Origin of the sequence: Adhaeribacter aerolatus (assembly GCF_007991635.1) — a bacterium.
In the GTDB taxonomy this organism is placed as follows: domain Bacteria; phylum Bacteroidota; class Bacteroidia; order Cytophagales; family Hymenobacteraceae; genus Adhaeribacter; species Adhaeribacter aerolatus.
Genome location: NZ_BJYS01000047.1, coordinates 1 through 57,671, shown reverse-complemented (window position 1 = coordinate 57,671; position 57,671 = coordinate 1). Strand labels below are relative to the sequence as shown.

The window sequence follows — 57,671 nt, the reverse complement described above, 5'->3', positions numbered from 1 at the left end:
TTCGCGCAAATAAAAGCGGTCCTGGCCAAAATAGCCGCTTATATATAATTTGTTTTTCCGGCCAAAATCGTAGTTAACTTTGGTGTTGAGGTCGTAGAAATAATAACCCGCTTTGGCTTCTTTCGGTAAAAATGGGCGAATCAGCAAATCGGCGTAGGTGCGGCGGCCCGATACCAGGAAAGAAGAAATGCCTTTCTTTAAAGGGCCTTCTACGGTTAACCGCGACGAAATGAGCCCGATGCCGCCTTCGCCGTGTACTTCTTCTTTGTTGCCGTCTTTCATGTTCAGCTCAATCACCGACGACAAGCGACCACCATAGCGGGCTGGAAAACCGCCTTTGGTCATTTCCACGCTTTTTAGCGCATCGCCGTTAAACAAAGAGAAGAAGCCAAATAAATGAGAGGCGTTGTAAACGGTGGCATCATCCAGGATAATCAGGTTTTGGTCGGGGCCACCGCCGCGTACGTAAATGCCGCTGTTGCCTTCGCTGCCCTTCTGCACGCCAGGCATCAGCTGAAGCACTTTCATTACGTCTTTTTCGCCGAGCAGGGCCGGAATATTTTTAATTTGCGCTACCGGTACCTCAATATTGCTCATTTGCACCGCTTCGCTTACTTTTTCGCGTTGCTCCGTGCCCACAATTTTTACTTCCTGCAGCACCGCATTGGGCTCCAGTTCTATATTTAATTCGGTGTTTTGTCGGAGTTTAATCCGCCGGATTTCGGGCCGGTAGCCCACGTACGAAAAGGCTAACTCAACCGAGTCGGCAGCAGGAAGGGTAAGTGAATAAAAGCCGTAGGTGTTCGAAGCCGTCCCCACGCTGGTGCCGGGCCGGTACACACTCACCCCGATGAGCGATTCCTGACTCCCTTTCTCCCGGACGTAGCCGCTGATGGTGTACTTGTTCTGGGCTAACAGAGGCAGCTGGCTGCTGATCAGCAGCAGTATAATCAGAGAAATTCTCGTCATGGAACAGGTGAAAGTTTATATCGAACATAATATCCAGCTTTAATATATAGAACAAGGGTAATGAAGCAATAACCTGACCAAACTACGGTATAAAATATAATAGCAGCTACCTTTGGTCTTTAAATAATTGTAAACGAGTAGCTTATTGGATAGTGTATTTTTTTCTTATGTTTTTCCGGATTAATTATCTCCGGTTATGCTAATTGCTTAAGTGTTCGCTTTTGCGTAGCAACATACAAAAGCGGACAGTAGCAAACATTACCATTCGGACCATCATCCAGGCCAAGTGTTTTATCAGGGCTCAAATTAGAATAGTTGTTACCGGCATTCAATTTTAAATGGGCGGTTGCCCGAATTAAGCCGGTGAATACCCCAAAATGTGCCTTGAATGGTTTAAGCCGGAAACGGCAGAATTAAAGCGATAACGGGAATGTAGGAGCTATATTTATTCCGTACTTAAAAGTGAAGTGTTGAGTTTTTTGAATCGTCGGGAAAGCCATTGGCGGGTATGGTCTTTTTCCTGCCGGATAAAAGAAGCCGCCGCACCTGGTGTTTTATCGGCCAGCGCCAAACCGTCGGTTGGGCCAAGTACACTAACGGCCGTAGAAAGCCAATCGGCGGTAAGGCCGTCGCGGGCGACAATGGTAACACGGCTCTGGTCGGTAAGTCCCAGGCCGGTAAAAGGGTTGAGAATATGAGAATAACGAACCCCGTCCAGAACCAGGTACTGGTATAAATCGCCGGAAGTAGCTACCCCTTGGTGTTTTAGCAGTAACTTTAACTGTTGGGTAGTGTCGGAGGGAGCCGTAATGCCCAGGCTTACTGCCCAGCCTTTGGTGCCAGGCGGCGGGCGGCTCACCACAATATTGCCGCCGCCATCTACCAGTGCCGATTTAATGCCGTGCTTTCTTAATATTTTCAGGGCTTCGTCTACGGCATAGCCTTTGCCAATCGCCCCCATATCCAAATGCATATCCGGCACGGCTAACTGCACGGTTTTTGCTTTTTTATTTAGTTTCAGGTGCTGGTAACCCACCGTTTTTCGGGCTTGGGCCAGCACTTCGGACGTAGGCAATTGCCCTTGCCTCCGGGCCCGGCGCCACAACTGCACGTAAGGCCCAACGGTTACATCAAAAGCGCCTTTCGTCCGCTCCGATACTTCTACCGATTTTTTCAACACAAACCATAAATCTTTACTAACGGGTACCCACTGGCCGGTACCGGCCGTGCGGCAAAGTTGGTTGAGTTCGCTATTTTGTTCGTAATCGCTGAGAATTTGGTTTAATTGGGCTACCCGGTTAAAAGCATCCCTTGCCGCCTGGCCCGCCTTGGTTGAATCTGGCGCATACAGCACTATCCGGAACAGGGTACCCATGTGCCGTTGGCTGTATTCGAATCTGGTTAATGGTTTTTGCCCAAGGGCAGGCATGTAAAAAAAACAGCTTAAGACCCAAAAGCCCACTAAGCTTTGCCAGTAAACCTTACCTCTTGAATATTTCCGAAATTGCATCAGAAACAAAATTAGGAATATTACTTAGCGGAAATAAATAAGGATGGCTAATTGTGGCGGGTTTTGTTAAAATAGTAATGGACTTCTTAGTAAGAGCAAGCTGCAAAGAATTGCCTCCTGAAAGATATTAGGTAGTACTGGTGTGGGCACCCCGCAGGTGTACATCATTTTCGTGCCCTCACATCCGGGAAGATTATCTGCCGTTAAAATATTGTTTAAATAATTATAGCGCCCGGCGGCTGGCAGTTAAATCAGGGGCGAACCTGGGAATTAATGACCAGCACTTTTTCCCAGATGGCTTTGTTTTGTTTTATAAAACGCTGGTGCACGGGATGAACCGAATAAAGTTTTATTTCATCTTCGTTGCGGTAAGTGCAGTAATGCATTACATCGTATTCCGGCTTTTCGGTAAGGTCTCCCAGAACAGTAGGGCCCGCCTGATACGATAAAATATAGGAGATGCTGTCTTTTAAATTAGCAAAGCCGCGCATGTGCTGCTGAATTGCTTCCGAGGTGGTACCCGCTTTGAATTTAAAACAAACAATCCGCTGAATACGGGCTTCTGCGGGTAAACTTGAAACAGGGACCTGCTGGGTGGCAGCGGAAGTAAATGTTTTTTGGTTACAGGCCAATAACAGAAAGATGCTTAAGACACTAATTAGAATTTCTCTCATGCTAAACTTTAACAAGCAATAATTTAATATTCTTCTTTTTAAATTAATACCAATATTAAAGGAATGCTGTGCTTTGGTAAGCTCAGTTTTTAAGCCTCCTCTGATGTTAAACCCACCCCTAGCCCCTCCGAGGAGGGAAATTAGCTCCTCCATCAGCCACTAACACGCTTAACACAAGCGCAGTAATGAATAATAATTGGTATAATATGAAGAGGAGTAATACTAATAATTAGATTGTTTAATATAAAACGAAAAACGACAAGTCTGATTAAACTCGCATAGTAAAAATATTATAAGTTATTCTTTACCGGAGTAACTCTCAATAAGGTTTATATGTCCCTGCGTAGTGAGATAAGTTTTTATGATTACCTGATAACCTTTTACTTTTTTGGTCTGCTAATATTACTTTAATGGAGGTGCCTGGGGCAGTTGCTTCACTTTTACAACTGCCCCAGGCACCTCCATTACTTTCTCTTGTATATCTTTCTTTTAATCCAATTTAATGTTCACTCATTATTAATGACATATTAGCTTACGAACAGATCGGATTACTGTTTGGCAGTTGATACTTTTTTGAGCGAAGCCAAATATTCTACCAGGTTTACCAAATCCTTTTCCGACATACCTTGCTGCAGGTTGGCTGGCATCAGCGATTTGTCCATTTGCTTTTTAGAAACCACGTCTTTCATGGCATAGCTCATTACCTGCCCACCAGGTAAGCGCAGGTCCAGTTTATCTTCGGTTTGGCTGGCAATAATACCTACCATCTGGCTGCCATCTTTTAATTTAACCGTGTAGCCTTCGTAGCCAAAACTAATACCGGCATCGGGGTGCAGAATAGCCGTGTACAAAGCCTGCTTGGGTAGTTTGCTGCCGATTTCGGTTAGCTCGGGGCCAAACCAAGCACCTTCGTTATTCACCTTGTGGCAAACGTTGCAACTCTGGGCAAAAACGGCTTTCCCGCTGGCGGCATCACCGGTCATTACGGCTAGCTGCGCAATAGGTGAGAGTGGTTTGCCTTCGCGGGTTGGCTTCTTAAAATAAATAGCAGCTACTTCTTTTATTTCCGGACGCCAGGCACGTAGCAGCGTATTAGCAGCTGTTTCTTCCAAATCCGCGGGAATCTTTTTATTCTTAACCAGCTCTACCAGGCGATCCTCGCCGCTCCCACCGGCACCAAATTTCTGCAAAGCCAATTGGCGGACTGGCAAAGAACGTTTGGTATCGAGCATGGTAGTTTGCAGCAAATCTTTCACCTGGCTGTTTTCGAAGTTGCCAACGGCGGTTATCATGCCCAAGGCTATTTGCGGATCTTTGCTGTTAAAAGCTTTGGCCAGTACTTCGGTTCCACCGGGGGCTTTGGCCAAAGCGCGGGCCGCCGCGCGACTGGTTTCGCTGCCGGGTTCGGTAAGCGCCAGGGCTTGTAATTCCTGGTTGTACTCGGGTAAGCCGTGCTGCTCCAGCAACATGGTAAACTGCTTCGTACCCCGGGAGGCTTCGATGGTCCGTTTCAGGGCGGCCTGGAATTTAGCATCTTTTTGCACCGATTTATCGCTGGCTTGCAAAGCCAGCGCCGTCATTTCCTTCTGCACCGGACTGTTGCCATCCATTAAACTCAACAAAGCCTGCTGTTTGGCCGCTGATGTTTCGTGGAAATCGAAAGCCCGGAAATAATGCGGCAGTTCAGCGGCATTGGTGGTTTGCTGAATAATCTGGGCCAGTTTAGGCAACGCAGCGGCGGAGCGGAAGCGCCAGATGAGGTCGCGGTCAGGAGCCTTGGTAATATCACCGCCACCTTTAGCGGTCCAGGCAGCAAAGAAGCTGTCGGCCTGCAAATCAGAGGCGATACCTAAGGCTTCCAGGTACCACTTGTCTTTGCCATTGTATTGGCTGGCCAGGTCGGCCCAGATAGCCGGTGCTTCCGCCGATTTGTTATAACGCAAGGCAATAGCTACTTCGCGGCGAACCTGCGGGTTAGCGTCTTTCGCCAGCATTTTCAGAATTGGGGTTACATCTGTTTTCAGTTGTAGCGCCGCCCTTAAGCCGGTAATCCGGATATCAGATTCCTTATCTTTCAGGGCCTGGTCGATGTATTTTGGGCCGCGTCCTGCTATTTTGCTCAGCAGCCACAAGGCGCGGGCCCGTTGCCGCGATTCACCGTTTTTCCAGAGCTTAGCCAGTTCTTTTTCGGCTTTGCGATCCATCTGGCGGAGGCTGGTCCAGGCAAAGTAGCGGGTTTCCAGGTTCGGGCTTTGTAAGGCTTGCACGGCACCTTTGGCAGTACTCACGTCAAATTTTGGTACGGTGTATGGTGTGTTGGGTGGAGCTACCCGGAATACCCGGCCTTTCTGCACTTCGCCCTGCTGATGACCACCTACCCCTGGGTCGTACCAGTCGGCAATAAACAGCGAGCCATCCGGCGCTACCGTAACATCCGATGGCCGGAACCATTGGTCTTTTACGCCTTTTACAATATTTAATATCTCGGCTTTGTAACCAGCACCGTCCGGCGTTACCGGGTAAGCCCGTACTACATTGGGGCCGGCATCGGAGTGAATCATCTGGTTCTGGAACGGGGCGGGTAATAATTTGCCTTCGTAGATGAGTATTCCGGTTGGCGAGCCCGCACCGGTTTGTAATAAATTCGGTACCACACCCGGGTCGTTCAGGTGCCAGTGGCGCAGCGGAATTTCCGTTTCCTGGCCAATGCGGTAAGCGCTCCAGCCGGCACCGGTTTTTTCGTCCTGGTAGCCGTAGTTGCCGTAGGGTAGCACGTAATTAATGCGCACGCCGCGGTTACCGTCGTCGTCGTTATCGGATTGCCATAGGGTACCGTAGGAGTCTACAGCTACCTCATAGTTATTCCGGAAATTATGCGCCAGTACTTCAAATTCAGAACCGTCAGGGTTGCAACGGAACACCATGCCCTGGCGGTAAGGTTTGCCGTTATCGGCAACAATATTGCCGGCCTGGTCTTTTATGGGGTTCCCATTTTTGTCTTTGATCTGCTTGCCTTCGTTGCCGAAGTTGAAATATAATTTACCATCGGGGCCAAAGGTAAAGGTATGCATGCCGTGGTCGTGCTGCACGCCGCCAATGCCGGTAAATAATAATTCCTTTTTATCGGCTTTGTCGTCGCCGTCGGTATCGGTAAAAATAAATACGTTGGGCGAGGCCGATACAATTACTTTATTTCCCAGCACGGCTATACCCAAAGCGGCATCTACGTCTTTACCCTGGTAAAAAACTTTCTGTTTATCGGCTTTGCCATCACCATCCACATCTTCCAGAATCAGGATGCGGTCGCCTTCCGGCCGCCCTTTATTTTCGGGGTTATGCTGGAGGCGGTAATTTACCGCTTCAGTTACCCATACCCGGCCTTTGGCATCAATATCCATGTTGGTCAGGTTCAAGGTCATGGGGGCGGTGGCAAATACTTTGGTTTCTAGGCCGGCGGCGGTTTCCAGCCCGTCGGTTTCGGGGTCAGCTACAGCCAGTAGGCTCTTGCCCGGGTTAAAGGCCACGCTAACAGCCATTAAGGCTGCCAGCGTAATGTCGGCTCCCGGTTTAAAGAGTCGGTGCCGCGTAATCCGGGGCATGCGAGCCGATAAATCTTTCAGAAAATTATTATGCATGGGTGGATAATACTAAAAAATAAAATACTTAAGATATGCTAAAGCTGTCGGCCTGTACGTAGGCCTCAATTACCGCTTGTTCGCCTTTTTTGTCGGGCATCGCGTTGCCATGTTCCATACCCACTACACCTTTAAAACCTTTGTTGTAGATGTGCTTGAAAACGTTACGGTAGTTTATTTCGCCGGTGCCTGGTTCTTTCCGACCCGGTTCATCACCCACCTGGATGTAAGCAATTTCGTTCCAGGTCCGTTCCATGTTGTAAATAATGCGGCCTTCGTTTTTCTGCATGTGATAAATATCAAACAATATTTTACACGAAGGGCTGTTTACGCCTTTGCAAATCATGTAAGTCTGGTCGGAAGTCCGCAGGAACAAGTCGGGTGAATCGCTGAGCGGCTCCAATACCATGGTAATGCCGTGCGGCTCCAATATTTCAGCACCGCGGCGCAGGGCTTCAATTACGTTGCCGGTTTGTACCCCAATCGGTAAACTGCGGTCGAAGTTACCGGGTACTACGGTTACCCATTTGGCATTTACGCGTTTGGCAGTTTCTACGGCGCGTTTACAACCGTTCAGGAATATTTCTACGTGTTCCGGTTTGCTGGCTGCTAAGGTGTTGGCGCCGTTGCCACCTTTATCAACTACAAAAACCCCCATGGTCATGTTCAGACGGGCCAGTTCTTTGCCAATTTTTTCCTGTACATCCGCCGGACGACCCATCAGGCCGTTATCTTCGAGGGCGGTAAAACCCTGGTCGGCCATAAACTGCAATTGCTTTATCAGGTCGTCGCCGGCCAAATTTTTAAACATGCCAAAGTGCGGGGCGTAGTTTAGCTTAAATTTGCGCTTGGCAGCAACCGAGGCCGGAGCCAATGGACCTTTTACAAAAGGCAGGGCCGCCGAAGCGCCTAATACCGATGTGCTCATAGCTAAAGCCGCTGAACCGGCAGCCAATGTTTTCGTAACAAAATCTCGACGTTTCATAATTTTAATAAGGTTCCCGTGTAGGTTGGGGGCTAATTAGTTGGTGTATAAATTAACTGAAATATAAAATAATAATTCTAATAACTAAAACTATTTGATTATTACTTATTGTAAGGTTTACAAAGTTTAATCAATTATCCGGTTCAAGTTCACTATTTTATAAAATCGGTTAGGCTATTTATTTAAACACCAATCATTGTTGTATTCGAACCTCGTTTTAGCTAGTGCCCGAAGCTAGTGCCAGGGTTGTTGCGCGTTTACTCCTGTTTTTGGAGTAGCTGAAGGACGTTAATTTATCTCCTTTATTCCGGCCAGAAAAGCTGTACTTCCAGCGCAGCTTTTCTGGTCAGGGTAAAGCAAATTTTCTTAATAAAGCGGATTCTGAATAAGCTTATTATTCCGGTTCATTTCATCAATCTTTATCGGCAGGAAGTAGAACCGCGGGTTCCAGGCGCGATCCTGGGCTTTGATAACAGCGTAGGTGCGGTTGGTGATAGTGCCGTCTGCGTTCATGGTGCCATTCACTTCTACACCAGTTGCATTTTCATAGGCCTGCGGAGCAATCATCCAACGACGAACATCGTAGTACCGATGCTCTTCATACGCTAATTCTACCCGGCGTTCGTTGCGGTAACGCTCCAATAATGCGGTGCCACTTTCAGTTACCGGCGGCATGCCAACCCGGGCTCTTACTTTATTAATATACGTGCGGGCTTCCGTTTCCTGACCTAAACCTAAACAAGCTTCGGCATAATTCAGCAGTATTTCGGCATACCGGAAACGGCGCCAAGGTAGTTGCTGCTTGTTATACTGATGATCAATATTGGGATCGATAAACTTGCGCAGGTAATAGCCCGTGCTGCCGCCATTCCAGTCTTCAATTGGGCTCTTTTTGGTATCGTATCCAGGTACGGTAGTACCATCGGCTCTCTTATAAAATCCTACCTGTACCAAACCTCGGGGTTCGCTTCCTCTTACATCGGCCGGCCGTATCCGCCAAGATGCTCCTTCGTATAAAATACTGGCATAAAACCGCGGATCCCGGTTTACATAAGGGTCAGCTTTGTGTAAAGGATTGGTCCAGTTAAACTTAGTGCCATCCTGCATTTCGTAAGAGTCGGCTAATTGCCCAATAGGGGTGTTGCCGCCCCAGTTGTGCCAGCCATTCGGACCATTAAATAAGCCAGGGTTTCCCCGGTCCCAGGCGTTATCATGGGCAACGTCCCAGAATTGCAGCATAATATCTTCGGAGTTGCCGTTATTCAGGAATAAACCCGCATAATTTTTAGAAGCCACGTCGGCCGAACCCGGATTTTCGCCGCCATACAGGTTATACAAACCTAAATCTATAACAGCCTTGGCCGCATCCTTGGCGGCCTGCCAGCGGGCTTGCCGGTTGCCACCGGTATAACCCACCAGTTCTTTATTTGTAAAGTTGCCCGCCCAGGAAGCATTCGAATTAAACAGATCGCTGGCCGCGTATAACAAGGCACGGGATTTTAAGGCTAATGCTGCTCCCTTAGTAGCGCGGGCTTTGTCGCCGGAAGCCGGCAATAAAGCCGCCGCTTTATCACACTCCTCGGCAATGAATTTTATACTGTTCTCGTAAGACTCTCTTGGCGCCGTAAATTCATCGGTAAGGGTGTAGGCCTTGTTTATAAGCGGTACGCCACCGTATAAAGACACTAGCTGATGATAAAAATAAGCCCGCAGGAACAGTACCTCTCCTTTTAAAGCATCCTTCTGCTTGGGATCATCGAAAGGTACCCCATCAATTTTCTCCAGAAATAAATTACAGGCCCGGATATTCTTATAACTATTGTTCCAGGTCATGTCTCGCAGCGAACTGGTCCAGAAGGAGGGATCAAAAATGGCCATATAACTGGGCGTAATCTGGCTTTTGGTAACGTTGCTACTTTCCCAATCCCAAACCGCCATCGATTCGTCGGTAGTAGAAGATAGCATCAGTGCGGTCCAGGGAATAGGAATACCCAGGTAGATATTATTCACAAAGGTTTTGGCGAGTGCGGGATCCTGCCAAACGGCGGTATCCGAAAATTTATCTACGGGCGGTTTGTCCAGAAATTCGGTATCGCAGGAAGTTGAACCGGCTAATGCACAAGCTATTAATATTTGATATATTCTCTTTTTCATGATCATAACTTAAAAGTTAACTGATAAACCACCGTTTATAATTTTCTGCAGCGGGTAACCCTGGCCGGATCCGCTTCCTAATTCGGGATCAAAATCTTTATAATCCGGACTGTAGGTTAATAAATTATAGGCGTTGGTGTAAATTCTTAATCTTTGGATTCCCCATTTTTGGGTAAAGGCCGGTAAGCTGTAACCGATTTCAATATTTTTTAACCGCACGTAATCGGTTTTCCGGAACCAGAAAGTATTTTGCTGGCTCATCCAGTATTCGTTAGAACGGTTAAAGGTGCGCGGACCGGAAGCATTTGGGTTTTCCGGTGTCCAGCGGTTATCATGGAAGCTCTGTAAAAAGTTGCCGATCTCGCCCGACTCCGTCGTAATATACCTGGCTGCACCGGCCGCGCCTTGTACCAACGCCGTAAAGTCGAAACCTTTAAATCCAATATTTAGATTAAGGCCACCGGTCCAGGTCGGAATATCACTTTTGGGCATTCTTACCCGGTCATTCGCATCAATTTTGCTATCCTTATTTACATCTTCGAATATGACATCGCCGGGGCGGGCACCGGACCAGTGGGGGTAGGCATCAACCGCTGCCTGGTCTTTGAAAATACCGATGGCCTGGTAATACAAAGGAGAACCAATAGGGCGGCCGGTAGATAACTGGTAATCGGGGTTACCGGGAGCTTCATCCCAAAACACAATTTTGTTTTTAGCATACCCGCCGTTTAAACCAACGGAATAAGTAAAATCGCCATTGATGTTGTTTTTGTAGTCGATGTTAAAATCAAAACCCCGGTTAGCGGTTTTACCAATATTTTCCGGAGGCAATTGCATACCCGTAGATAAAGGAATACTGGCATTGCGCCGCCATAAAATATCGGAGCGCTGGTTATTAAAATAATCAGCTGTAATAGAAACTTTGCCATCTAAAAGCTCGGCATCAAAACCAATATTACGCTGAAGCGCTTTTTCCCAGGTGGTATTTGCGTTGGGCACACCATTCTCGTACAAGGTTGGGTTAAAGTTAGCGCCGCCGTTATCTACAAAAGCCAGCCCACCCAGGCCATAGGTAGTCAGGTAACGGTACTCTTGTAAAACGTCTTCGAAAGAGACTTCGTCAAAACCCGTCTTGCCCCACGAAGCGCGCAGTTTAAAATAGTTAACCGGGGTAATATTCTTCCAGAAATTTTCCTGCGACACCACATAGCCTAAAGATACGCCCGGGAAAAAGCCGAATCGGCTGGATTTTTCGAAGATATAGGACGCCTGGTAACGCCATACAAACTCAGCCAGGTATTTGGCTTTGAAATCGTAATTTGCCCGGCCAAAATAATTCAGACGGCCTCGGTTATAACCCGAACCAGTGTTGGAAGTGAACTGGTCTACTGCTCCTGCAAATAATTGGTCGATGGCAGTAGAAGTGAAATTACGCCGGAAAGCATTGAAATTATCGCCGCTATTGGTAATTCTTTCAATCCCTACTAAAAACTTAAAGCCATGATCAGTAGCAAAGGTCCTTTCGTAATTTAACAGGCCATTTAACAGTATACCCAGATTATCTTCCATATACTGGTTTAAGCGCGGATCTTCAAAGCCCTTTTTACCTTTAACCAAAACCGGCTTGCCATTGGCATCCATGGTTTTGCCATCCCAGGAATATAAATACCAGGGTGTCTGGAAAGTTTTATTAAACCTAACTCCTTTATCTATGGCGGCATTACTGGTAAAGGAAAGGCCTTTTACCCAGGGTAATTGTACATTTAATTTAAAATTACTGTTCATTACATACCGCTTATCCCGGTCGTAACCGGTTGCTTTGGTACTTACTACCACTGGGTTATCGCCGTATTCAATGTCCGGACCAGGGGTGCCATCGGGCCAGTATGCCGGCAGATTAGGTTTGCCGCGCATGACCATCCGGAAAATACTGCCGGCCGAGCGGGTCGGGAAATTCCGGTCTTCCATCCGGCCGGATAAATCTACCCCCAGGCTAATGTTTTTGGTGATGTTACCATCCAGGTTAGAGCGGAAGTCGTATTGATTATATTTGGTGCCGCTGTTAAAATAAAAACCGTCCTGGGTCCGGCTGGTTAACGATACAAAATATTTCATCGCTTCGCTGCCTCCCGAAACCGAGACGTTGCCCTGATTTTGCCCGGACCACGGCTTAAGTACTTCTCTAAACCAATCGGTATCCGGGTGTCCCCAGGGATCAGAACCATCCTGAAATTTTTGAATATCTGCGGGCTGGAAGCGGGGTGCTTTCCCGGCGTACTGGTCAATTTCATTTAACATGGTAGCGTATTCAGCCGCATTAGCCATGTCGGGTATCCGGGTGGGCCGGCCATAACCCTGGTTAAAAGAGGCGGTTATTGTTGGTTTTCCGGTTTTTCCGCGTTTGGTCGTGATTAATATTACCCCGTTAGCCGCCTGGGCGCCGTAAATAGCCGCTGAGGCATCTTTTAATACCGAAATACTCTCGATAGTATTAGGGTCGATGCGTTCTAAGGATCGGCCGGGAACACCATCTACTACCACTAACGGATCAGCCTTGCCAAAGGTATTCACACCCCGGATTCTTAGCCTTACCCCATCGTAACCAGGTTCGCCGCTGGAACCGACTGTGGTTAAACCAGGCAAACGCCCCGCTAAATTATTAGCCACATTCAGCGCCGGGCTTTTAGTTACTTCGGCCCCTTTTACCGATGTAACAGCACCGGTTACGGTTTCTTTCTTTTGGGTACCATACCCCACTACCACCACTTCCTCCAAGGCTTTCGCATCGGCCTCCAGTCTTATATTCAGTGTTGTCTGATTTGCTGAGAAATTAACCTCCTTGGTTTCGTAGCCAATAAAAGAAAAAACCAAAGTACCGCTACTGCTGGATAAGGAAAGTGCATAATTCCCCTCCGTGTCAGTAGTGGTGCCGTTGGTAGTTCCTTTTTGCAGGATAGTTACGCCTGGTAAACTTTCTCCTGTTTCGGCGGTGACTTTCCCGCGGATGGAGGTACCCTGGGCATAAACCCCAGCAACCGCCATAAAAATAAAGTGAAGCATGAACAGATACTTCAGCCTTCTGCGTAATAATAGTTTCATAAGTGACTTAAGATTTAGGTGGATATATATAATAAGAGAGAAAAAAATCAGGAGGAAAGCGGCGGCGGCTTTATCTAATTGTAATGTTTAAATATTTTATTGTAAACTTTACAATTACTAATTTAAGGGTTTTAAGAAGAAAGACAACGGCTTTGAAAAATATAGTTAAGCAGCAATAAATAGCCTTTTTTGTTGGATAGATTAAACCTATAAAGTTCTGTTATTGAGAAAAGTATAATTAATAAGGGTTAAATCCTTTTAAGTAAGAGTGGGAGATAAGCTTACTTGATTTATTAATAATATTGGACAGGTAAAGCGGTAGGAAAAATAAAACGGGTAGGAAAAATTTTATTAACTGATAATTATTTTGAAGGAAGATTATTACCTTAAAGTTATGGGATTGGCTAACACCGGATATTAAGGTATTTTGGGAAAGAGATATTTTTAAAATTAAGGACGTGTTGGAAAAAGCCTTAAAAAAGTAAGGTTGGAATTCTTAATTAATATATTTAATAGTAGTTTTAGACGCTTAACTTCGTAAGAAGAGGCAATTTATTTGATTACATCAAAATCAAAAAATATTGAACCTAAAGTAACACAACAGACTATGAATAGAAAACTGAGAATGGGTATGGTTGGAGGTGGCCGGGGCGCCTTCATTGGATCTGTTCACCGCATGGCCGCTACCTTAGACGGGGAAATTGAATTGGTATGCGGCGCTTTCAGCAGCGACCCCGAGCGTTCCCGTGCATCCGGTGCCGACTTGTATTTGCCGGAAAACCGCGTGTATGCCAATTTTGAAGAAATGATTCAGCGGGAAAAAGAATTACCCGAAGGCGAGCGCATGGATTTTGTATCGATTGTAACGCCTAACCACCTGCACTTTGCGCCGGCTAAAATGGCGCTGGAGAACGGGTTTCATGTGGTATGCGATAAACCGGTAACGCTTAATTTGCCCGAAGCGCTGGAATTAAAAGAAGTAATAGAGCGCACCGGTATGTTGTTTTGCCTGACGCACAACTACACCGGCTACCCCATGGTGAAAGAAGCCCGCGAAATAATCAGGAGCGGCAAACTAGGTGAAATCCGGAAAGTGATTGTGGAGTATCCGCAGGGTTGGCTGGCGCAGATGCTGGAAGCTACCGGCAATAAGCAAGCCGATTGGCGCACCGACCCGGCCCGTTCGGGAGCCGCCGGTTGCATGGGCGATATTGGTACCCACGCCGAAAACATGGCCGAATATATTACCGGCCTTAAAATAACCGAGCTTTGTGCCGATTTAACCACTTTTGTAGAAGGCCGCCGGTTGGAGGATGATGGCAATGTGTTGCTGCGTTTTGAGAACGGTGCCAAAGGCGTGCTGCACGCCAGCCAGATTGCCAACGGCGAAGAAAATGATTTTAACATAAGAATATATGGCGAATTTGGTGGTTTGCAGTGGTGGCAAATGGAGCCCAATACGCTTATTTACAAAACTAACCAGGAAGGTGCCCGTCGAATACGGACCGGGGTAGGCAATTTATCCGAAGCGGCCAAGGCGCATACCCGTATTCCGGCCGGCCACCCCGAGGCATTTTTAGAAGCCTTCGCTAACTTGTACCGCAACTTTGCCTATACGCTCAAGGCCCGCCTAACCGGCCAGGAACCTAACCCGCTTTACACCGATTTTCCGGGTATTGAAGAAGGTATCCGGGGCTTAGCTTTTATTGATACCTGTTTGGCTTCGGCTAATTCTAACGAGAAGTGGACGAAATTTGTGGTGTAAGTTTGCTGATACCCTAGGTAAGTATTAAAAATACAGCAACACAGATGTCATTCAGGAGGAAACTTTTTAGCAGAACGCCAACAAGTTTCCTCCTGAATGACAAATGTAGTTTCCAAAGCCAGAGATTTATTTAATATTTGAACAAAAGCCTATTTAACAACAGGTTAAAGTTATTTTAAAATTAAAAATCAACCTAAAAATAGTAATTCATTTAAATCCACTATGAAGAAAATTAAAGTAGGTGTAGTAGGAACGGGTTTTATTGGCCCGGCTCATATCGAAGCCCTTCGGCGGCTTCCGAACGTAGAAGTAGCCGCCCTGTGCGAGATAACCGAAGAATTAGCGAAACAAAAAGCCGAAGGCTTGGGCATTGAGCGCTATTATACCTTCGAAAACTTGTTGAAACAGGATGATATTACCAGTGTGCATATTTGTACGCCCAACTTCCTGCACTATTCGCAATCGAAAGCGGCTTTGCAGGCTGGCAAGCACGTGGTATGCGAGAAGCCATTAGCTAAAAATTTAGAGGAAGCCGAAGAACTGGTGAGCATTGCGTCCCAAACCGGTTTGGTAAATGCCGTTCACTTTAACCTGCGTTATTACCCGCTGGTGCGTCAAATGAAAGCCATGCGCGAAAAAGGCGAATTGGGCGATATTTACTCTTTTATCGGTTCGTACCTGCAAGACTGGCTGTTTTACAATACCGACTACAACTGGCGCTTAGAACCCGATAAATCCGGCGATTCGCGGGCCATTGCCGATATTGGTTCGCATTTAATGGATGTACTGGAATATATTACCGGCTTAAAAACTACTTCGGTAATGGCTGATTTTACTACCATTCATAAAACCCGCAAAAAGCCACTGAAGCCCGTAGAAACTTATTCCGGTAAAATGCTGACCCCGGAAGACTACGCCGATGTGGAAATTAATACCGAAGACCATGCCAACGTATTGCTCCGGTTCGATAATGGCAACAGCGGCGTTATTACGGTATCGCAAGTATCGGCTGGCCGCAAAAACCAGATGAAACTGGAAATTGCCGGTTCTAAATCTACGTTTGCCTGGAACTCCGAAGCGCCAAATGAAATGTGGATTGGTAACCGCGACGGCGCTAACCAGGTGCTGATGCGCGATCCGTCGCTGGTTCATCCGGAAGTACGGTCGGTTATTACTTTCCCCGGCGGCCATAACGAAGGTTTCCCCGATACCTCTAAGCAACTGTTTAAAGAAGTTTACGCCGCCATTGAAGCCGGTAAGCAGCCCGAAAATCCAACGTTCCCGACTTTTGCCGATGGTTACCGCGAATTACTTATCTGCGAGCGCATTCTGGAATCGAACCGGAAGCAAGCTTGGGTAGCAGTTTAAATAAATTACAATTGGATGAAGCTCAATTCTGTCATTCAGGAGGAACCTATTTAGCAGTTAGCCAAATGGGTTCCTCCTGAATGACAGGATTTTATTTCTTTAACCTCTGCAATGATTGCTGCTTAACCGGCACTTTAACAGTACTTAAGTCTTTTAATAAATTTTTTTATTAACAATATGCTGTGGCCTTATGGCTGCGGATTTAAAAATTAAAATATGAAAGGACCCGGAATATTTTTAGCCCAGTTTGCGGGCAATGAGGCCCCCTTTAATTCTTTCGAGAATATGTGTAAATGGGCGGCTGGTTTAGGTTACAAAGGGGTGCAACTTCCGACCTGGGTTACCCAATTAGTAGATTTGCAAAAACTGGCCGAAAGCCAGACCTATGCCGATGAATTGAAAGGTGTAGCGCAGGCCAATGGCTTAGAGATAACCGAGCTTTCTACGCACTTACAAGGACAATTAGTGGCCGTACACCCGGCTTACGACAGCATGTTCGATGGCTTTGCTCCCCAGCAATACCACAACAACCCAAAAGCCCGGACCGAATGGGCCGTACAACAGTTAAAATACGCGGCTAAGGCTAGCCGTAATTTAGGAATAAATGCCCACGCCACTTTTTCGGGTGCTTTGTTGTGGCATACCGTTTATCCGTGGCCGCAGCGCCCCGCCGGGCTGGTAGAAACCGGCTTTAAAGAACTGGCCAACCGGTGGCTGCCTATTCTGAATGCCTTCGACGAATCGGGCGTAGATGTTTGTTACGAAATTCACCCGGGGGAAGACCTGCACGATGGAATTACTTTCGAGCGTTTCCTGGAAGCAACTGGTAACCATAAGCGCGTAAACCTGCTCTACGATCCAAGTCATTTCGTGCTGCAGCAATTAGATTACCTGGCGTACATCGATATTTATCACGAATTTATTAAGATGTTCCACGTGAAGGATGCCGAGTTTAACCCGAATGGCCGTTCCGGGGTGTACGGTGGCTACCAGGATTGGGTAAATCGTCCGGGCCGTTTCCGTTCATTAGGCGATGGACAGGTAGATTTTAAAAGTGTATTCAGCAAACTGGCTCAGTACAATTACGAAGGTTGGGCCGTGTTGGAGTGGGAGTGTGCCCTGAAGCATCCGGAAGATGGCGCCCGCGAAGGAGCTCCGTTTATTCAGCAACACATGATCCGCCGCACTGAACGCGCTTTCGACGACTTTGCCAGCACTGGCTCCGATGAAGCTTACAACCGTAAGGTATTAGGTTTAGAGTAGATAATAAATATTTTAAGCAAACAAGAAGCCCTGGTAAATAATTTAGCCAGGGCTTCTTGTGCTATGGTGTTATACCAGGCATTACAGAACTTAATCTTTAAATTTTTGGAAATAGTTTAAATTAACCTCATATACTACTTTAGGTTTAACTCCTAATTCAACTTTTTCAAACATTTGAACTAATTTTTTACCATCAACCAACTCGATTTGCGGTGCACCGTCTCTTGACGCTTCTTTAATAGCTTCATTAGTAAATGTACCAGTAGTTAATATTATACCTTTCTCTGCTCTACCAATCATTGCATTTCTGAAGTCTCCAACTTGGGCTCGGGACACTGAGCCCTTATATCTTTTGCATTGAAAAAGGACTTTGAAACTTACAAAGGGATTAATTTCTAAAATACCAAATCCATCTATTCCGCCATCGTGCGATTTTCCTGTTACTTGAACATTTTCAAAATTGTGTTCTCGTAAAAGTTCTTTACAAATGTTTTCAAAACCAGATGGAGACAGACTTTGTAATACATCAATCAGGGTAGATTCTGCTGGAATTTCAATTGATTCCGGATCCTCTTCTTCTTGTTCTTTAATGCTTTGTATAGAAGATTTACTTTTTCGAGCTTTTTGATTGATTTCTACCCACTTTAAAAAAAGCTTTCTAGATTCCTCTTGGTTCAATTTAGTATTCTTTCCCTTTTCTGTCAGTTTCCAAGTTCCTCTTTCTGAAGAATCTAATAGTCCTTCCCAAGTTAAATACTGCCTAGCCCAAGCTACTTGATTATGAAATCTGTTTGCACCTGATTTTAGCGCTGCATCTAAAACTGATTCATTCAATTTTAAATTTTTAGCTATAGTGTCAGAAACTTCTTTAGGCTTACCTGAATATCCTAATTCTCTTAAAGCATCTAATAATGGTCCAAACCATTTAACAAATTCTGCTTGTTGATTTTTATTCATCCTTGTATTTGGGTCTATATAGATAAGGACATTTTGTCATTTAAAAAGAATAGCTGCAATTGCCATCAACCTAATAATCCATCTGCTTAAGTTAATAATTTCTTAAATGCTTCCTAATTTTTTGTTAATCTAAGTCAATCCTTTAGAATTATATGGAGGGTAAAAAAAGAAAACCGCTTCCGTACTTAAAAAATACAGAAGCGGTTATTTTATTTACTTGATTACTAACTCAGAATATTTATTCCGGAATAAAGCTAATGGTTTTCAGCAGGGCACGGCCACCGGCTTGCTGTTGCTTAACTACTAAATAAATATCCTGTAACGGTTCGGAACCGGAGCCCTCGCCGTTACCATTACCATTTTTCTGGAGCGGTACACTGGTAGTTGCCCGTTGGCGATTACCGGGTAAATTCATCTGGGCTTGAGCCAGGAGAGTTCCGTTAGGTTTGCCGCTTCTAAGTTCTACCTGGTAAGTACCAGGACGCATACCACTAAAGGCAGTTAACTCTAGCCGGTTAATGCCATTTAAATCCAGTTGTCCGGCTTTTATTACGCCCTGGTTGTTAGGCAGTACCAGGTAAGCCGCACCAGCCGAATCTCTTCTTGCAAAGCCTTGTGCCTGGGTTAAGTCGCGCACATCCATTACGCTGTTGCGCAGGTAGATAGAACCGGAACCAGCCAGTGGGCTAATGCCACCCGGTCCGCCGTTGTCGGTGTAGGTAGCAATTAACCGGAATACATTTTCCTGTTTCTTTTGCTCATTTAAGGCCGGCGTTATTTTGCCGCTGGCCGGTAAGCTGGCTTTGGCATTTCCAGCGTCTGCTAACGTTAAAATCCAGGTTACAATCTGGCGAACATCACCTTCGGGCATGGTTAAGTGCGCCGGCATTACGTTGCCGCCCCAAACACCGCTACCCCCTTTAATAATTTTAGAAGCTAAATATTCATGCGCCCGCGTATCTTTCTGGTATTTTTTAGCTACCTCGGTAAACGATGGCCCAATCGATTTTTCGGTAATGGCATGGCAGGCTTTACAATCAGAATTCATCATAATGTTGCGGCCCTGGATAGCTTCGGATATAATCTGGTGACCGGTAGAAGCCGAAGCCAAGTCTCTGCCCTGAATAAAGTCAGAAGTTACGTGCAGGTTTTTCATGTCTACTTTGGCGCCCGGATCGGTAACTTTAATATTATAAGCTACCGGTTTGTTCGGGAAGTAGAAAGAGCGGTTGCCTTGCAAATTAATATTTACCACAGGCTGGGCATTACCAGCATAAACTTCTACGGTATTGCTGGTACTAAAAGCTTTTTCTGTATCCTGTACCTTTACATTTATTTTGTAATTGCCGGCTTTGGTAATAGTGTGTTGCAGGCGGGGCTCTTTTGTTTCCTTGGTTTCGTTACCAATGGTCCAAACGTAGGTTAGGGCATCTTTTTCCGGGTCGTTGGCTTGTACGCTGGCGGTAAAAGTAAACGGTAAGTTACCGTTTAGTTTATCTACTTCTAACGCAGAAACTTTTGGCGGACGGTTACCGGCTAAATAATCAACGCGTGAAAGGCCGGCATCCGGGTTTTTCGTGAACCAGCCTTTGCCGTATTCCAGCAGGTACAAGCGTCCGTCTGGACCTACTTCCATATCAATTACTGAGGCCAGTTTCGCATTCTGCATAAATGGCTCCATTTTGTCGTATTTGCCATCGGGCGTAATGGTCACAAATTTTATCCAGTCCCGAATCCAGTCGTAAATAATTAGCTTACCATCGTAGTAAGAGGGGTAACGGGTGGCAGCCGGGAACATATCGGAATAATAAACCGGGCCGGTCATAGCATTACGGCCGCCGGTACCAACTTGCGGGAAATCTTTAGACTCGTCGTAAGGGTACCAGATAAAGGCTGGCGTAGTTGGTGGCAATTGGGTAAGACCCGTATTATTTTTTGAATTGTTTACCGGTTTAGCCGGATCAAAAGCTTCGCCGGATTTACCAGTGGCATAATCGAACTGACGGTAAGGATAATTATTACCGATAAAATAAGGCCAGCCATAATGCCCGGCTTTAGCCGCCCGGTTTACCTCGTCGTAACCCTTAGGGCCGCGGGTAGCCATGCTATCTGCGCGGGCATCGGGACCAACTTCACCCCAGTACAACACGTTCTTCTTTTGATCTATCGAAATCCGGTAAGGGTTGCGGTGGCCCATGGTATAAATTTCGGGGCGGGTTTTGTCGGTGCCTTTCGGGAATAAATTACCTTGCGGAATATCGTAGCTACCATCGGGGTTAATTTTGAGGCGTAAGATTTTACCTCTTAAATCGTTAGTGTTACCGGATGAGCGGCGCACATCGTATTGCTTATCGCCGGGCTGGTCGTTCAGCGGGGCATAACCCGAGTTTACGTACCTCGCTTTAGGCTTATCAAATGGGGTGGAGTTGTCGCCGGTAGAAAGGTATAATAATTTATCGGGGCCAAACGCAATAGAACCGCCGGTATGGCAGCAAATATGACGTTCGGTGGGTATCTCTAAAATTATTTTTTCCGAAGCCTTATCAAAAGTACCATTGCGGAAAACAAAACGCGATAAGCGGTTTACTACTTTATCGGCCGGGCTGTAATAAGCATATATGAAGTTGTTCGTCGCGTAGTCCGGGTCGGCAGCCAATCCCATCAGGCCTTCTTCGGCGTTACCCGGGCCTTGCATAGTGGTACTCTTAAAAAATACATTCAGGTTAGCAACCTCTTTTACTTCGCCGGTTTTTTGGGTATAAAGCATTACTTCACCCCGGCGCTGGCCTACCAGAATATCGAAATTTGGCAGAATGGCCATCTCGGTAGGTTCGGTAAAGCCGCCCTGGGTTAACAGGGTTTTTACAAAACGGTCGTCTTCGGGTACATTCTGGGTTTTGGCTTTGGCATAATCTAAAGTAACGTTTTTACCAATAGCGTACTGCAGGCCGCCCAGTAAATGTTTCAGAAACTGCGGGTCCAGATAAGATTCGTCGGTATGGCCTAAGCCGGTGTAAAAAGCGCGGCCGCCATCGTACTCGTGGTACCAGGCTATCGGGTGGTTTTTACCGTTTTTACCGCCTTCGTAAGAAGTCTCATCCAGGTTCATCAGCACCTTAATAGCCGGATTTATGTTTTTGTAGTTGTACCACTCGTCCCAGCGTTTCCACTTTTTAGGCAAATGCTTGGTAGCCGGGTGTTTGCGGTTGGTTACCTGTATAACGGCGTCCTGTTGTTTCGGATGGCTCAGGAAGTAAGCACCCACCAGGCGGCCGTACCAGCCCCAGTCGTACTCGGTGTCGGCGGCGGCGTGTATGCCCATAAAGCCCCCACCACCCTGAATGTAGCGTTCAAAAGCTGCTTCCTGATAATTATTAAGTACGTCGCCGGTAGTGCTTAAAAAAACTACAGCCGCATAATTTTTCAGGTTGGCATCGGTAAACACGGCCGGGTTAGTAGTGGTGTCGGCTACCATGTTGTTTTCACTGGCCAATTTCATCAGGGCAATTTTGCCTTTGGGAATAGAGGTGTGGTAAAAACCACTGGTTTTACTAAAAATAAGGATTTTGGGCTGTACCAGAAGTTTGCTGAAAGCAAAAAAGGCAAAAACCATTAGTGCAAATGCACTTCCGGCTAACAGCTGCCGATAATTTTTGATTTTCATTTTGTTTGTTTATCTAATTCTTTTAATTGGGTGGTTTAACATATAACGATGTAAAATTACCTCTAAATGTAAGGTATTGTGGAATAATTATAAAATGTAATTACAACAGAATATTTCGGGTATGGTTCTTTTATAACTACTTGAATTTATATTTTTCCGTTGTCCTTTTTAGCTAAGTTTCCAGCGGGTCTGTTGCCAGCCAGTCAGGCGAAGCTTAAAACCGGATATATAAGGCCAATATTTATTCTGACAAAGACAAATGTTTGTGTCATATTGATAAATAGATAATTATCAGCCGAATTTATTTAAAACATTTCAGTGGTAAAATGATATTGTTGTAAAAAATACAAAGTGAAAAAAATTAAATAAATACTTGGTTAAATTATTAGGTCTTATCCTTTTAATTTCTTTATTTTTAATCGAATTTGAATAAATTAAAAGGTCAGTTTTTCACCCAAATGAGAAAGAATTTAAGTAACTTAAAGTTTATGGCGGCCTTTGCGCTGGCCATTTGTTTATCGTACACACTGCTTGCCCAAGCTAAAAAGCCTGCAGGTAAAACCGACAATGCTTTAACCAAAGCAGAAAAGGCTGCCGGCTGGACGCTTTTGTTCGATGGTAAATCGATGGACCAATGGCGTGGGTTTCGGAAAGATAATGTGCCTACTGTCTGGCAGGTTGAAGATGGCGCTATTGCCCTCACCGGCAAAGGCGGCGGCGATATTATTACTAAAAACCAATACGAAAATTATGAGTTGATGCTGGACTGGAAAATATCGGAAGGCGGCAACAGCGGTATTATTTATAATGTATCGGAAGATCCGCAATACAAAGCAACCTACCATACCGGTCCCGAAATGCAGGTATTGGATGATGAGCGGCACCCGGATGCTAAACAAGGCAAGAACGGTAACCGCCAGGCCGGTTCTAACTACGATATGATTCCCTTGTCTACGCCCGCAGTAAAACCGGCCGGCCAGTGGAATACCGTAAGATTGGTAGTTAACAAAGGCCACGTAGAACACTGGCTGAACGGTAAAAAAGTAGTAGAATACCAGTTAGGCAGCCCTGAGTGGGAAGCCATGGTAAAGGGCAGCAAGTTTGCTGCTATGCCAGGCTACGGCCGCATTAAAAAAGGTCATATTGCCCTGCAGGACCACGGCGATAAAGTGTGGTATAAAAATATCAAAATCCGGCAGCTTTAATTTTTGCCATTTACTTTAAAATTAAAGCTATTTAAGTTGCTCTATACTTACTTCCACATTATAAACCTAAAAAACTAAATTTAATGAACGAGAACATTAACAGAAGCGCTCTGTTTTATGGGAGTTGCTTTGCCCTCATCACTACGGGTTTTACCTTTTCTATCAGAGCCGGTATTTTACCGCAGTTAGGCGCCGAATTTGGCCTGTCTGCCGAACAATTAGGATTTATTAACTCTATGTGGTTCCTGGGTTTCCCTATTTCCATGGTTATCGGGGGCTTGGTTTACCATACGGTTGGTCCTAGAATTATTATGAATATTGCCTTTGTGGCCCACGCCTTGGGTATTCTGTTAACTATCTATGCGGGCGGATATACCACACTGCTTATTTCAACGCTTTTAATTGGTATTGCTAATGGCTGTACCGAAGCAGCCTGTAACCCTATGATTGCTGATATGTACTCGGGGGTTAAAATGAACAAAATGCTGAACCGGTTCCACATGTGGTTCCCGGGCGGTATCCTGGTTGGTTCTCTTATCTCCAACTTCATGACTAATTTAGGTTTCTCCTGGCAAGCCCAGATGTGGGTTATCGTAATACCAGCTATAACCTATGCTTTTTTATTTTTCGGAAAAGCTTTCCCGAAACCACATGTGGAAGGAGCAACTTCTATTAGCCAAAACCTGAAGGCCATGTTCAGCCCGCTCTATTTATTCCTGATTGTATGCATGACCTTAACTGCTATTACCGAGTTTGGCCCTGGCCAGTGGGTAGGAATTATATTGGGTAGCAGCGGTGCCGAACCGATGTTAATATTAGCCTTAACCGCCGGGTTAGTAACCGTGGGCCGGTTTTTTGCTGGTCCGGTGGTGGCAGCTCTTGGTCAGACAGGTGTTTTACTGGCAAGTGCCATATTTGCCGCCATTGGTATTTATTTGTTTAGCACGGTAACCGGCCCCATGGCTTATGTGGCAGCCGTAGTTTTTGCTTTTGGTTATTGCTATTTCTGGCCGGTTATGGTTGGTTCCGTGGCCCAAAGAGTTCCTTTGAGCAGCGCTTTAGGTATGTCTATTATTGGTGCGGTGGGCATGTTCTCTTCCTCCATTTTTCAGCCTATTATAGGCAACTGGATTGATGAATCCAGAGCAACCTATACTGCCCAGGGACTTACCGGCAATGCCTTAGAACTGGCTACCGGACAAGATACTTTAGAAAAAATGATAGCCTTCCCGGCTATACTGATAGTGTTGTTTACCATCTTGTTTTTCTGGCAAAAAAATTCTAAGAAATCCAAAGAGATGGAAATGGCTGTTCATCACTAAGGTAAAAACCTGATGCCATAATAAGTTACCAGGTAAAAACAACATAATCGTTCTTTAACTTGGGTTGGCATTAAAGATTGTACTATATTATCCACCACCAGAAAAGGCTGCTATTTTTAGCGGCCTTTTTGTTTTTCAGTTGGGGTAATAACGCCTGCGCAAAACGATAGCTTATGCCAAGAAGCAATAATTAAGCTTAGCTAAAACAGCAGAAATAAATAATTTTCCGTATTGGTATGGAGCAATAGGAGTAAGCGGCTACCACTTGCTGGTGGCAGAAAGTTGTCTTAAAATAAACCCGATTGGTAGGATGGAAGCAAGTATTTAATATATTTGGTTTTTCTAATGAATAAATTAAACCTATTAAAATAACACCTATGGCTATTCGTGTTTTTGCCATAATTATGGCCCTGGTTTTTGTAACTTTTGCCGTGGTACAATACAACGACCCCGACCCACATATCTGGATTCCGATTTACCTGCTTCCGGCAATATTATCATTAGTAATGTGGCGGATTAAAAATAATCGTCCTTTTCTGCTGTTATCGATACTGCTGGTAGCAGCCTTGTTTTACTTTGCCGGCGCTATTTACCAGTGGCCTGCGCATTGGGAAGGAGTGGCTTTAAAAAACGGCATGAAAACCATAAATATTGAAGAAGGAAGAGAATCGCTGGGGCTCGGCATTGTTTTTATTACACTCTTTATTTACTGGCTGGTGCTGCATTTCAGAACACCCGTTAAGCAATAATTTGTTTTGTAGTCAGCGAAGAGGGCAGTTATACTGGGTATAGCTGCCCTTTTGCTTTGGTACTTATGCGTACGAATCCGGAGGTAGATACCTAATTCTGCGCTACTAAGCGTGGTAGTATATACCTCCGGAAAAGTTTGGCGTAATAGGATGGTGGTTACAAAACAAACCAAAAAACTATGAAGAAGATACTTATGTTAATGGTGTGGTTATTGGGTACTCCGCTATTCCTTTTTGCCCAGGAAAGCGAGGAACTTAATACCGACCGGCCGACGCGCGCCCAATCACCCGCCGTAATACCACGGGGCACTTTACAAATAGAAACCGGGTTTGAATTTCAGAAAAAACATTCGGAGGCAGGCGACCAGAAAGAATATTTAGACCCCACTACGCTGATCCGAATTGGTATTTTGAAAAAAATGGAACTCCGCCTGAATGCCGATTTAAAAAAAGAAAGAACAGAAGCTTTAGCTGGCGCGGAAAGTAAGAATAAGCTGGGGTTTAACGATGTAATGGTAGGTGCCAAAGTACAACTGTACGAAGGCAAGGGCGCCATTCCCCAGGTTTCTTTTTTGGGTAATGTAACCTTACCCGTTGGTGACAAAGAATTCCGGCCGCCCCACGCGGCGCCCGAAGGCAGATTACTTTTTAGCAGTGCCTTATCTGATAAAGTTGAGTTGCAGTATAATTTGGGTTACCGCAAGCACCGCGACCACGAAGAATACCGCGGAGAAGCTTTGTATGCAGTAACCGGCGACTTAAAATTAACCGATAAGTTAACCTATTTTGCCGAGATTGCGGGGCAAAAACCGCATTTGGGTAAAGCCGAGCACTTAGCCGATATGGGATTTTTATTTAAGCTGTTGCCTAATCTGCAACTGGATGTAATAGGCGCTTTGGGGTTGAACGAAGAAGCACCCGATTATTTTGCGGGCGGGGGGATAACCTGGCGGATTCCGCGCTGATTTTTAAAGTTGATAAAAACAAAGTCTGCCGCTTTTGTAGCGTTGCAGACTTTGTTCTTATCGTTTTTGGCTGAGTTAGGTTGATTAACCTTGCAGGTGGGCCATGATAATATTGAATACCTCAGTTGCTTCTACCTGATTTGCCGCCAATAAACCTTTGTTTTTAGTTAGTATTACCGGCGCATCAGCCGGGTTATCGGGTTTGCGGCCGTGCGAACCTTTTATCAAGGTGGCATCCAACGGAATTATATCCATGAGCATCCGGAAGCCTATTTTTTTCTTCAGAACTTTAAAGCCTACTTTGGGTATCAGAAACTTAATATCCGGGTTGGTAAACATTTCGACCGGGTCGTAACCGGGCTTTTTGTGAATATCTACAATGCGGGCAAAGTCGGGCGCACGGTTATCGTCGAGCCAGTAGTAATAAGTAAACCAGGAGTTTTTATCGGCCACGGCTACGAGTTCGCCGGCGCGCTCATGATCAATGCCGTAAGCGGCTTTTTCTTCAGGGCCAATTACCTTTTCTACACCCGGTAAGCTCGCAACCAGTTTACGAACTTCTTCCAGCTTCGATAAATCATTCACGTACACGTGGGCTACCTGGTGGTCGGCGAGGGCAAAAGCTTTACAAGTGCCGGCGTCTAATAGCTCGGTGCCCCGCTCTTCGCGCACCGAAATATACCCGTTTTCGCGCAAGGCCCGGTTGATATGAATGGGTTGGTTCACGTGCGTAATCCCGTACTCCGACAAAATAATAACCTGGGCGCCTCTGCTTTCGAAATGCGTAATTAAATCTTTTAATACCTCGTCAATTTCCTGTAGGTCTTTGTTCACACTGCGGTCGTCGGGGCCGTAGCGCTGCGGGTTGTAGTCGAGGTGGGGCAGGTAAACCATGGTAAGCGTAGGGTTGTGCAGTTTATCTACCTCAATGGCGGCATTGGCAATGTAGCGGCTCGACCGGATATTTGTTTTTGGACCCCAGTAATCGAACAGCGGGAAAGTACCCAGCTTGGCCTGCAGGTGATCGCGTAGTTCCATTGGGTAAGTATAGCAATCAGGCATTTTACGGCCATCGGCCAAATACTGCGGGCGGGGCGTAACGGTATAATCGGCAGCACTGTACATGGCGTACCACCAGCAAATATTGGCACAGGTAAAAGTCGGGTCCTGGGCTTTGGCTACTTCCCAGATTTTGGGCGCCTGTACCAGTTTGTTCGATTGCCGCCATAATTTTATTTCGCACTCGTCTCTAAAATACCAGCCGTTGCCCACAATGCCGTGCTCGGTAGGCCATTTGCCGGTTAGGTAAGTTGCCTGCACCGAACAGGTAACGGCCGGTAATACATGGCCTACGTTGGCTAATTTAGCTTCTGCGGCCCATCTTTTCAGGAAAGGCGTGTTATCATTAATGGAGCGGGAGGTAAGCCCTACTACATCTATTACTATGGTTTTGCGCATGTTGTAAGTATCATTTTTGTTATCCGGTTAATATTTGTTTAACGTCGGAATAGCAGAAAGAATATTTTAATAAATAAAGAAGACCATTTCCCGGGTGGTTAAATATGTTTAAGCCGGACCGGGAAAAGCCTTTTAGTTGTGGAAATAAAGTTATTAGCAGAACGGAGTTCCTAATTCCATCTGCTACTAATGAAGCTGTTTAGAATTTCAACAGTTCGCTTGCCAGCTGCCCTTGCCGGGTGCTTTCACCGGTGATAATACCACCAATGGCAATAGCTATGGCTTTTGATCTGAATATTAAACAGCTTCCAACATCTGAGTATTATTTATTTACGGAAGACAAGGCCATACGCTATTCCTGTACGTTAAAATGCTGGATTACCCACTGCAGTTCCCGCTGAATAGAAGCGCCCAGTTCCTGTTTTATTTCGGCGGGCAATACATCCCAGGTATAAGTTTCCACTTCCAGGTATTTGGTTACTTGTTTGGCTTCCAACAGGCGCAGTACCTTTAATATTTCGGATTGGGTAGACTGCAACTGGTTATAGCGGTCCAGGAAAATGGGAACATGAAAATGCGACCGCCATTCAACGGCGTTCGGGTCGGAGAGGTGGGGCAGAGCCTGCGGTAAATCCGGGTATTGCGTAATGGTGCCGTTGTTGTTCCGCACCAGCACCTGGTGTAAATAAGTAGATTCCGAGAATTGTTCGAATTGGGTAGCCAGGGTATTCCTTTCTTCCGTGCTGGCCGGTAAATCGGCTTTAAGCGCCGCACTAATTTGCACCCGGCCGATTTTTATGCCTTTTTTCTCTAGGCGATCAAAAACCAATGCTGGTTCTTCGTAAGCTAAGGCAAAATGGCAAACATCGTAGCACAGCCGAATATGGGTTTTCACGGCCGCTTCGGCATTGGCTTTACTCATACCCATCCGGCTTTGTAAATGATCAATAGCCTGCGGCATCAGCCATTGTTCGTAAAAGTTTATAAATTCATCAGAGGTTTCAAGCAGGCCGTCCGGCTCCGGCTCAATATCCAGGTGAATTAGTCGGCCGGTGTGGCTCCGGCGATGGTACAAATCTTCTACCAGCAGGGCTAGTTGCTGGCTGCTTTGCCGCAGCACTTCTTCGGTTTTAACCGCATTGCCTTTTAACCAGGGTTTATAAGAAAGCGGCGAGGTCGAGATGCCGCCATCCAGTTCCTGGGGTAATAAATAAGATAAAATACGGGCCAATCGTTTGGTGTAATCCAGGCGTTCGGGTGTCGTCCAGTCGGGCTGGTGTACCTCGTCTTTTACAACCGTGCCATGGAAACTGCCATACGGAAAGCCATTAATGATATGTACATACAGCCCGTTTTCGTCGAGCCAGTTCTTAAACTCCGGTAAATTATTTTCCTGCTCCAATTCCAGGCTGGCCCGCGCCGATAGCCGCAAGCCAATGCCAAAAGGTTTGTTGGGCGAAATTTTCTCTTTTAGCGGGAGCAGGTAGGTTTGCAGACTTTCGTAAACAGCGGCCCAGCTTTCGCCGGGATGAATATTGGTGCAATAAGTTAAATGGTAGCCTTTGCCGATGTTCATATAATAACAATATTTAGGGTGGTAAGCAGCCTGAAAGTTAACCGGAATCGGGCAAAGATGTATTAAAATTTTAGATATTTATCCGGGCTATTCTCAAACTTTAGGTATTAAATCGCTTTTACCCGAGTCATGCAAAAGTTAATTTATCCGGTAAATTAAGGCCGATCTGCACCAATATCTACTTCTTTTGGGCTTTGGCGTACGAAGCCAGCATTTGTGCTACTGCTTCATCGCCCATTACGGCGTAAGCCGGACGGGTATGCTGGGCGGTAAATACCCGCAGGGTTGCTTCTGGTTCTACTTTAACAAAGCTTTCGTCAATTTCGCCGCTGGCATTCGTTACCTCCTTTAAAGATAAGTTTAAGTATTTGGCCAGAAATCCGTAAGCCGCTTTTCTTTTGTTTATGCCGTAATCGTGGCCTTCGTTGGGCAGGTGTACATTCTGAACCAGGCTTTCTTTGTTATAAAGTTTATAAATATTTTGGATGTAGGGATATTCTACCTCGGGCGTGTTTTTCGTCCAGTCTTTTCCGTCGGATACCAGCAGCATGGGCCGCGGGGCCGCTAAGGCCGCAATTTCTACGTTGCTCGTTTGGTGGTTCGGACTTTTATGAATAGGCATACCGCTTTCGCAGGTACAGCCGCCAAAAAAATGCGCCGATACCATTACCACTGGCACCGAAACCGCAATCCGGTTATCCAGGGCTGTCAGTAAAAAGCTTTGGGTACCACCGCCCGATTCGCCGGTTACGCCAAGGCGCTTGGGATCTACACCCGGCAGGGTTAACAGAAAATCGACAGCCCGCATGCTGTTGCGGCTAAGTAAAGTTACTGCCTGCGGAAATTTATGCGTGTTTTGGTCCGATTCGCCCATACCGGCCATGTCGTAAGCCAGTACCACGGCGCCCATGCGGGCCAGCGTGGCACAGCGCTTCTGCACATACTCCTGAAAGCGCGGATTGTTGCCGTGCCCGTGGGGCGCTAAAATAGCAGCGTAAGATTTTTGTGTTTTAGTCGGCCGATACAAATTGCCGGTAACAAAATAACCCGGTAAGCTCTCGAAGGCTACATTCTCTACGGTGTAACCATCGTACGTTCTTTTGCTGTGAATAATCGGTTTCAGAGGGGTATTAGCCGGCAATTTATCCAGGCGTGCACCTTCCCGAATACCTTCCCGGATTATTTCAGCTCTCTTCTCCCAACTCTTGCGGTCGTGGTAAGTACTGGCAAACTGGGTTAAGGCGGCTTTACCTTCGGCTTCGGTAAAATAATTGCCTTGGCAGAGCATGGCTGGGTCAATAGCCTGCGCCTGCAGTTGAAGCGGCACGTTAATCAAAGCGGTAGTTAGCAGAATAGCGGTTACGAAAGCTTTTATTTTCAGCATACATCAGGACTTTAAAAGCAAAAGATACAGATATTTAAGCGGTTTTCTAAATTTTAGAAATGGCCATTAATAAAAAAGAACTGGTTCTAATTTCAAAATTTTAGAAGCTTACAATTGGTGAAATTGCAAAAATATACATTTGGTATAAGGCCTTGTTTACTGCTATTTTTTGCTGAACTAACAAAATATCAAGAAACCCCGAGCGTTTTGGTTTAGCTAAGTAAAACGGTATAGGCAATATTGGTTTCCTTCGAACTCCTGGTGCTTGCTTCCGCAGAAAGATTGGGAAACGAAAGAGGCGGCTTATAAAGCCGCCTCTTTTCGTTAAAAAACTATGAATATTACCGTTTCAATAATTGGGCATATTCTTTCGAAAAATAAGTCAGGATAATATCGGCGCCGGCTCGTTTAAAGCTGAGCAATATTTCGGACATGGCCCGCTCTCCGTCTATCCAGCCGTTCTGCGCGGCGGCTTTAACCATGGCGTACTCGCCGCTGATGTTGTAAACCGCAATGGGTAAATGCGAATGATCCCGCAAGGATTTCACAATATCTAAATAAGGTAAGCCGGGTTTAACCATTAAGTAATCGGCCCCTTCCATGGTGTCTAATTCAGCCTCCAGTAAGGCTTCGCGGCTGTTGGCGGGGTTCATCTGGTAAGTTTTTTTGTCACCGAATTTAGGAGCCGAATCCAGGGCATCGCGGAAAGGACCGTAAAAAGCACTCGCGTATTTAGCGGTGTAAGACATAATGGCCACGTTCTGAAAGCCATTCGAATCTAAATAATTCCGCAGAAAGCCTACCCGGCCGTCCATCATATCCGAAGGCCCGATAATATCGGCGCCAGCGCGGGCCTGGGCCAGAGCCATTTTGGCTAATATTTCGAGGGTAGCATCGTTTAATATTTCGCCGTTATCGACAATGCCGTCGTGGCCATCAGAACTGTAAGGGTCCATGGCTACATCGGTCATGAGTACCACGTCGGGGAAATTGCGTTTTACCTCGGCGATGAATTTTACAAATAAGTTTTCGGGGTTAAAGCTTTCGGTGGCAAAGCGGTCTTTTTTACCTTCGCTGATTACGGGGAAAGGCGCGAAAGCTTTGAGACCTAAATCTACGCAGGCGGCAATTTCGTCCAGCATCCGGTCGGTGCTGTAGCGGTAAATGCCGGGCATCGAGGCTATTTCAACGGCCTGGTTCTGGCCTTCTATTACAAATATCGGGAATATTAAATCGTTTACGATTACACTGTTTTCCTGTACTAAATTCCGGATTACTTCGGATTTGCGGTTGCGGCGGGGCCGTCGGGTCATACTACTCATAGTCGAAATAAAGTTCGTTTAAAATAAATAGCGGTTAAGCTTTCTTTTAACAAATTGCTAATCTTTAAAATTCAGAAATGGTTTGGGCAATAATATCGCAGCACGCGTGCAATTGCTCTTCGGTAATGACCAGCGGGGGGGCAAACCGGATAATATCGCCGTGGGTAGGCTTGGCTAATAAACCATTTTCTTTTAAGGCTACGCAAACATCCCAGGCGGTGCGGCCATCGGGTGTTGGATTAATCACCACGGCATTCAGCAGGCCTTTGCCCCGCACCAGCGTAATTAAATGTGGATATTTGATCCGAAGGGTTTCCATCCGGTGCCGGAAAACTTCGCCCAGCATCCGGGCATTTTCTGAAAGGTGTTCTTCCCGGATTACTTCTAACGCCGCCACTGCCACGGCGCAAGCCAATGGATTGCCGCCAAAAGTAGAACCGTGCTCGCCGGGCTTGATGCACAACATAACTTCGTCGGCTGCCAGCACCGCCGATACCGGTAAAACTCCACCCGATAAAGCTTTACCCAGAATTAAAATATCCGGATGTACGCCATCGTAACAAGAAGCCAATAATTGCCCCGTCCGGCCCAGGCCGGTTTGAATTTCGTCGGCGAGCAACAGCACGTTATTTTTCTGACAAAGCGCCTTGGCTGTAGCTAAATAGCCGGCATCCGGCACCACCACACCAGCTTCGCCCTGAATAGGTTCTACCAAAAAACCGCAAACATGCGGATTTTGTAAGGCTTCTTCCAGCGCCTCCAGGTTGTTATATGGTATTACTTTATAGCCCGGCATGTAAGGTCCAAAGCCCCGCGTTGAGTCCGGATCGGTAGAGAAAGAAATAATGCCGGTGGTGCGGCCGTGAAAGTTTTGTTCTACCACAATTATTTCGGCCTCGTGTTTGGCAATGCCTTTTTGCTCGTAACCCCATTTGCGGGCCAGCTTAATAGCCGTTTCCACCGCCTCAGCGCCGGAGTTCATCAGCAGCACTTTGTCGTAACCAAAATAGTCGCAGATGTATTTTTCGCATTCGCCTAGTTTGTTATTATAGAAAGCCCGTGATGTAAGCGTTAATACCTGCGCCTGCTCTATCAAGGCATTAATAATTTTCGGGTGGCAATGGCCCTGGTTTACGGCACTGTAAGCCGATAAAAAATCGTAGTAGCGCTTGCCTTCTACATCCCAGAGAAACACGCCTTCGCCGCGTGCCAGCACCACCGGCAGCGGATGGTAATTATGAGCGCCGTATTTATCTTCGAGGGCAATGGCGTCCTGGCTGGAGGTAATGGTGGTGTGCTGCATAAGCTTCGGAAGTTAAAAGTTTAACCTGGAACTGGATTATAGCGGGCTGGAAAGCCTTTTCATAATAACGGCGCATCGGGGCAAAAGTAGGTAAAGAAGCAGAGATAAAAAATTAAGCCGCCGCCGGGGGGGTGAAGGGTTAACAAAATTAATTCGTTATTTTGCTTAGGTAAATAAGAACGATTACCTGATTAACTTTAAATTGAGTAAACCAAAATTACCACCATTAGAACCCGGCGACTATTATTTTAACGAACAGGGCCTGATGGTTTTTACCGAAAAATACCAACTAAAACGCGGCTATTGCTGTAAAAACGGCTGTAAGCACTGCCCGTATGGGTTTAGAAAAGCCCCGTCATCTAAGCCGGCTTAGAAAAATATTAGTACAGCTATTGGGTTTTACGAGAGAAATTCCGATATTTGCGTCCCTTTAGATAAACTGACAATATTACAATGGCAAGAGTTTGTGATTTAACCGGAAAGAGACCACAGGTAGGAAACAATGTTTCGCACGCTAACAATAAAACCAAGCGTAAGTTTTACCCTAACCTGCAAAAAAAGAGATTTTATGTTCCTGAAGAAGATGCCTGGATTACTTTAAAAGTATCTACATCTGCTATCAGAACTATCAATAAAAACGGTATTTCTGCTGTTTTGAAAAAAGCAGTAGCAGAAGGTTACATCGTATATTAATACGAAGCGGTTCTGGTAAGTAACTTATATTTTAGATTAAGTTTTTACCCGTGCCTGCAGATTAAATCCGGTTAATCGGGTAAGCCTGCCGTTTTTAGATAAATATTTTTTCGGCAACGGAGAAAGCAGCAGCTTTAATTAAAAGCCTGTTTTCTCCGTTGCTTTTTTGCGTTGTGCAGGTGATGGTGAGCTAATAATACTAACTCGCATAAACTAGCTGCCATAGATAAAAATCTCACAGGTGTTAAAGACCTGTGAGGTGTGTGCAACCAAGATAACCGTAGTTCTGCTGTGGAAGAGCGTTCAAGATATTTGGTATAACATTAAATGGCAAGGTATTCAAGTTGTTTTTTTAACCCGGAAGAATTAATTAGTAAGTTCTATTGGTGAATATTGCCTATTATTCGGCTGGTGGCTTTGGCGCTTGCGGGTTTATCTCAGCCATTCAGCAGGGAGAGGTAAAAAAAACAAATGCCCGGTTAGTGGCCGGGCATTTGTTTTAAGATGGTTGAAAAGCTAGGTTTATGTTGTAAACTCCTTTTCTTGTGCTTTTCTTCTGACTCTACCTCTTTGGTGGCAAAAAAGGTTATTTGTTTAAAAATATTTTTCAGGCCGGCATACAGCACAATGTCCTTAAACATTTCAAACTCTTTTTTATAACCTTCTACCAAACCTATTTTTTTGGATTTATAAGTATTCGTAGCCGACCACGGCATCCAGCGGACGGCCCGCTTGTGCTTTTGCATGTATAAATTAATTGCTAACTCCAGTTGGTAGCCATTTACCTGCTGATCCAAAATTTTAGCAAGATCTTTCTTCTTAACAATGCGCTCACCCGACAATAAAATATCGCCGCGGTCGAATTTCACAAACCAGGGGGCGTTAATGCGCCGCAAAATAAGCATATCCAGGTTTTGACGAGTAATAGCCTGAATGGCATTTTCTACTTCTTCTTTATTAATCGATTGCAAATCCGCATCCATTAATAAAATATTTTCGTTCCGGGCTTTTTGCACGCCGTGCCGGATGGCTTCGGCTTTACCTTTGTTTTTGGGTAATATTATTAATTCAATTGTCGGCCAGCTTTCCCGAATCAGCGTTGCTGTGTTGTCCGAAGAACCATCATCGACACAGATAATCTGGGTAATGCTTTTAATCTGCGTTACAACTTCCAGTACCTGGAAAACCCGGTATCCTTCGTTATAAAACGGAATTATACATGATACCTGTGTATTTATTATCATAGTTTATTGTAAGTAGATAAAGGGCAAAATTTAAACCTGATGGCTCTGGCTGCCGGCAAATAACCCGCAAAACTAATTATATTCCTTATCAAAGCAAAGCCATTTATATTACCGAAAATCTGTCATAAAGTTTTTGTACTAAGTTAATAGTAACGAATATAGTGCCATTTTAATTTTGCCGGGCTAAAATATTACTGCCGCAACAGGAATTATGGCTAATGCTGAGCGGATAAAGTTTTTAAAGCAAGAGGGTTGCTATTGCCGAAATAATCTTTTATATTTGCAGTCCCAAAATAAAAATATCTAGTTGAGATGGCTAAAAAAGGAAACCGCGTACAGGTAATAATGGAATGTACGGAGCAGAAAAATTCCGGTGTACCCGGTACATCCAGATACATCACTACCAAAAACCGGAAAAACACTCCGGAGCGTTTGGAAATGAAGAAGTATAATTCAAATCTGAAAAAAGTAACTGTACATAAAGAAATTAAATAACCATGGCTAAGAAAGTAGTTGCGACCCTTAAAACTGCTACCGGCAAAGACTGGGCAAAAGTTATCAAGGCGGTAAAGTCCGAAAAAACCGGCGCTTACACCTTTAGAGAAGAAATGGTGCCTGTAGATAAGGTGCAGGAGTTTTTGGCTGCCAAATAATAGCATCCGATATCTTTTAAAATATCAGGAAGTCCCGCTTTTACCGGGACTTTTTTGGTTTATAGATTTTTTTAACGATTTTACGTTTTATTCGCGTACAGCATAGCATTTATGGGAATTTTTGATTTCTTCAATAAGGAAAAAAAAGAGTCGCTGGATAAAGGACTGGAAAAAACCAAAACCAGTTTCTTTGACCAGTTGAGCAAAGCCGTAATAGGCAAATCCAAAGTAGATGAGGAGGTGCTCGACGACCTGGAAGAAATGCTGGTGCATGCGGATGTAGGCGCGGAAACCACCATCCGGATTATCCGCCGGATTGAAGACCGGGTAGCCCGCGATAAATATGTGAGTACGGGTGAGCTGGACCGGATATTACGCGAAGAAATTGCTGCTCTACTCGAAGAGAATAACTCCGGCAAAGATACCGATGAGTTTGTACTGCCAGCCAATATTAAACCTTACGTAATAATGGTGGTGGGCGTAAACGGCGTAGGCAAAACCACCACCATTGGCAAACTGGCAGCCCAGTTCCATAAAGCCGGTAAAAAGGTAGTGTTGGGCGCTGCCGATACTTTCCGGGCCGCCGCCGTGGACCAGCTCATTATTTGGGGCGATCGGGTAGGAGTGCCCGTTATTTCGCACGGCATGAACACCGATCCGGCTTCGGTAGCTTTTGATGCCGTAAAAAGAGGCGTAGAGATGGAAGCCGACGTAGTAATAATTGATACGGCCGGACGCCTGCACAACAAAGTAGGTCTCATGAATGAGCTCTCGAAGATTAAGCGCGTAATGCAGAAATTTATTGAACAAGCACCACACGAAGTTTTATTGGTATTGGATGGCAGTACCGGGCAAAATGCTGTGCAGCAGGCCCGCGAATTTACCAAAGCCACCGATGTTACGGCCCTGGCTATTACCAAACTAGATGGTACGGCCAAAGGCGGCGTGGTAATTGGTATTTCCGATGAGTTTAAAATACCCGTAAAATATATTGGCGTAGGCGAAAAAATTGATGATTTACAGGTGTTTAATAAGCACGAATTCGTTGATTCGCTCTTTACCAAAGCTAAATAAGACGTATTAGAAAAAGCTGCCGTAGCTTGCTGGTGTTACTAGTCACATTGAGTATAATTAAAATATTATACTATCTCTCCTAAACGTTATTCTATCAATAGTCTGGTTCAAGCGTCCGCTTGGACCTTTGCTGCACCCCTATATTCTATATAATATTTGGTAAGAGCGGCAAATGCAGTTTTAATGTAAACAACCCCGCTACTTTCACCTTCTTTAATCTTAACGGCTTACTCCTGCAACGTAAGCGGTTTGTTCTGATAGAAATCCAGAATTTTTTTCCGGAATACATAATCGTACTTGGCCCGTACTTCGTTTAGCTGCGCCCGATCGTAATTGGTTTTAGCCAGGTTTAAATCTACAAAGTGAACACTACCGTTCTCAAAACGTTTCTGTGCGGCCTGGTAAGCTACCGCAGAGGCTTCGGCTTGCTTTCGCGAAGTTTCCAAACGGGTTTGGGCGGCTGATAAGTTAGTAAAAGCCAGTTCAATATTTTGGCGGAGCTGGATGCGGGCATTATCGGCGGCGAACTCGGCTCGCTTGCGCGCAATCTGGGCGTTGCTGATGCGGTTGCGGGCTTGCCAGCCATTCAGGATTGGAATACTTAAGTTCAGCCCCACGTATTTACCTAAATTAAACTGAAGTTGGTCGAAGTACAGGAAATCTTGCATGCTGCCGTTGGGTACCTGCTTGGTGGAAATAATGGGCTTACGCGTACCGTTTACCATTACAAAATCGGTTTCGGAAGCTACATCCTGCTGGGTAAAACCGGTGCCATCGGCTACAAACCGGCTGGTAGGTACCGCACTGGAATAAGCCGTACCCATGGCGCCCACCAATGACAAGGCAGGCAACAAGGAACCCCGCGCTACCTGCACACCCCTTTGCGTGCTTTTTACCCGCAAATCGGCCCCGATGATGCTGGGCTGGGTTTTCTGCGCTACTTCGTAAACAGCGGTGGCAGTTTTATCATAGGCGTTGGGGGTCAGGGCATTTACGTTAAGCTTTTGCACCTGAAAATCGGTGGTGGCCGGTAAATTCATTAGTTGCATTAACGTCAGTTTGGCGGTACTTAAATTATTTGTGGCGTTTACTTTTTCCAGTTCGTCGTTGCCGGCCTGAACCTGCAAATCGGCCAGGGTAGATTGTGCCATTACACCGGCCGCCACCAGTTTATCGGCCCGCGCTAGTTGCGCTTGGGAAGTAGTTAGTTGGCGGGTAGCAATTTCCAGAAGTTCTTCGTTTTGCAAAATAGCCAGGTACGCCAGCGCGACATTTAGTGATACCGTATTAGCAGCCTGTTCCAGATCCTGTTGGCTGGCCTTTACGCCCAAAGCGGTTTGTTTCAGGCTGTTTTGCAGTTGCAGGCCGTTAAATAAGATCAAACTGGCATTCAGGTTCAGGTTACTCGTCTGGATTTGCTCTTCCACGTACTGGTTGGTGAAAGGGTTGATGGAGCGGCCAAAATTATAGCCGTGCGCTGCCCCGGCTCTACCGGTTGGCAACAAGGCCGCTTTGGTCTGCGCCTGCGTAGCCTGACTCACTTCCAAATCTAATTCGCTCTGCCGCACCTCGCTGTTGTGGGTTAAAGCATAATTTATACACTCCTCCAACGACCAGAGGCCCTGCTGGCTTTGCGCAAACACATTTCCCGGACCAGCCAATACCAGGAAAATAATCAGAAAGGTTAAAAGTCTAGACATAGTTATTTTTTTTTACTGCCAGATGGCTGTAGGAAAATTGTTAATGAATATTCTGATTGTTAAGGGTTTACTGCTAACTGCATCACTCTTCCCGCAAAGCGTTAACCGGATTGGCTACCGCTACTCTTACTGCCTGGAAACTGATGGTGATAATGGCAATAATTAAAGCCACCACGCCCGCCAGCACGAATATGGCTGCTCCCATATTAATGCGGTAACTAAAATTAGCCAACCATTGGTGCATAGCGTACCAGGCCAAGGGCCAGGCCAATAAATTAGCCAGCAACACCAGTTTTAGGAAATCCAGCGACAACAGCGAAACAATGCCGCCGGTAGAAGCGCCTAATATTTTCCGGATACCAATTTCTTTGCGGCGTTGCTCGGTGGTGTAAGAAGCCAACCCAAATAAACCCAAACAGGCAATAAATATGGCCAGGATAGAAAACACGGTAAATATTTGCGCTTGCTTTTGTTCGGTCCGGTAAAGCTTGGCAAATTCCTCGTCGAGGAAAGTATATTCGAAAGGATATTGCGGCGCGGTTTCGGCGTATACTTTGCTAATGGCAGCCAATGCTTCTTTGGGGTTGCCGGGCGCTAACCGGATGGCCGCTACCCGGTGGTCGTTGCGCATCATAATCACCATTGGTTCAATGGGGTCTTTCAGCGATGAGAAATGGTAATCCTGCACCACGCCTACCACTTTCCGGCGGTTATGAATATCGGTACCGAATCCCTGGTCTTCTATTTCTTTGCCAATGGCTTCGGTCGGCGTCCAGCCCAGGTGTTTCGCGGCACTTTCGTTCAGGATAATAGCCTTGGTAGAATCAGTGGGGAAAGCTTTTGAAATATTGCGGCCAGCTATTAGTTTAATACCCATGGTTGGTAAATAATCATAATCGGTGAAAACCGTCCGGAAGCTCCATTTTTCGTTTGGCTTTTCGGGAACATCAAACGAGAACCGGTCGTGGAAGCCGCCGGGCTCACCCGACATGACCGAAATATTTTTCACCCCAGCCAATTGTTTTACCCGGCTGATAAAAGTCTGCTCACGTTCACGAATTTCGCCATTACTCAGCGGCATTTTAATAACCTGCTCTTTGGTAAAACCCAGGTTCTTGTTTTGCATGTAATGCATCTGCCGGAAAATAACAGCCGTACCAATAATCAGAAAGATGGAGATACTAAACTGAAAAACCACCAGCGTTTTGCGCATTACCGGGTTACCGGCACCCGTGGTTAGCCGGCCCTTAAGCACTTTTACCGGCTGAAAAGCCGACAAAAAGAAAGCCGGATAACTGCCCGCCAGCAAGCCCACCAGCACCGCTACGCCCAGCAAAAACAAATACAGCCGCACGTCGGCAAACGGCACCGCCAGGTTTTTCTCCGCTAGGGCATTAAAATACGGCATTACCAGCGCAATCAAACCCACCGAAAGTACCACCGAAACAAAAGCCAGCAAGGTACTTTCGCTCAGGAACTGAGCAATCAGGTGCTTTTTATAAGCGCCCAGCACTTTGCGCACGCCCACTTCTTTGGCCCGGCCTACCGAACGTGCCGAAGCTAAATTCATGAAGTTAATGCAGGCAATTACCAGAATAAACAACGCAATGGCCGAAAACATATACACGTTGGTGCGGCTGCCGTGCTCAACGCCGTCGAAAATAGTACCGCCGGCTAAATAAATTTCGGGGAGTGGCTGTAGTTCCAGATTGGTTTTGCCGCCCCATTCTTTAAATTCCTTGCTCATGTATTTATCCATAAAAGCCGGGAATTTAGCCTCCAGCGCCGGTACCTGCGTTGCCGGCGGCAGCAGCACGTAGGTATACAAAGCATTGTTGCGCCAAACATAAAACCATTCTTGCTTTTCGGCAGCTTTAAGCGAAGCTACCATATCAAATTTCAGGTGCGAATTTTCGGGCACATTGGCCATTACGCCGGTTATTTTGCCGGTTTCGGTTTTATCTAACTGCACTAATTTACCAATGGGGTTTTCGGTGCCGAAATATTTCTTAGCTAATTCCTCGCTGATTACCAGGTCATCGGGTCCGGCCAAGGCGGTTTTGGCATCACCTTTTACCAACGGAAAACTGAACACCTGGAAAAAATTAGAATCGGCCAGCACAATTTGATTTTCCTGGAAAGATTTATTCCCGATGGTAACCAAGGTGTTGCCCGGCATTACCCGCACCGAAGCCTGAATATCTTCGGGGAAATCGGTAACCAACGCGCGTCCGTACGGACCGGAGGTGTAGGGGATTTTGCCTTCCTCGCCGTTCATGGCCGCTACCCGTAACACCCGGTAAACCCGGTCGCCTTTAGCGTGGAATTTATCGTAGCTCAGCTCGTTTTGCACGAACAGGAAAATAAGCAGACAGCACGAAATTCCCAGCGTAAGACCGGCCACATTAATTATAGTATAAAACTTCTGTTTCAGCAGATTCCGGAGGGCTATTTTAAAGTAGTTTTGGAACATAATCAGCAGCTTAATATTTTTCCTAACCAGGTAAAATTTTTTTAAGCCTCTGTAACTTATCTATCTATTCGGAATGAGAGGAAGAGGCCTACTGCTGAATCAATAATAAAAATGCCACAAATGCAATTATTTGATATACAATATTTTGTATGGTATTAGAAATAATTATACATTAAAATTGTTCGCTTTTGATACAATTCTTGTTCGCTTTTGCAACAGGTTCTGGAAGGTTTTTAACGGCAATAAATAATGAAGTTGTTTAGTCTTTTATAAATTTGATGAAACTGCTGTCTTTCCTGCGGAGGCACCAGTAAGTAAGTTGGCAGAAGGTTTAGAATTGGCGGCGATAACACCACCAATGGCGACCGCCTTAGTTTTTAGGAGAAATATTAAACAGCTTATTTATTAAGAAAGAACGGGTAATAAGCCGCTTAAAAATTTATTACCCGTTCAATATATTTTCGAAAAGAAAATTAAATATTTTGCTTTAAGTGTTTTTTAGCAAATTTTAAGATAGGGATTTATATAGATATCCGTTTTTTTGTGCATTTGTAAAATTCGTTCGCTGCAACCTAGTTTTTGAGCGGCCTGCTTCAGGTTACCATGTTCATCATCAATGGCTACTTCCTTGGCAATATTGGTTACAATTTCTTTTAAATCTTTCAGGCTCAGGCCGGCATAAATCATTCTTTTTACGGCTTGTGCCAATTCCTCTTTCCCGAAAAAAGATTCCCGATTCTGAAAATGCGGACGATCGGCTTCCGGAATGTCGCCTACGGTAAAAGGCCCTTCGCCAATGTGTTTGTTGGCAATACGACTGACCAGTTGCTGCAATTCCCGGACATTGCCCGGGTAATCGCGTGCGGATAAATATTGGTAAACTTCCGGCGCTACCGGCTGATTTTTTTTATGTACTTTCTTCAAAAAATAATCAACCAACAGCGGAATATCCTCTCGCCTTTCGCGCAAGGCTGGTAAATGACAGACCCAGCCGGATATCCGGTAAAATAAATCCTGCCGGAAATTTCCTATTTTTACTTCCTCGGCTAAATCGCGGTTAGTGGCGCTAATCAACCGGAAATGGGCTTTGCGCCACGTATTGCTGCCTACCCGTTTGTAGGTTCCTTCTTGTAAAACTCTTAATAATTCGGGTTGTAGAGCGGCGGGTAAATCGCCTAATTCATCTAAAAATAAGGTGCCGCCATTGGCTAAAGAAATGGCCCCATCGCGGGTACTGATGGCGTTCGTAAAAGCGCCCCGCTCGTGGCCAAATAATTCACTGCCCGATAAACTAGGTACGATGGTGGTGCAATCTACTACTACCAAATCCTGTTTATCTTTCCGGGTATCTAAATGGTGAATTTCTTTGGTTACGAGTTCTTTGCCGGTACCACTTTCGCCCAGGATAAGAATTGGACAATCGGTAGCAGCCATGTCGCTGATTTGCCGTAAGGCAGCCTGCCAAATATTACTTTTCCCAATTAGCTTGCTTTGCAAATATTGCAACTGTTTATCTGCCTTATCCCAATAACTTAGCCGGGCTGCTAAAACCTGAACCGGATTCTCGACGGAGTTCCACATAAAAACATCGGAAGCGCCGGCGCTCAATAATTGCCAGGAGAAGCCATTTGGTATGACATCCAGTGAAATTGCTATTAGCTGCTGCTCGCAAAAGGGGGCTTGTTCTAAAATTCCTTCTAATACCGCTGCTTTCTTAGCGTGGCTGTCAAAAAATATTATACCGGGGCTGGTAGCAGTTTCCTGAAAGTGCAAGGCCTGTATTTTAATTCCGGATTGCGCTATGGTATGGATTACTTCGGCAAGTAGGGATGAGGTTTGGCAAAAACTTTTAAACCAGAGTTCATCTTTCGCTAATTTGTTCAGCATAAAGAAAGAAGTTATGGTGGATATTACTATCGGGCAGCAATAGTAATTGCGCAGCTATTATATCAGAATCAAATTAAAATACATCGGCAACTAGGAATAACCTACATTGATGTATTGTGGGTGGGGTGTATAGGCGATTTTAACTCTTTTATAATGCAATAAAGTTAAAAGATTTTATCTGCTTTGCTATACTTATTTTTAAGTATTTCTACCCGGAAATAGGCTTTCGGACTTAATTTTCAACATTTTTAACAGAAAAATACTTAGTTAAATTAAGCAAACATTCGGCGTAGAGTAGTAAACTATCTATTTCGGAACAAAATTGCTATTCTGATTAAGAAGCCAGGGATCCCGGAATTCAGCGGTGAGCATACCAGCCGGCACCATTGAAGTTTTCGGAACGGTTAGGGGCTGGTTCTGCACATTGGCAATCAGGCGCAGAAAATTACCTGATAAAACCATTTGCTGCTCCCTGGCCGGTAAATGCAAGGCATATATTTTAGCTAGTTCTACTCCCGGGTGCAGCCAGGGTCCATCGGAGCCAAATAAAAATTTTCGGGCACCAGCTCTTTTAACTGCTAATTTTAAAACATCGAACCGGCGAATGCCCGAAGTATCGGTAAAAATATTGCTATGCCGCACCAGGTGGTCAATTAAAGCTAGCTGGGCTTTCCAGTCGTCGGCAAAACTACCCAAATGCGGAATAATAAAATTCACATCGGGGTATTGGGTGGCTAATAATTCTACTACCGATACTTCGCCCATTACATCGTACAAAACCGGCAACCGAAAACTCCGGGCGGCTTCGCAGATTTCGCGGGTAATGCGGGCATCGTAGCGGTGCACTTTTATGCCACAAAATTTGTACTGCTGCACCGCTGTTTTCACCATCTGGAATACCCGGCCGCGGTCCCGTTCCGGATGAATAAAAACATACCCGTAAAATTGCTTAGGCTGCCGGTTTACAATGCCCGCTACCTCTTTATTAGCCACGCTGTAATCCGAATGAAATGCCGCGAAAAGAACCGTTTTTTGAATACCCGCTTCGGTAGCCCAGTTTAGGTAATCGGCTAAGGGCGCGTCGGTATCCCAGGGGCCAGTTAAACCGTCTCCTTTTCCGGCGTGGCAATGGCTATCTATTATCATATCTAATTTTGTTTAAGGTTACGATCCTGCATTCGCCTTATAACTAGTGTTCAGTCAACCTAATTTGCTGGCTTTTTCTAGCGCGGATGTTACTTCCGTGCTCGGTTTGCTACTTAGGAAAGGCACGGAAGTAAATCCGCGCCATAGAGATAGGGATTAATACCCTGCATTATTGGTTTGACTAAACACTAGGTGAAGCTTGATGTTTTCTGTAGTTGCCGCGGAACCACGCTACCCGATAAATTCGCTTTTTGGCTTAATGCTGTCATAAACCAGATGCTGGTTTTAATGCCTTTTTTAAAATTTGGTAAATAAAACCGTTCGTTAGGCGCGTGAATCCGATCGGTGGGTAAGCCAAACCCGAGTAGAATGGTTGAAATATTCAGCTTCTCTTTAAATAAACTTACGGCCGGTATGGTGCCACCAATTCGCGTGAGTACTGGTTCTTTGCCAAAGACTTTCTGGAACGCTAGTTTACCAGCCTGCAATGCGGGATCCCGTATATTCAGTTCATAAGGTTTGGCGTGCAGGTGAGCGCGAATATTAACCGCCACACTGGGCGGCGCAATCTCCTGCATATATTTCCGGAATAATTTTTCGACAACATACGGGTCTTGGTTGGGCGCTATCCGAAAGTTTAGTTTGGCTCCGGCCTTTGCCGGAATAACTGATTTTACCCCAGTTCCTTGGTAGCCACCCACAATACCGTTTACACTCAAAGCCGGTCGAATGGTAGTCCGCTCGTATGCCGTAAAACCTTTTTCGCCCCAACCATTATAGGCTTGGGCGTCTTCCAATATTTTTTTATCCGTTGGTCCAAAGTGGCGCATATAATTTCTTTCGGCTGAGGTGTATGTTTTTACCTGATCATAAAATCCCGGTATGGTAATGCGGCCGTTTTGGTCATGGAGTTTGGCGATAATTTCAGATACAACTTGTAACGGATTATGAACGGCGCCACCAAAATTGCCGGAATGCAAATCTACAGCCTGGCTTTTTACTTCCAGTTCCACGCTCAAGCTGCCCCGTAAAGCGTAAGTAAGCGAAGGCTGTTCCGCAGAAAGCATGGCCATATCCGACAGCACCGCTACATTGGCCTTTAATAAATTCTGATGCGTTTGAATAAAATTTGCTAAACTGGGGCTGCCCATTTCTTCTTCTCCATCGAACAGACATTTAATATTTACCGGCAACTGCTTATAGGTTTTCAGAAATGCTTCCAGAGCTTTCACATTTGCAAACAATTGGCCTTTATCATCGGATGCACCCCGCCCGTAAATATAATCGCCCTGCACAAATGGTTTAAAAGGCGGAAATGACCACTCCGCAACAGGTTCAACGGGTTGCACATCGTAATGCCCGTAAATGAGCAAAGTTGGTTTGCCCGGCTGCTTTAGCCATTCTCCGTAAACAATAGGGTGCCTGGGCGTAGAGAATATTTTTACCTGTTGTAAGCCAATATATTCTAAATGTTTGGCCAACCAGTTAGCGCAGGCTGCTGTTTCTTTTTTGTACTGGTCATCTGTACCAATGCTGGGGAACCGAACAAAATCCTGCAGTTCTTCCACAAAATTTGGGAATTGCTTTTCAGCATAAGAAAGTACCACCTGTACCGAAGCCATGTTTACCGAATTTTAATATTTACTAAGCACCTAAGGAACCGGGTAATAATGCCAGTTACCTTTTTGGTCGATAATCGCTTTTAAGCGGTTAACCGGCTTCCCATACGACCACCCTGTCGGAAATTTAAAGGTGCGAACTGCTTCGTAACCCCCATCCGGCCGCGGACGGTAGTTGCCCTGGTCAATTATTCCCTGAAAAAGCTGCTTCACCCGCGTATAATTATGTGGGCTGGCAAAAACCCGCGACAGCATACTGGCCGGTTTTGAACTGTTTGTCATAAGCCGTTCTGCTCTTCTGTTAACCGCCTGCAGTTTATTTGAATGCACGCGTTTATCCAGTATATAAGTATGCTGTTGTTGCTTGGCTAGTTTTAAATTTTTCAATTGAGGCTTTATTTCGGCCAGTAACTCCGATTGGGTAGGCGATACTGCCACGATACCGCATTGCTTTAGTTTCTGAAAATTAGCCGTACTATCGGTGCCTTTGTTATAGTTTTTCTTCCAGGTTATTTTAATTTTACTGCCTAAGTTATACCTCCGGGCAAAAGCACATAAATCGTAAGTACAATTACCGCAAGGGCTATTGTTAATAAATATTTGAATAGCCCTGATTCGATTTAAAAACTGCGGATACTGCTTCAGGTGCGCTTTTATCCAATTTAAAAATTGCGTTTCCGCGTGCGTTTCGTTGCCACCATATCGGCTTAAGCTCATACTGCCTACATTCCAGGTAAGTAAATGAATCATATTTTTACCAGCTTCGGGTAAAAACAGAACGCCGCCATTCCCCCTTTCGCCTCTGCTGGGTAAGGAAATATACTGCCGTTTACCTCTGATTTGGATAGGTATGCGGGCACCGCCAAGCCCACCAATGCCGCTGGTAATATGCGGTGTTTTGCCCAAGATGGTGGTTTGGATAGTAAAGGCCGGTAATCGGTCGTTGAGTAAAATTACTACCCGGGCTTGGGTTACCGGCGTACCTCCTTTATTTCTGGCAGCGTAAGGGGCAATACCAGCTTTACCCGGAAATTTAACTTCCGGCAGCACCAAATTTTCAGTAGACGTTAAGGCCGGCTGCCTACATGAACAGCCCGGACGGCATACGTGTGAATGGTTGTACATGGCTTTGTAGATTTCTTTCACATTTTCGGTTAGCCTCATTGATGCAGGCGGCAGTCCTCCTAATTTGTTCCGGCGTATGTAAGGCCGTTAGGCAAAAACTAATTTCCGGCTTCTTGCCTAAGTGCGGCTCTAATAGTAAAGCCCTGATATTTAGGCTAAGTAATTGTTGATATAGGGTATATGGGTTAGTGCTAACGGGCAGCTTTAGGGTCTGAACTGGGAAAAAACTTCCTTGCGTAGCGATACCAAACCTTGCTAAACTTTCCCGGAACAGCTTTACATTTTTAAACAGCTTCAACCGGAGCAAATTGCCTCGTTTTTTATTTACAGCTAAAGCCAGGCACGCAGCCTGGACATGCGCCGCCGAAACCGGACTGCTGTGCACCCTGGTTTCGCTTTCATTTTTGAATTTCTCTATCTGCTGCCGGCTGCCACTTAAAACCGATAGGGGTACGCCCAATCCTTTGGCTAAAGAACAAATTGTTATAATATCTTCTCCCTTAATATTATACCACAGCAGCAATCCGCCGCCGCCTTTTCCGCCAGGCAACGCTTGCTTTGGTTCAGCGCCCAGTACACCCAATGCCTGCGTATCATCTATTAAAAGCAGCCCTTTATATTTCCGGGTTAAGCTTAAATAATCAGGTAAAGGTGCCGGTTTACCACAGTGCGGACACCAGCCATCGGTAACTACCAAAAGAGAAGCTTTTTTGGGTACATACTGCCGGAGTTTTAACGTTAAATCTTCTAGGTTCTGGTGTTTAAAGTTAATTACCCTGGCTCCGCGGGCAACAGCCCTTTCCAGACCCCATCTGGCTACCGCGTATAATTTATCATCGGCCAGAATAATGGTATTTTCTCCGGCTTGCCCAAAAATATCCCAGAACAAATGCAAGGAGGAAGGGGAGATTACGCCCCTTTCCAGTCCTTGCATTTTTGCTACCTGGTCGGCCACCCACTGATTTATAAATGGTTCTTTTAAGGCGGCCGGTACCCCGGTAGTTAACTGCTGCCAGGGTGGTACCTGACTCGCCGGGTTACAGAAACCCAGGTATAGTGCTGATGTGAAATCATCCATTCAACTTTTTTTGAATTACCGGCTGGATAGAAGGGAATTGCACATTTTGCGGCAAAGCGGGTCTGAGACCGTTACCCTGCAACGCATTTTGCTGCCTTGTTTTCTGCACCGCAGCCTGTTTCTGAATCAGGAAGGCTGGCTGGATATAACGGTCTTCGGAGTTACTAAGCTGCACCCGGGCATCTGTCACATCGGCACCAAGATCTACGCCGGTAACGGCATTGTAGGCATGGGCATACCGCTGTACCTCGTTGCGCCAGTAATGCGCCCAGTTAGCCGCATTTTGGGCACCTACACTGGTGGTGGAGTTCCAACTGCCAAACCTAATGGATAATAGAAGTTGCTCGCCAAAAACAGCCAAATCATGAAAATGCGTCACATTGGGTACATCCCAATTTTGCAGCTGCTTCATAATATCCACTTTATCCATCCAGGCTTCGGTATAGGGTACCATTATCCGGCCACCAATAAATTCCCGCATTTCGGGCCGGGAGAGCAGCCACTGTTGCGAAAGCATCTCCACGCGCGAGGTCCAGGCCAAATCGCCGTACTGGTTGTGGGCGCCTTCGGCTAATAATAAATGTACCTCCCGCAGGTGATTTAATAAGGGGAAGCCATCTGGTATAACCGTTGTAAAGTTGGCCTGGTTGTAAAAATCAAGCGTAGCTTTTAACAGGTTGTGGAAGGCCCGGATAAAATAGGTACGGTGTTCGGCTACGGCAACTTGCGAAACAGCGGTACCAATCAATGAAATACCATATTCGTACTGATATTCCAGGTTGCGCCGGGTGATGCTTAAGCGGTTTCGTTCGTCTTCTATGTAACCCCACATAAGGTTGTTCAGTGGCCGCAACGGATCCAGGTTAAAATTAGCCAAAGGATCCCGAACACTATTGCTGCGAACATTCTGAAACCGACGACTAATAGCGTTCATGGTTTGCACCAAACCCGCTTCCTCGTGCCAATACGACCATAATAATTCAATCATGCAAGGGCCCAGGAGTTTTGATTTTTGAATGCCATAACACGCTTCGGGTATTCGGAAGCCCTCCGGAGCCTGAATTACGGTTGGGAAGAACACACCATCATTTTGAGCATACAAAATGATATCTGGTAACTCGTGGGGTTCCTTCAGCGGAACTTCTTGTAATTTCTGCCGGATTAAATTAAAATAGGGCAGTGCATAGCCGCCTTCTCCATTGAGCCCTTCTAAATATTTGTTTCTTAGTTCAGACACATCAATTACAGAGCGGGCGGTGCGGCCAAATTCTTCTTCAATATTTCTTTCAGTAGTTAAGAAGCTATTAAAAAGGTCCCAGTTAATATCGGTATCATTTTCGTACAAGCCATTGGGTACCAATCCGCACTCCTGCATGAGGTAATACTCCGTTGCGTATTTTAACAAGCTATAAGATGCCGCATTATGGAAAGGCAGGCGGTTGGCAAAAGCGTTTTTCTGTAAAGCCGTTGGTCTGTTGGTATTTCCCCGGTAAACCACATCGTCGCACATTACGCTTTCCATGTAGTTTTTATACTTATTAAAATCAATTGTACGGTTCCGGATTAGCATCCACAGCAGTTGGTCCGGTGAGTCAATACGCTTGGCTTCGGTCATGGTAACCTTTACGGGTTCTGCATTCACCGGCGTAGTAGAACCACTGGCTACCTTAAACCGGATCGGACCGGCAATTTCGTCTCTTTTAACAATCTGACCATCTTTGTTTGGAATACTGAAAGTGGCAGTTGTCTCGTAAATTCCGGCAACTATTCGTGGAAAAATACTTGGATTGGATAACTGCCATACTATTTCAACGGCGTTGGTGTCACTATCAATTTCAGCTGACCCCGTAGAATCTTTTGGATTGATAGATTTAAAAGAAATTATGCTGCCTGCCTTTCCAGTATTTGAAGAGCTTTCTAAAGTGTCTTTCGATAAGAAATTTACCAGTTTTAATACCGGCAAATGCGCGTAACTTCCTATTGACCCGGGGTTTCCTGAGCTGTTTTCCGCCAGGTAACTAAAGTCAATATTTTCATCCCTTTTACTTTTTTCCAGGACGAGTGAAATAAATACATCATCCCCGACGGCTATTTCTTCCGGAAAGATGACATTTAAGTCTTTTTGCATGATAACCTCCTAAATTATATGAGTTGAAGTTGTTTTTTTGAATAGTGGAGTTCTCCCTGCTGCACAGCTTCTACCATATTCCGTTTACCGGTTATACAGTAATGCTGTGCGCGCAGTAATGCCCAGCGGGTGAGCATGTGTTGTAAAACCCGGCTTTCTTCGCCGGCCGTAATGCTTCTGTCGGATTTAGCCTGTCCCAGTACCGCAAATACCAGGGTTGGTGCCGCCGATTCTATTAATTGGGGCGAATGTCGCCAGCGTTGGTAGAGTTCCTGTAGCCGGGCCGGCTGCCGTTCCTTGTAGGGGAAAATATCTTTCAGCAATTTTCCTTTTAAAGATGCCGGCTTATGATTGATTAATAAGTTGGCAAATTCTGGCAGTACTTTTTCAAGTGAATTAATTATCTGTAGTTTACCGGGTTCCAACCCTTTGGTGGGGTAGAAAGATTCCCATTGCTTTTCGAGGTATTGCCACTGCGGGTGCGGGTACAAGGCTTTGCCGAAAGCGATACTGATTTTTACCCGTATCCAGGGAAAAGGGTGAGGCCCGTCTGTGCCTATCCGGAAAACGAAATAACTGGGTAAACCCACTACACCTATTAACCCGGTGGTAGCGCCAATGCCAATGTGGGCCATGGCCCAGAAGTCCGAGAGTATTTCGGAAATCCACCGGCTGAGTAATTGCCAGGCCAGCACGTCCTGCCCTTGCTTTACTTTCAGGTTAATGGCGCCTCTTACCGAGTCAATCAGGTTAAGTAAATCCGAGCCCTGGTGGCCTACTTCGTGGATGAGTGATGAAGCAATACCACTGCCTACCAGCCGTTCGCGGGGTACCTGAATCACGCCCACCGGGTTAGAGTCGCCGCCCGGCAACCGGGTGCGGGCCCGCCTTATGGCAGCGCCGTGGCCCCTATCGAGGAAACACACCAAAGGGGGCGGATGATAGTAACCACCGGGCAGAGCCAGCGCATCCATGGCCATTACATCTAAACCAGCCAGCCAGACCCCGGTACTATGTTCGCCGCGCTGCGATAAAACATCCGCGAAAATATCCAGTTGGTCGAGCAGGTTATTGAAGCGTAATTTAAGTAAGGAATACCGGGTTTGGGCTTCGGCCGCCGTTGCTTGCTGACTGGTCGGGCTTTTTAACCACGATATAAATCCGTTTACTTTTTGCTTTACCTCCAGGCTTACCTTGTTTATTAATTCGTTAATGGCATTCTGGGCTTCGGCCGAAATAGCCGCGGCCCGCACCATGGGCGTATTCAAGGCAAATGGTTTTACCATGTCGAGCCGGGTTAATAAAGCAATCGCCTCATTCTCCAGAAACTGGTTATCGGCAACAGACCTGGCCATTATGCTTCGTATAAAATTAAGGTTTTGCCTCTTCTGACCCAACTGCCCCGGTTAGCTTTTAAAGGACTGCCATTACCATTTTGTCGTCCAGCTCCCATCATGCCCATGCCGTTTTGCCGGCCGCCCATAGCTGCATTCTTAGCTAAAAGGCCGGGTGCATATTTAGTAGCCGATTGCTTCAGCGTTTCTCTGGCAATCTGGCTGGGCTGCGCATTCGGGTTGCTGCGGGCAATAGAGGCACCTCTGCGCATGGCATCACTCGCAAACCGAACATAGGCCCGGGCTATCTCAAACTCCCGATCTTCCGGACTAAGGCCTTCCAGCTCCAGTTCGAATAATTTGGAAGCCATCGTTCCTAACGACCGGCCGGCCATGGCCCCTAGTGGTCCGCCTATGGCGCCGCCTAACGCACCGGCAGCCCAGGGCAGTGCTTTCTTGGCTATCCCTTTCAAGGCCCCACCTATCATTTTGCCGGCCGAAGACTTAGCGAATCTGCCGACGGCCCGGCCTATCTTGCCAAAGAAATAATTCAGTTCCTGCTCGTTGCTAATACTCAGCAATTCATTGGCTAACTCCAGTTCCTGGCTTTCATTCAGTTCGCCCTGGTATTCGTTTTCGCCCTGGTATTCATTTTCTCCCTGAAATTCGTTTAAGAATTCCTGGTTAAATTCCTGGCCAAATTCATTTCCGTATTCCTGACCAAATTCTTGTCCGAATTCGTTTCCGAACTCCAGTTCGTTACCAAATTCTAATTCTCTGTTGTCGTACATGATGGTTAAATTTTAGAAGTGAATAATACATTTGGTTAAATGATAAAGAGATTCTGGTCTGATTCCCTTATTGATACTCATACAGAATTATTGATTTCCCTCTCCTTTCCCAGGTTCCTCTCCGGCGCAGCCCTACTATACTGGCGGCCCCATCTCCGCCGCTGATGAGGCCTGGTGCATACAGTTGCGCCGCCTGCGGAATTATTTGGCGGGAAAGATTTGATAAGCGAACCCTGGGGTTGTTTCTGGCAGCCGCGCTGGCTCTCCGGGCTATTTCTGAGGCAAACTGCACATACGACCGGGCTATTTCGTATTCCCGGTCTTCGGGGCTCAAACCTTCAAACTCCAGGTTAAAAACCCGTTGGGCTTTAGAGGCTACCCAGTTGCCGGCTTTATTGCCCAGCCAGGCCCCACCTTGTTTGCCCAGGTAAGCACCGCCTTGTTTTAAGCCGCCGCTTAGCGCCTGGCCTACAATACCCCCACCAAAGCGGTTGGTAAAGGCTTTCCCAGCACGTGCACCTAAAGCACCACCGGCTTGGCCGCCCAGGTTGGCGGCTACCTGCGGCAAGGTGTTCTTGCCAAAATTTACCAGAAACCGGCCTACACTTTGCCCCGTCGGCGACTGCACAAAACCCGAAGCCGCTTTAGCCAGCAGGTTGCCCACAAACTGGTTTAATTCCTGTTCGTTTGTAACGGTCAGCAGTTCGTTGGTCAGTTCCATCTCCAGGTTACCGGCCAATTCACCGGTGTATTCATTTTCCAGCTCGGGGCTGAACTCCTGGCCTAACTCTTGGATAAACTCCTGCCCGAATTCGTAACCTGTTTCCTGACCAAATTCATAGCCAGCCTCCTGCTCAAACTCGTTTCCGAATTCCTGATTAAACTCAAGCTCATTCCCAAACTCTTGTTCTCTTAAGGTGCGATCAATGTCATGCATATCCGTAGGTTTAACTAAATGAAAATTTTTGTCCAATTAATTATTTGCCAAGTACTATGCCAGGACTAAAAACTGCGAATGCAGCGAATTGAGCGGGGTGCGACTGAAACGTATTTCGTTTGGGAGGAAAAATGGCTTGAATAAGCGAAATGCATTTCGGTGTTTTTTATAAGAAAACCATAGCCAGTCGGCTTGCTTCGCTTCTTTAAAGCAGCGAGAGATAGAAAATCTTAATTTTATTTATTTGGCCTAATCAGAAGAGGTGAAAAATAATTAGGCTTAATGGTGAGATTTAAGCTGACCAAACTGAGAGACGAATAGCTTGTAATTAAAAAGGGGAATAAATCTACCACGGATTTACTACCCTTTTCGGTAAATAATCTTTTGCTTAATTTTAATAGCTGAACTCCTAATTCAGTTACAACTTACTCATTCTTCAGGGCCTTAACCGGATTGGCCAAACCAGCTTTTACTGCCTGAAAACTTATGGTTACCAAAGCAATAATTAAAGCGCCTAAACCGGCCACGGCAAACATCCACCAACCAATGGGTGTGCGGTATTCAAAATCCTGGAGCCAATTATTCATGGCCCACCACGCCAGCGGCCAGGCAATAATATTAGCCAATATTACCAATTTTAAGAAATCTTTCGAAAGCAAGGCCACAATATTGGTAAGCGAGGCGCCCAACACTTTGCGGATGCCAATTTCTTTTGTTTTCTGCACGGCCACAAACGATACCAGTCCATACAAGCCCAGGCACCCGATGAAAATGGCAACGCCGGCAAACAACTGGAACAACGTGGCCATCTTTGCTTCTTCTTCGTAAAATTCGGCTATCCGTTCGTCCAGAAAAGTAGCTTCGTAAACGTAGTCCGGGAAAGTTGCCGACCAGATATTTTTTACAGCTGCCTGGGTTTCTTTTAGGTTATGGCCCGTTACTTTCAGGGCAACCTGCCGGAAGCTGCTTTTCTGGCTAACCATACCAATAGGTACAATTTTCTGGCGCAACGAGGCCTGGTGGAAATTTTGCACCACCCCTACTACCGGGTATTTTCGGCCCGAAATACTTATAGTTTTACCAATAGCTTCCTCCGGATTTTTAATACCGGTTTTTTCGAGTAACATTTGGTTTATTACCACTCCCCGGGCCGTATCGCTGGCCGCATAAGGCCGACCGGCCAGAAACCGCAAGGCAAACGTATCGAAGTATGTAGCATCGGCCGCCTTCATGCTCAGGGGAAAATCTTCGTCCTCGGCCATATTCGTGAACCGGAAATTTGTCATGGAAGAATTACCCGAAGCAGGGGCATCCGAATGAAAACTTATTTTTTCTACGCCTGGTAAAGCGGCAAACTGATTGCGTAGAGTTTCAATTTTGCTAACGGCTAAACTATCATCCGGAATTTCGGTCAGCAAAATGGCTTTTTGGTTAAAACCCAGGTCTTTGGTTTGAATAAAATCCATTTGAGAGACCGCAATAAGGGTGGCAATAATTAAAACCTGCGAAACGGAGAATTGCAGTACCACCAAAGCTTTGCGCAACGAAACCCCGCCAATGGTTTGGATGGTCATTTTGCTTTTCAGCGCTTGTATGGGCTGAAAACCCGATAACACCAAAGCTGGGTAGAGGCCAGATAATAAGGTAACGACCACTATTAGCCCCAATAAGAAAAGCCACAGGTAAGCATTGTCGGTTATCGTATAATTTTCGGGCAGGTTAGAAACCGGCTGCAAAACCGGCAACATAAACTGTACTAACACGGCGGCTAACAGTACAGCCAGAAGCACAATCAGGAAAGTTTCGCCTAAGAACTGCCACGCCAACTGGTTACGGTTGCTACCCAACACTTTACGTACGCCCGCTTCTTTGGCGCGCCCCAAAGCCTGAGCGGTAGCTAAATTCACGAAATTAACACAGGCAATTACCAATATAAACAGGCCTATTAATACCAAGGCCAGAATGGTGTCTTTGCTAATGCTGCGGAACGAAGGCGGCGGATAATTAGGATTAAAGTGCAGATCATGGAGCGGCTGTAAAAGATAAGTATGGTTTTTATCCTCGGGCTGGTGTTTCTTTAAAAAATTTACCAGGGAAGCATTGAAAGCTTTTTCGCTGGTGTTGGCGGGCAACAAGAGATAACACTGCGAATCGCTCCAGACACTACGCCAGTTCGTAAATTCCCCGGCATCGATTAAGCTTCTGATAGTGGCATACGATACAATTACTTCCTTTTTTAAATCGTTATGCTCGGGTAAATCTTCCAGAATACCGGTTACCTGCAACAAGGCTTCATTATCGAGTTTCAGGAATTTACCATTAGCAATTTGCCAGTTGCCAAAATATTTTTCGGCTAGGCGCCGGCTTAAAACCACGGCATTGGGTTTATTCAGGGCCTGGGCAGCCTCACCGGACAACCATTTATAATCAAATATTCCGAAATATTCGGGGCCGGCAAATGCAACGGTTATTTCTTCTCTAAACTTTTTAACTGCTTTGCCATTGGGGTCGAGTACCGAAATCTGGTTGTTGTTCCCGTTAAAAACCATAGCCACTTTCTCCAGTTCGGGGTAATCGGTTTGCAAAGCTTTGCCAAACGGAAAAGGTACGCCGGTTTGGTAATCTTTGCCGGCTGCGTGCTTAAACTCATTTACCACCCGGTAAATACGGTCGCGTTTAGCATGCTGGGTATCAAAACTCAGTTCAAACGAAACTACCAGGAATATAACCAAGGCGGCCGCAATACCCACGGCTAAACCAATAATATTCAGGACCGAAAAGGCTTTATGCCGCAACAAGTTGCGAATAGCTATTTTAAGATAGTTTTGGAGCATAACAGAAAATTTAATGTTTTCGGCTGTAAATTCCTGCTTTTAAAAATACACCGCTTCCAGTAATATTTTAAGCAGAAATTATTTTTCAATCATTTCACTATTATAATTATGCCACAAGCGTAAGTATTTATTAGCAAAAGTTTTATTGGTTGTATAATCAACTATAATTGTTCGGTTATGATACAAAATATTGTCCGGTTCTGTAACAAAAATTGCCGCCGCTTTCCGGTAAAGTGTTCAACGCCGAACCCAGTTTATTTTGGTAAAATGTATTCGTTTTTTACCGCTGAAGTATTATTGGACTATTTCGGAATTATAATGGGAGCGCATACAAGGGATTGGCTGCCGCAGAAATAAGAATAAAGCAGAATACAATAATCGGCTATTACTAAATAGCAGGGCAAAGCAAAATCTGGTAGCCAATAAAGCCGGTCCCGGCGGGTAATGCTTTTACTTTGCTATTGCGATTTTAACCTTTATCAGCCGGGAACAAGGCGAAAGTCGGGCGTACCTCTCTCCAACTTTTCTGAAACCAAGCAAAAAATGGGACCAGATGACTAAAATTGCTGAATAAATATGCATTTTAACTGTATTAATTATCTTAATTTAATATTTGTATTTATATTACTACTTAGAATAAAATTAAAAGGCGTGTATAAGACAGAAGACAACGCTACTTTAACAACAGCAGGGGAGAGTGAACAAAACCGGTTGCAAGCGCTGCTGGCTTATAAAATTTTAGATACGCCCGCCGAGCGGGAGTTTGATGACCTGGCCGCCTTAGCAGCCTATATTTGCGATACGCCGATTGCGCTTATTACTTTGCTTACCGAGGACCGGCAATGGTTTAAAGCCCGGATTGGGATATCAGCGCCAGAAACTCCCCGTTGCCATTCCTTTTGCCAGTATGCCATCGAAAAAGCAGATATTCTGGAAATACCCGATGCACTACAGGATATTCGTTTTTTCCAGAATCCTTTTGTACTCGGCGAACCTAATATCCGGTTTTATGCCGGCTCGCCGCTGGTAAACGCCGATGGTTATAAACTAGGCACTTTGTGCGTAATCGATAAATTTCCACGCGAATTAAGCGAATCGCAAAAAATGGCGCTGGGGTCACTCGCCAACCAGGTAGTGGCCCACCTGGAGCTGCGATTGAAAATCAGGCAACTGGAAGCGGAAAATAGTAATTTACAGGCGCAGGTTAAAAATTAAGAGTCCAAAGGTTATGACTCCCCGTAGGTAATTATGCTCTTGGGGGCTCCACAATCCACCAGTCGTTGTTAAATGCATCTTTAAAGCCAGCCGTAAACCCGTATTCCTGCGTTTGGGGTTCCATTAAACTGGTAGCGCCCTGCGCCAGTGCTTTTGCATAAATTTCCGGTACCTGCTCTACATAAATATACATACCCGCCGGTTTCTCCTGCCACTGCTCCGTCGCATCGGCAAACATAATAACGGCATCGCCAATTCGTAACTCGCCGTGCCTGATTTTATTATTATCGGCTGGTAATAGTAATTGTTCCGTGGCATTAAAAACAGTTTTCATAAACTGCAGAAATGCACTTGCCTCATTCAGAATTAAGTAAGGCATTAGGGGCAAATATTGGGTCGGAATATTCATGTAA

41 protein-coding genes (1 of these 41 running past the window's edge) are annotated in these 57,671 nt (G+C 45.7%); 13 read left to right on the top strand and 28 right to left on the bottom strand.

What is annotated here, in order from left to right; all coding sequences use genetic code 11:
- From AAE02nite_RS23400 to AAE02nite_RS23370, 7 genes are all read right to left on the bottom strand, one after another.
- On the bottom strand, window positions 1–969 hold the 5' portion of the coding sequence (locus AAE02nite_RS23400; protein WP_146904182.1) for a TonB-dependent receptor. 1,380 nt of this gene lie to the left of the window's left edge; only the first 969 of its 2,349 coding nucleotides appear in the window; its start codon is at window positions 967–969; the stop codon falls past the left edge of the window.
- 445 nt (window positions 970–1,414) lie between these two features.
- Complete coding sequence (locus AAE02nite_RS23395; protein WP_170252677.1) at window positions 1,415–2,398, bottom strand: FAD:protein FMN transferase; 984 nt, start codon at window positions 2,396–2,398, stop codon at window positions 1,415–1,417.
- A gap of 332 nt (window positions 2,399–2,730) precedes the next feature.
- On the bottom strand, window positions 2,731–3,153 hold the full coding sequence (locus AAE02nite_RS23390) for a Dabb family protein (protein ID WP_146904175.1): 423 nt from the start codon (window positions 3,151–3,153) through the stop codon (window positions 2,731–2,733).
- A 548-nt stretch (window positions 3,154–3,701) separates the two neighbouring features.
- A complete protein-coding gene (locus AAE02nite_RS23385; protein ID WP_146904171.1) occupies window positions 3,702–6,788 on the bottom strand; it encodes a PVC-type heme-binding CxxCH protein in 3,087 nt (1,028 codons plus the stop codon).
- Between the two features lie 28 nt (window positions 6,789–6,816).
- On the bottom strand, window positions 6,817–7,773 hold the full coding sequence (locus AAE02nite_RS23380; protein ID WP_146904168.1) for a hydroxypyruvate isomerase family protein: 957 nt from the start codon (window positions 7,771–7,773) through the stop codon (window positions 6,817–6,819).
- Window positions 7,774–8,139: 366 nt separating this feature from the next.
- The gene (locus tag AAE02nite_RS23375; protein ID WP_218033548.1) at window positions 8,140–9,927 is read right to left on the bottom strand and encodes a RagB/SusD family nutrient uptake outer membrane protein; all 1,788 of its coding nucleotides are present in this window, start codon (window positions 9,925–9,927) and stop codon (window positions 8,140–8,142) included.
- Window positions 9,928–9,936: 9 nt separating this feature from the next.
- Window positions 9,937–12,987: a SusC/RagA family TonB-linked outer membrane protein gene (locus AAE02nite_RS23370; RefSeq protein WP_146904202.1), complete on the bottom strand. Its 3,051-nt coding sequence runs from the start codon at window positions 12,985–12,987 to the stop codon at window positions 9,937–9,939.
- A 664-nt stretch (window positions 12,988–13,651) separates the two neighbouring features.
- Here AAE02nite_RS23370 and AAE02nite_RS23365 point away from each other — a divergent pair.
- The 3 genes from AAE02nite_RS23365 to AAE02nite_RS23355 all read left to right on the top strand — a co-directional run bounded on the left by AAE02nite_RS23365 (window position 13,652) and on the right by AAE02nite_RS23355 (window position 17,422).
- Window positions 13,652–14,791: a Gfo/Idh/MocA family protein gene (locus tag AAE02nite_RS23365; RefSeq protein ID WP_146904197.1), complete on the top strand. Its 1,140-nt coding sequence runs from the start codon at window positions 13,652–13,654 to the stop codon at window positions 14,789–14,791.
- Between the two features lie 222 nt (window positions 14,792–15,013).
- Entirely contained in the window at window positions 15,014–16,159 is a 1,146-nt protein-coding gene (locus tag AAE02nite_RS23360) for a Gfo/Idh/MocA family protein (protein WP_146904161.1), read from the top strand.
- Between the two features lie 216 nt (window positions 16,160–16,375).
- Window positions 16,376–17,422 (top strand): sugar phosphate isomerase/epimerase family protein, encoded by a 1,047-nt coding sequence (locus AAE02nite_RS23355; protein ID WP_146904158.1) that lies wholly within the window; start codon window positions 16,376–16,378, stop codon window positions 17,420–17,422.
- 90 nt (window positions 17,423–17,512) lie between these two features.
- Here AAE02nite_RS23355 and AAE02nite_RS23350 read toward each other — a convergent pair whose 3' ends face one another.
- Window positions 17,513–18,379, bottom strand: coding sequence for a restriction endonuclease (locus AAE02nite_RS23350; protein ID WP_146904155.1), 867 nt, complete (start codon window positions 18,377–18,379; stop codon window positions 17,513–17,515).
- Between the two features lie 238 nt (window positions 18,380–18,617).
- The gene (locus tag AAE02nite_RS23345; RefSeq protein WP_218033546.1) at window positions 18,618–22,043 is read right to left on the bottom strand and encodes a ThuA domain-containing protein; all 3,426 of its coding nucleotides are present in this window, start codon (window positions 22,041–22,043) and stop codon (window positions 18,618–18,620) included.
- A gap of 458 nt (window positions 22,044–22,501) precedes the next feature.
- On the opposite strand from AAE02nite_RS23345, the gene AAE02nite_RS23340 reads away from it, so the two are divergent.
- The 4 genes from AAE02nite_RS23340 (at window position 22,502) to AAE02nite_RS23325 (ending at window position 26,284) form a co-directional block, all read left to right on the top strand.
- Complete coding sequence (locus AAE02nite_RS23340) at window positions 22,502–23,248, top strand: 3-keto-disaccharide hydrolase (protein WP_146904152.1); 747 nt, start codon at window positions 22,502–22,504, stop codon at window positions 23,246–23,248.
- 83 nt (window positions 23,249–23,331) lie between these two features.
- The gene (locus AAE02nite_RS23335) at window positions 23,332–24,570 is read left to right on the top strand and encodes an MFS transporter (protein WP_146904149.1); all 1,239 of its coding nucleotides are present in this window, start codon (window positions 23,332–23,334) and stop codon (window positions 24,568–24,570) included.
- A 377-nt stretch (window positions 24,571–24,947) separates the two neighbouring features.
- Window positions 24,948–25,319: a transmembrane 220 family protein gene (locus AAE02nite_RS23330; RefSeq protein WP_146904146.1), complete on the top strand. Its 372-nt coding sequence runs from the start codon at window positions 24,948–24,950 to the stop codon at window positions 25,317–25,319.
- 179 nt (window positions 25,320–25,498) lie between these two features.
- The gene (locus tag AAE02nite_RS23325; RefSeq protein WP_146904143.1) at window positions 25,499–26,284 is read left to right on the top strand and encodes a transporter; all 786 of its coding nucleotides are present in this window, start codon (window positions 25,499–25,501) and stop codon (window positions 26,282–26,284) included.
- Window positions 26,285–26,368: 84 nt separating this feature from the next.
- Here AAE02nite_RS23325 and AAE02nite_RS23320 read toward each other — a convergent pair whose 3' ends face one another.
- From AAE02nite_RS23320 to rocD, 5 genes are all read right to left on the bottom strand, one after another.
- Window positions 26,369–27,742 carry an alkaline phosphatase family protein gene (locus AAE02nite_RS23320; protein WP_146904141.1) on the bottom strand — a complete coding sequence of 458 codons (1,374 nt, stop codon included), beginning with the start codon at window positions 27,740–27,742 and terminating at the stop codon, window positions 26,369–26,371.
- 352 nt (window positions 27,743–28,094) lie between these two features.
- Window positions 28,095–29,318 (bottom strand): metabolite traffic protein EboE, encoded by a 1,224-nt coding sequence (gene eboE, locus AAE02nite_RS23315; RefSeq protein WP_146904140.1) that lies wholly within the window; start codon window positions 29,316–29,318, stop codon window positions 28,095–28,097.
- A gap of 178 nt (window positions 29,319–29,496) precedes the next feature.
- Window positions 29,497–30,702, bottom strand: a complete 1,206-nt coding sequence (locus AAE02nite_RS23310) for an alpha/beta hydrolase (protein WP_146904136.1) — start codon at window positions 30,700–30,702, stop codon at window positions 29,497–29,499.
- Window positions 30,703–31,043: 341 nt separating this feature from the next.
- Window positions 31,044–32,015, bottom strand: coding sequence for a porphobilinogen synthase (gene hemB, locus AAE02nite_RS23305; protein WP_146904191.1), 972 nt, complete (start codon window positions 32,013–32,015; stop codon window positions 31,044–31,046).
- Between the two features lie 73 nt (window positions 32,016–32,088).
- The gene (gene rocD / locus AAE02nite_RS23300; protein ID WP_146904133.1) at window positions 32,089–33,327 is read right to left on the bottom strand and encodes an ornithine--oxo-acid transaminase; all 1,239 of its coding nucleotides are present in this window, start codon (window positions 33,325–33,327) and stop codon (window positions 32,089–32,091) included.
- A 202-nt stretch (window positions 33,328–33,529) separates the two neighbouring features.
- Between rocD and AAE02nite_RS26430 the strand changes: the two genes are divergently transcribed.
- Both AAE02nite_RS26430 and rpmB read left to right on the top strand, forming a co-directional pair.
- Window positions 33,530–33,700 carry a C1orf53 family protein gene (locus AAE02nite_RS26430; RefSeq protein WP_170252676.1) on the top strand — a complete coding sequence of 57 codons (171 nt, stop codon included), beginning with the start codon at window positions 33,530–33,532 and terminating at the stop codon, window positions 33,698–33,700.
- Between the two features lie 80 nt (window positions 33,701–33,780).
- Complete coding sequence (gene rpmB, locus AAE02nite_RS23295; protein WP_146904130.1) at window positions 33,781–34,020, top strand: 50S ribosomal protein L28; 240 nt, start codon at window positions 33,781–33,783, stop codon at window positions 34,018–34,020.
- 479 nt (window positions 34,021–34,499) lie between these two features.
- On the opposite strand, the gene AAE02nite_RS23290 is transcribed toward rpmB, so the two are convergent.
- Window positions 34,500–35,264 carry a glycosyltransferase family 2 protein gene (locus AAE02nite_RS23290; protein ID WP_146904127.1) on the bottom strand — a complete coding sequence of 255 codons (765 nt, stop codon included), beginning with the start codon at window positions 35,262–35,264 and terminating at the stop codon, window positions 34,500–34,502.
- Between the two features lie 312 nt (window positions 35,265–35,576).
- On the opposite strand from AAE02nite_RS23290, the gene rpmG reads away from it, so the two are divergent.
- The 3 genes from rpmG (at window position 35,577) to ftsY (ending at window position 36,991) form a co-directional block, all read left to right on the top strand.
- Window positions 35,577–35,759: a 50S ribosomal protein L33 gene (gene rpmG / locus AAE02nite_RS23285; RefSeq protein WP_146904124.1), complete on the top strand. Its 183-nt coding sequence runs from the start codon at window positions 35,577–35,579 to the stop codon at window positions 35,757–35,759.
- A 2-nt stretch (window positions 35,760–35,761) separates the two neighbouring features.
- Window positions 35,762–35,917 (top strand): DUF4295 domain-containing protein, encoded by a 156-nt coding sequence (locus AAE02nite_RS23280; RefSeq protein WP_146904121.1) that lies wholly within the window; start codon window positions 35,762–35,764, stop codon window positions 35,915–35,917.
- Window positions 35,918–36,028: 111 nt separating this feature from the next.
- The gene (ftsY, locus tag AAE02nite_RS23275) at window positions 36,029–36,991 is read left to right on the top strand and encodes a signal recognition particle-docking protein FtsY (protein WP_146904117.1); all 963 of its coding nucleotides are present in this window, start codon (window positions 36,029–36,031) and stop codon (window positions 36,989–36,991) included.
- Window positions 36,992–37,218: 227 nt separating this feature from the next.
- On the opposite strand, the gene AAE02nite_RS23270 is transcribed toward ftsY, so the two are convergent.
- The 12 genes from AAE02nite_RS23270 to AAE02nite_RS23215 all read right to left on the bottom strand — a co-directional run bounded on the left by AAE02nite_RS23270 (window position 37,219) and on the right by AAE02nite_RS23215 (window position 56,043).
- Window positions 37,219–38,691 (bottom strand): TolC family protein, encoded by a 1,473-nt coding sequence (locus AAE02nite_RS23270; protein WP_146904114.1) that lies wholly within the window; start codon window positions 38,689–38,691, stop codon window positions 37,219–37,221.
- Between the two features lie 82 nt (window positions 38,692–38,773).
- Complete coding sequence (locus AAE02nite_RS23265) at window positions 38,774–41,164, bottom strand: ABC transporter permease (RefSeq protein ID WP_146904111.1); 2,391 nt, start codon at window positions 41,162–41,164, stop codon at window positions 38,774–38,776.
- A gap of 498 nt (window positions 41,165–41,662) precedes the next feature.
- A complete protein-coding gene (locus tag AAE02nite_RS23260) occupies window positions 41,663–43,051 on the bottom strand; it encodes a sigma 54-interacting transcriptional regulator (RefSeq protein ID WP_146904108.1) in 1,389 nt (462 codons plus the stop codon).
- Window positions 43,052–43,357: 306 nt separating this feature from the next.
- A complete protein-coding gene (locus tag AAE02nite_RS23255) occupies window positions 43,358–44,197 on the bottom strand; it encodes an amidohydrolase family protein (protein WP_146904105.1) in 840 nt (279 codons plus the stop codon).
- 188 nt (window positions 44,198–44,385) lie between these two features.
- Window positions 44,386–45,819, bottom strand: a complete 1,434-nt coding sequence (locus tag AAE02nite_RS23250; protein WP_146904101.1) for a dipeptidase — start codon at window positions 45,817–45,819, stop codon at window positions 44,386–44,388.
- Between the two features lie 30 nt (window positions 45,820–45,849).
- Window positions 45,850–46,980: an APOBEC family cytidine deaminase gene (locus tag AAE02nite_RS23245; protein ID WP_146904098.1), complete on the bottom strand. Its 1,131-nt coding sequence runs from the start codon at window positions 46,978–46,980 to the stop codon at window positions 45,850–45,852.
- Window positions 46,898–48,019, bottom strand: coding sequence for a pyridoxal phosphate-dependent aminotransferase family protein (locus tag AAE02nite_RS23240; protein WP_146904095.1), 1,122 nt, complete (start codon window positions 48,017–48,019; stop codon window positions 46,898–46,900). Before AAE02nite_RS23240 ends, AAE02nite_RS23245 begins: the two co-directional genes overlap by 83 nt.
- Window positions 48,012–50,147 (bottom strand): 8-amino-7-oxononanoate synthase, encoded by a 2,136-nt coding sequence (locus AAE02nite_RS23235; protein ID WP_146904092.1) that lies wholly within the window; start codon window positions 50,145–50,147, stop codon window positions 48,012–48,014. The genes AAE02nite_RS23240 and AAE02nite_RS23235 overlap by 8 nt, the downstream gene beginning before the upstream one ends.
- Window positions 50,148–50,161: 14 nt before the next feature.
- Complete coding sequence (locus AAE02nite_RS23230) at window positions 50,162–51,502, bottom strand: hypothetical protein (protein WP_146904088.1); 1,341 nt, start codon at window positions 51,500–51,502, stop codon at window positions 50,162–50,164.
- The gene (locus AAE02nite_RS23225; RefSeq protein ID WP_146904085.1) at window positions 51,502–52,272 is read right to left on the bottom strand and encodes a hypothetical protein; all 771 of its coding nucleotides are present in this window, start codon (window positions 52,270–52,272) and stop codon (window positions 51,502–51,504) included. Before AAE02nite_RS23225 ends, AAE02nite_RS23230 begins: the two co-directional genes overlap by 1 nt.
- 67 nt (window positions 52,273–52,339) lie before the next feature.
- Window positions 52,340–53,209 carry a hypothetical protein gene (locus AAE02nite_RS23220; RefSeq protein WP_146904082.1) on the bottom strand — a complete coding sequence of 290 codons (870 nt, stop codon included), beginning with the start codon at window positions 53,207–53,209 and terminating at the stop codon, window positions 52,340–52,342.
- A gap of 425 nt (window positions 53,210–53,634) precedes the next feature.
- Window positions 53,635–56,043, bottom strand: coding sequence for an ABC transporter permease (locus AAE02nite_RS23215; RefSeq protein ID WP_146904079.1), 2,409 nt, complete (start codon window positions 56,041–56,043; stop codon window positions 53,635–53,637).
- A gap of 651 nt (window positions 56,044–56,694) precedes the next feature.
- On the opposite strand from AAE02nite_RS23215, the gene AAE02nite_RS23210 reads away from it, so the two are divergent.
- Window positions 56,695–57,258 carry a GAF domain-containing protein gene (locus AAE02nite_RS23210; protein ID WP_218033545.1) on the top strand — a complete coding sequence of 188 codons (564 nt, stop codon included), beginning with the start codon at window positions 56,695–56,697 and terminating at the stop codon, window positions 57,256–57,258.
- Window positions 57,259–57,289: 31 nt separating this feature from the next.
- Here AAE02nite_RS23210 and AAE02nite_RS23205 read toward each other — a convergent pair.
- Window positions 57,290–57,671, bottom strand: a 382-nt coding sequence (locus AAE02nite_RS23205) for a VOC family protein (protein ID WP_246151228.1), incomplete at its 5' end; no start/stop codon positions are given.

What these genes read in the sequence shown, in the direction of transcription:
- AAE02nite_RS23395 (WP_170252677.1), bottom strand. Translation starts at nt 2,398, where the DNA reads ATGCCTGCCCTTGGGCAAAAACCATTAACCAGATTCGAATACAGCCAA.
- AAE02nite_RS23390 (WP_146904175.1), bottom strand. Translation starts at nt 3,153, where the DNA reads ATGAGAGAAATTCTAATTAGTGTCTTAAGCATCTTTCTGTTATTGGCC.
- AAE02nite_RS23385 (WP_146904171.1), bottom strand. Translation starts at nt 6,788, where the DNA reads ATGCATAATAATTTTCTGAAAGATTTATCGGCTCGCATGCCCCGGATT.
- AAE02nite_RS23380 (WP_146904168.1), bottom strand. Translation starts at nt 7,773, where the DNA reads ATGAAACGTCGAGATTTTGTTACGAAAACATTGGCTGCCGGTTCAGCG.
- AAE02nite_RS23375 (WP_218033548.1), bottom strand. Translation starts at nt 9,927, where the DNA reads ATGAAAAAGAGAATATATCAAATATTAATAGCTTGTGCATTAGCCGGT.
- AAE02nite_RS23370 (WP_146904202.1), bottom strand. Translation starts at nt 12,987, where the DNA reads ATGCTTCACTTTATTTTTATGGCGGTTGCTGGGGTTTATGCCCAGGGT.
- AAE02nite_RS23365 (WP_146904197.1), top strand. Translation starts at nt 13,652, where the DNA reads ATGGGTATGGTTGGAGGTGGCCGGGGCGCCTTCATTGGATCTGTTCAC.
- AAE02nite_RS23360 (WP_146904161.1), top strand. Translation starts at nt 15,014, where the DNA reads ATGAAGAAAATTAAAGTAGGTGTAGTAGGAACGGGTTTTATTGGCCCG.
- AAE02nite_RS23355 (WP_146904158.1), top strand. Translation starts at nt 16,376, where the DNA reads ATGAAAGGACCCGGAATATTTTTAGCCCAGTTTGCGGGCAATGAGGCC.
- AAE02nite_RS23350 (WP_146904155.1), bottom strand. Translation starts at nt 18,379, where the DNA reads ATGAATAAAAATCAACAAGCAGAATTTGTTAAATGGTTTGGACCATTA.
- AAE02nite_RS23345 (WP_218033546.1), bottom strand. Translation starts at nt 22,043, where the DNA reads ATGAAAATCAAAAATTATCGGCAGCTGTTAGCCGGAAGTGCATTTGCA.
- AAE02nite_RS23340 (WP_146904152.1), top strand. Translation starts at nt 22,502, where the DNA reads ATGAGAAAGAATTTAAGTAACTTAAAGTTTATGGCGGCCTTTGCGCTG.
- AAE02nite_RS23335 (WP_146904149.1), top strand. Translation starts at nt 23,332, where the DNA reads ATGAACGAGAACATTAACAGAAGCGCTCTGTTTTATGGGAGTTGCTTT.
- AAE02nite_RS23330 (WP_146904146.1), top strand. Translation starts at nt 24,948, where the DNA reads ATGGCTATTCGTGTTTTTGCCATAATTATGGCCCTGGTTTTTGTAACT.
- AAE02nite_RS23325 (WP_146904143.1), top strand. Translation starts at nt 25,499, where the DNA reads ATGAAGAAGATACTTATGTTAATGGTGTGGTTATTGGGTACTCCGCTA.
- AAE02nite_RS23320 (WP_146904141.1), bottom strand. Translation starts at nt 27,742, where the DNA reads ATGCGCAAAACCATAGTAATAGATGTAGTAGGGCTTACCTCCCGCTCC.
- eboE (WP_146904140.1), bottom strand. Translation starts at nt 29,318, where the DNA reads ATGAACATCGGCAAAGGCTACCATTTAACTTATTGCACCAATATTCAT.
- AAE02nite_RS23310 (WP_146904136.1), bottom strand. Translation starts at nt 30,702, where the DNA reads ATGCTGAAAATAAAAGCTTTCGTAACCGCTATTCTGCTAACTACCGCT.
- hemB (WP_146904191.1), bottom strand. Translation starts at nt 32,015, where the DNA reads ATGACCCGACGGCCCCGCCGCAACCGCAAATCCGAAGTAATCCGGAAT.
- rocD (WP_146904133.1), bottom strand. Translation starts at nt 33,327, where the DNA reads ATGCAGCACACCACCATTACCTCCAGCCAGGACGCCATTGCCCTCGAA.
- rpmB (WP_146904130.1), top strand. Translation starts at nt 33,781, where the DNA reads ATGGCAAGAGTTTGTGATTTAACCGGAAAGAGACCACAGGTAGGAAAC.
- AAE02nite_RS23290 (WP_146904127.1), bottom strand. Translation starts at nt 35,264, where the DNA reads ATGATAATAAATACACAGGTATCATGTATAATTCCGTTTTATAACGAA.
- rpmG (WP_146904124.1), top strand. Translation starts at nt 35,577, where the DNA reads ATGGCTAAAAAAGGAAACCGCGTACAGGTAATAATGGAATGTACGGAG.
- AAE02nite_RS23280 (WP_146904121.1), top strand. Translation starts at nt 35,762, where the DNA reads ATGGCTAAGAAAGTAGTTGCGACCCTTAAAACTGCTACCGGCAAAGAC.
- ftsY (WP_146904117.1), top strand. Translation starts at nt 36,029, where the DNA reads ATGGGAATTTTTGATTTCTTCAATAAGGAAAAAAAAGAGTCGCTGGAT.
- AAE02nite_RS23270 (WP_146904114.1), bottom strand. Translation starts at nt 38,691, where the DNA reads ATGTCTAGACTTTTAACCTTTCTGATTATTTTCCTGGTATTGGCTGGT.
- AAE02nite_RS23265 (WP_146904111.1), bottom strand. Translation starts at nt 41,164, where the DNA reads ATGTTCCAAAACTACTTTAAAATAGCCCTCCGGAATCTGCTGAAACAG.
- AAE02nite_RS23260 (WP_146904108.1), bottom strand. Translation starts at nt 43,051, where the DNA reads ATGCTGAACAAATTAGCGAAAGATGAACTCTGGTTTAAAAGTTTTTGC.
- AAE02nite_RS23255 (WP_146904105.1), bottom strand. Translation starts at nt 44,197, where the DNA reads ATGATAATAGATAGCCATTGCCACGCCGGAAAAGGAGACGGTTTAACT.
- AAE02nite_RS23250 (WP_146904101.1), bottom strand. Translation starts at nt 45,819, where the DNA reads ATGGCTTCGGTACAGGTGGTACTTTCTTATGCTGAAAAGCAATTCCCA.
- AAE02nite_RS23245 (WP_146904098.1), bottom strand. Translation starts at nt 46,980, where the DNA reads ATGAGGCTAACCGAAAATGTGAAAGAAATCTACAAAGCCATGTACAAC.
- AAE02nite_RS23240 (WP_146904095.1), bottom strand. Translation starts at nt 48,019, where the DNA reads ATGGATGATTTCACATCAGCACTATACCTGGGTTTCTGTAACCCGGCG.
- AAE02nite_RS23235 (WP_146904092.1), bottom strand. Translation starts at nt 50,147, where the DNA reads ATGCAAAAAGACTTAAATGTCATCTTTCCGGAAGAAATAGCCGTCGGG.
- AAE02nite_RS23230 (WP_146904088.1), bottom strand. Translation starts at nt 51,502, where the DNA reads ATGGCCAGGTCTGTTGCCGATAACCAGTTTCTGGAGAATGAGGCGATT.
- AAE02nite_RS23225 (WP_146904085.1), bottom strand. Translation starts at nt 52,272, where the DNA reads ATGTACGACAACAGAGAATTAGAATTTGGTAACGAACTGGAGTTCGGA.
- AAE02nite_RS23220 (WP_146904082.1), bottom strand. Translation starts at nt 53,209, where the DNA reads ATGCATGACATTGATCGCACCTTAAGAGAACAAGAGTTTGGGAATGAG.
- AAE02nite_RS23215 (WP_146904079.1), bottom strand. Translation starts at nt 56,043, where the DNA reads ATGCTCCAAAACTATCTTAAAATAGCTATTCGCAACTTGTTGCGGCAT.